Origin of the sequence: Rhodococcus sp. LW-XY12 (assembly GCF_019317345.1) — a bacterium.
In the GTDB taxonomy this organism is placed as follows: Bacteria; Actinomycetota; Actinomycetes; order Mycobacteriales; family Mycobacteriaceae; genus Rhodococcus; species Rhodococcus pyridinivorans.
Window position 1 is genome coordinate 5,161,813 of record NZ_CP079225.1, and the last position, 47,166, is coordinate 5,208,978.

The 47,166-nt window shown below is 68.3% G+C and carries 44 protein-coding genes (1 of these 44 only partly in view); 19 read left to right on the forward strand and 25 right to left on the reverse strand.

The window, feature by feature from the left end:
* Together KXC42_RS24015 and KXC42_RS24020 are read right to left on the reverse strand one after the other, a co-directional pair.
* Window positions 1-461, reverse strand: the beginning of a protein-coding gene (locus tag KXC42_RS24015; protein WP_219129722.1) for an NAD(P)/FAD-dependent oxidoreductase. It extends 982 nt beyond the left edge of the window; 461 of the gene's 1,443 nt are visible here — the first part of the coding sequence; its start codon is at window positions 459-461; its stop codon lies off the left edge, out of view.
* Window positions 462-464: 3 nt separating this feature from the next.
* A complete protein-coding gene (locus tag KXC42_RS24020; RefSeq protein ID WP_219129723.1) occupies window positions 465-1,475 on the reverse strand; it encodes a PHP domain-containing protein in 1,011 nt (336 codons plus the stop codon).
* A gap of 40 nt (window positions 1,476-1,515) precedes the next feature.
* On the opposite strand from KXC42_RS24020, the gene KXC42_RS24025 reads away from it, so the two are divergent.
* Together KXC42_RS24025 and KXC42_RS24030 are read left to right on the forward strand one after the other, a co-directional pair.
* Window positions 1,516-2,220: a vancomycin high temperature exclusion protein gene (locus tag KXC42_RS24025; protein ID WP_039584416.1), complete on the forward strand. Its 705-nt coding sequence runs from the start codon at window positions 1,516-1,518 to the stop codon at window positions 2,218-2,220.
* Window positions 2,221-2,230: 10 nt separating this feature from the next.
* The gene (locus KXC42_RS24030) at window positions 2,231-2,902 is read left to right on the forward strand and encodes an SDR family oxidoreductase (protein WP_219129724.1); all 672 of its coding nucleotides are present in this window, start codon (window positions 2,231-2,233) and stop codon (window positions 2,900-2,902) included.
* 38 nt (window positions 2,903-2,940) lie between these two features.
* Here KXC42_RS24030 and KXC42_RS24035 read toward each other — a convergent pair whose 3' ends face one another.
* From KXC42_RS24035 to KXC42_RS24045, 3 genes are read right to left on the reverse strand one after another with little or no spacing between them, the layout of a single operon-like run.
* Entirely contained in the window at window positions 2,941-4,002 is a 1,062-nt protein-coding gene (locus KXC42_RS24035) for a DUF6777 domain-containing protein (protein WP_219129725.1), read from the reverse strand.
* 9 nt (window positions 4,003-4,011) lie between these two features.
* A complete protein-coding gene (locus tag KXC42_RS24040) occupies window positions 4,012-4,833 on the reverse strand; it encodes an alpha/beta fold hydrolase (RefSeq protein WP_257605941.1) in 822 nt (273 codons plus the stop codon).
* The gene (locus tag KXC42_RS24045; RefSeq protein WP_006550872.1) at window positions 4,833-5,216 is read right to left on the reverse strand and encodes a nuclear transport factor 2 family protein; all 384 of its coding nucleotides are present in this window, start codon (window positions 5,214-5,216) and stop codon (window positions 4,833-4,835) included. The genes KXC42_RS24040 and KXC42_RS24045 overlap by 1 nt, the downstream gene beginning before the upstream one ends.
* 144 nt (window positions 5,217-5,360) lie before the next feature.
* Here KXC42_RS24045 and KXC42_RS24050 point away from each other — a divergent pair, with 144 nt between their 5' ends.
* The 3 genes from KXC42_RS24050 to KXC42_RS24060 all read left to right on the forward strand — a co-directional run bounded on the left by KXC42_RS24050 (window position 5,361) and on the right by KXC42_RS24060 (window position 7,593).
* Complete coding sequence (locus KXC42_RS24050; protein WP_019290501.1) at window positions 5,361-6,188, forward strand: alpha/beta hydrolase; 828 nt, start codon at window positions 5,361-5,363, stop codon at window positions 6,186-6,188.
* 65 nt (window positions 6,189-6,253) lie between these two features.
* On the forward strand, window positions 6,254-6,874 hold the full coding sequence (locus tag KXC42_RS24055) for a general stress protein CsbD (RefSeq protein WP_033098059.1): 621 nt from the start codon (window positions 6,254-6,256) through the stop codon (window positions 6,872-6,874).
* Between the two features lie 59 nt (window positions 6,875-6,933).
* Entirely contained in the window at window positions 6,934-7,593 is a 660-nt protein-coding gene (locus tag KXC42_RS24060) for an IF2 family translation initiation factor (RefSeq protein WP_219129726.1), read from the forward strand.
* A gap of 68 nt (window positions 7,594-7,661) precedes the next feature.
* On the opposite strand, the gene leuS is transcribed toward KXC42_RS24060, so the two are convergent.
* Entirely contained in the window at window positions 7,662-10,529 is a 2,868-nt protein-coding gene (leuS, locus tag KXC42_RS24065; RefSeq protein WP_219129727.1) for a leucine--tRNA ligase, read from the reverse strand.
* A gap of 96 nt (window positions 10,530-10,625) precedes the next feature.
* Between leuS and KXC42_RS24070 the strand changes: the two genes are divergently transcribed.
* The gene (locus KXC42_RS24070; RefSeq protein WP_016691037.1) at window positions 10,626-11,030 is read left to right on the forward strand and encodes an SdpI family protein; all 405 of its coding nucleotides are present in this window, start codon (window positions 10,626-10,628) and stop codon (window positions 11,028-11,030) included.
* Window positions 11,031-11,051: 21 nt separating this feature from the next.
* Here the strand turns inward: KXC42_RS24070 and KXC42_RS24075 are convergent, their stop codons facing one another.
* Complete coding sequence (locus KXC42_RS24075; protein ID WP_006550878.1) at window positions 11,052-11,705, reverse strand: hemerythrin domain-containing protein; 654 nt, start codon at window positions 11,703-11,705, stop codon at window positions 11,052-11,054.
* A gap of 101 nt (window positions 11,706-11,806) precedes the next feature.
* On the opposite strand from KXC42_RS24075, the gene KXC42_RS24080 reads away from it, so the two are divergent.
* Both KXC42_RS24080 and KXC42_RS24085 read left to right on the forward strand, forming a co-directional pair.
* The gene (locus tag KXC42_RS24080; protein ID WP_219129728.1) at window positions 11,807-12,967 is read left to right on the forward strand and encodes a LuxR family transcriptional regulator; all 1,161 of its coding nucleotides are present in this window, start codon (window positions 11,807-11,809) and stop codon (window positions 12,965-12,967) included.
* Window positions 12,968-12,972: 5 nt separating this feature from the next.
* A complete protein-coding gene (locus tag KXC42_RS24085; protein WP_006550880.1) occupies window positions 12,973-13,926 on the forward strand; it encodes a DUF1648 domain-containing protein in 954 nt (317 codons plus the stop codon).
* A 25-nt stretch (window positions 13,927-13,951) separates the two neighbouring features.
* On the opposite strand, the gene KXC42_RS24090 is transcribed toward KXC42_RS24085, so the two are convergent.
* Both KXC42_RS24090 and KXC42_RS24095 read right to left on the reverse strand, forming a co-directional pair.
* Window positions 13,952-14,569, reverse strand: a complete 618-nt coding sequence (locus KXC42_RS24090) for a YqgE/AlgH family protein (protein WP_019290494.1) — start codon at window positions 14,567-14,569, stop codon at window positions 13,952-13,954.
* A gap of 13 nt (window positions 14,570-14,582) precedes the next feature.
* Window positions 14,583-15,251, reverse strand: a complete 669-nt coding sequence (locus tag KXC42_RS24095) for a TetR/AcrR family transcriptional regulator (protein WP_019290493.1) — start codon at window positions 15,249-15,251, stop codon at window positions 14,583-14,585.
* Window positions 15,252-15,417: 166 nt separating this feature from the next.
* Here KXC42_RS24095 and KXC42_RS24100 point away from each other — a divergent pair, with 166 nt between their 5' ends.
* Window positions 15,418-16,365, forward strand: a complete 948-nt coding sequence (locus tag KXC42_RS24100; RefSeq protein WP_219129729.1) for an NAD-dependent epimerase/dehydratase family protein — start codon at window positions 15,418-15,420, stop codon at window positions 16,363-16,365.
* 4 nt (window positions 16,366-16,369) lie between these two features.
* Complete coding sequence (locus KXC42_RS24105; RefSeq protein WP_373922174.1) at window positions 16,370-17,668, forward strand: MFS transporter; 1,299 nt, start codon at window positions 16,370-16,372, stop codon at window positions 17,666-17,668.
* 3 nt (window positions 17,669-17,671) lie between these two features.
* On the opposite strand, the gene KXC42_RS24110 is transcribed toward KXC42_RS24105, so the two are convergent.
* The 6 genes from KXC42_RS24110 to KXC42_RS24135 all read right to left on the reverse strand — a co-directional run bounded on the left by KXC42_RS24110 (window position 17,672) and on the right by KXC42_RS24135 (window position 26,381).
* Window positions 17,672-18,733, reverse strand: a complete 1,062-nt coding sequence (locus tag KXC42_RS24110) for a sulfate/molybdate ABC transporter ATP-binding protein (protein ID WP_006550885.1) — start codon at window positions 18,731-18,733, stop codon at window positions 17,672-17,674.
* A complete protein-coding gene (locus KXC42_RS24115; protein WP_219129730.1) occupies window positions 18,730-19,515 on the reverse strand; it encodes an ABC transporter permease in 786 nt (261 codons plus the stop codon). The genes KXC42_RS24110 and KXC42_RS24115 overlap by 4 nt, the downstream gene beginning before the upstream one ends.
* Window positions 19,512-20,264, reverse strand: a complete 753-nt coding sequence (modA, locus tag KXC42_RS24120; protein WP_219129731.1) for a molybdate ABC transporter substrate-binding protein — start codon at window positions 20,262-20,264, stop codon at window positions 19,512-19,514. The genes KXC42_RS24115 and modA overlap by 4 nt, the downstream gene beginning before the upstream one ends.
* Window positions 20,261-20,665 (reverse strand): molybdopterin-binding protein, encoded by a 405-nt coding sequence (locus KXC42_RS24125; protein ID WP_019290487.1) that lies wholly within the window; start codon window positions 20,663-20,665, stop codon window positions 20,261-20,263. The genes modA and KXC42_RS24125 overlap by 4 nt, the downstream gene beginning before the upstream one ends.
* 64 nt (window positions 20,666-20,729) lie before the next feature.
* Complete coding sequence (locus tag KXC42_RS24130; protein WP_219129733.1) at window positions 20,730-24,785, reverse strand: bifunctional nitrate reductase/sulfite reductase flavoprotein subunit alpha; 4,056 nt, start codon at window positions 24,783-24,785, stop codon at window positions 20,730-20,732.
* A 141-nt stretch (window positions 24,786-24,926) separates the two neighbouring features.
* Window positions 24,927-26,381 carry a CCA tRNA nucleotidyltransferase gene (locus KXC42_RS24135; protein WP_219129734.1) on the reverse strand — a complete coding sequence of 485 codons (1,455 nt, stop codon included), beginning with the start codon at window positions 26,379-26,381 and terminating at the stop codon, window positions 24,927-24,929.
* A 75-nt stretch (window positions 26,382-26,456) separates the two neighbouring features.
* Here KXC42_RS24135 and KXC42_RS24140 point away from each other — a divergent pair, with 75 nt between their 5' ends.
* The 5 genes from KXC42_RS24140 (at window position 26,457) to KXC42_RS24160 (ending at window position 34,825) form a co-directional block, all read left to right on the forward strand.
* Entirely contained in the window at window positions 26,457-27,062 is a 606-nt protein-coding gene (locus KXC42_RS24140) for an NUDIX hydrolase (protein ID WP_033098068.1), read from the forward strand.
* A complete protein-coding gene (locus tag KXC42_RS24145; protein WP_219129735.1) occupies window positions 27,059-29,542 on the forward strand; it encodes a DUF6049 family protein in 2,484 nt (827 codons plus the stop codon). Before KXC42_RS24140 ends, KXC42_RS24145 begins: the two co-directional genes overlap by 4 nt.
* A complete protein-coding gene (gene murJ / locus KXC42_RS24150) occupies window positions 29,539-33,357 on the forward strand; it encodes a murein biosynthesis integral membrane protein MurJ (RefSeq protein WP_033098070.1) in 3,819 nt (1,272 codons plus the stop codon). The genes KXC42_RS24145 and murJ overlap by 4 nt, the downstream gene beginning before the upstream one ends.
* Window positions 33,358-33,499: 142 nt before the next feature.
* Window positions 33,500-34,048 carry an RNA polymerase sigma factor SigM gene (gene sigM, locus KXC42_RS24155; RefSeq protein ID WP_033098127.1) on the forward strand — a complete coding sequence of 183 codons (549 nt, stop codon included), beginning with the start codon at window positions 33,500-33,502 and terminating at the stop codon, window positions 34,046-34,048.
* Window positions 34,049-34,102: 54 nt separating this feature from the next.
* The gene (locus tag KXC42_RS24160; RefSeq protein ID WP_257605942.1) at window positions 34,103-34,825 is read left to right on the forward strand and encodes a hypothetical protein; all 723 of its coding nucleotides are present in this window, start codon (window positions 34,103-34,105) and stop codon (window positions 34,823-34,825) included.
* 23 nt (window positions 34,826-34,848) lie between these two features.
* Here the strand turns inward: KXC42_RS24160 and KXC42_RS24165 are convergent, their stop codons facing one another.
* Entirely contained in the window at window positions 34,849-35,400 is a 552-nt protein-coding gene (locus tag KXC42_RS24165) for a TetR family transcriptional regulator (protein WP_219129737.1), read from the reverse strand.
* Between the two features lie 105 nt (window positions 35,401-35,505).
* Here KXC42_RS24165 and KXC42_RS24170 point away from each other — a divergent pair, with 105 nt between their 5' ends.
* The 4 genes from KXC42_RS24170 (at window position 35,506) to KXC42_RS24185 (ending at window position 39,561) form a co-directional block, all read left to right on the forward strand.
* A complete protein-coding gene (locus tag KXC42_RS24170) occupies window positions 35,506-36,705 on the forward strand; it encodes an NADH:flavin oxidoreductase (protein WP_219129739.1) in 1,200 nt (399 codons plus the stop codon).
* A 200-nt stretch (window positions 36,706-36,905) separates the two neighbouring features.
* Window positions 36,906-37,871 (forward strand): thioredoxin-disulfide reductase, encoded by a 966-nt coding sequence (gene trxB, locus KXC42_RS24175; protein WP_006550899.1) that lies wholly within the window; start codon window positions 36,906-36,908, stop codon window positions 37,869-37,871.
* A gap of 46 nt (window positions 37,872-37,917) precedes the next feature.
* Complete coding sequence (trxA, locus tag KXC42_RS24180) at window positions 37,918-38,247, forward strand: thioredoxin (RefSeq protein ID WP_006550900.1); 330 nt, start codon at window positions 37,918-37,920, stop codon at window positions 38,245-38,247.
* Between the two features lie 135 nt (window positions 38,248-38,382).
* On the forward strand, window positions 38,383-39,561 hold the full coding sequence (locus tag KXC42_RS24185) for an N-acetylmuramoyl-L-alanine amidase (protein WP_006550901.1): 1,179 nt from the start codon (window positions 38,383-38,385) through the stop codon (window positions 39,559-39,561).
* 75 nt (window positions 39,562-39,636) lie between these two features.
* Here KXC42_RS24185 and KXC42_RS24190 read toward each other — a convergent pair whose 3' ends face one another.
* From KXC42_RS24190 to rpmH, 9 genes are all read right to left on the reverse strand, one after another.
* Window positions 39,637-40,326 carry a GNAT family N-acetyltransferase gene (locus KXC42_RS24190; protein ID WP_219129740.1) on the reverse strand — a complete coding sequence of 230 codons (690 nt, stop codon included), beginning with the start codon at window positions 40,324-40,326 and terminating at the stop codon, window positions 39,637-39,639.
* A 58-nt stretch (window positions 40,327-40,384) separates the two neighbouring features.
* Window positions 40,385-41,617: a ParB/RepB/Spo0J family partition protein gene (locus tag KXC42_RS24195; RefSeq protein ID WP_373922175.1), complete on the reverse strand. Its 1,233-nt coding sequence runs from the start codon at window positions 41,615-41,617 to the stop codon at window positions 40,385-40,387.
* A complete protein-coding gene (locus tag KXC42_RS24200; protein WP_006550904.1) occupies window positions 41,614-42,585 on the reverse strand; it encodes a ParA family protein in 972 nt (323 codons plus the stop codon). The genes KXC42_RS24195 and KXC42_RS24200 overlap by 4 nt, the downstream gene beginning before the upstream one ends.
* 624 nt (window positions 42,586-43,209) lie before the next feature.
* Complete coding sequence (gene rsmG / locus KXC42_RS24205) at window positions 43,210-43,890, reverse strand: 16S rRNA (guanine(527)-N(7))-methyltransferase RsmG (protein WP_033098073.1); 681 nt, start codon at window positions 43,888-43,890, stop codon at window positions 43,210-43,212.
* Window positions 43,891-44,000: 110 nt separating this feature from the next.
* Window positions 44,001-44,546 carry a R3H domain-containing nucleic acid-binding protein gene (locus tag KXC42_RS24210; RefSeq protein WP_006550906.1) on the reverse strand — a complete coding sequence of 182 codons (546 nt, stop codon included), beginning with the start codon at window positions 44,544-44,546 and terminating at the stop codon, window positions 44,001-44,003.
* Window positions 44,547-44,568: 22 nt separating this feature from the next.
* Window positions 44,569-45,663, reverse strand: coding sequence for a membrane protein insertase YidC (gene yidC, locus KXC42_RS24215; protein WP_006550907.1), 1,095 nt, complete (start codon window positions 45,661-45,663; stop codon window positions 44,569-44,571).
* A 69-nt stretch (window positions 45,664-45,732) separates the two neighbouring features.
* Window positions 45,733-46,023 carry a membrane protein insertion efficiency factor YidD gene (gene yidD / locus KXC42_RS24220; protein ID WP_006550908.1) on the reverse strand — a complete coding sequence of 97 codons (291 nt, stop codon included), beginning with the start codon at window positions 46,021-46,023 and terminating at the stop codon, window positions 45,733-45,735.
* Complete coding sequence (rnpA, locus tag KXC42_RS24225) at window positions 46,020-46,415, reverse strand: ribonuclease P protein component (protein WP_024102541.1); 396 nt, start codon at window positions 46,413-46,415, stop codon at window positions 46,020-46,022. The genes yidD and rnpA overlap by 4 nt, the downstream gene beginning before the upstream one ends.
* Window positions 46,416-46,435: 20 nt before the next feature.
* A complete protein-coding gene (gene rpmH / locus KXC42_RS24230; protein ID WP_006550910.1) occupies window positions 46,436-46,579 on the reverse strand; it encodes a 50S ribosomal protein L34 in 144 nt (47 codons plus the stop codon).
* Window positions 46,580-47,166: the final 587 nt, after the last annotated feature.

The following is a 47,166-nucleotide window of genomic DNA, read 5'->3' on the forward strand; positions in this document are numbered from 1 at the left end:
CCGGGGATGTCGGGGAGGTAACCCGACTCGTAGCTGTAGTAGCCGCTGCAGAGATAGAGGAAGGAACAGGACATCTCGACGGTTCCGTGCCCGGTCGAGGCACGCACCGTCCACCGGGCGTCCTCCGACGACCAGGATGCGTCGATCACCTTGTGGCCGAATCGGATCCGTCGGTCGATGCCGAATTCGGCGGCGGTGTCGCGGATGTACTGCAGGATGTCGGGGCCGTCGGCGATGGACTTCTCGCCCCGCCACGGGCGGAACGGGAAGCCGAGCGTGTACATGTCGCTGTCCGATCGGATCCCGGGATAGCGGAACAGATCCCACGTACCACCGATCGCGTCGCGACTCTCGAGGATGGCGTACCCGAGATCCGGGCACTGTGTCTGCAACCGGTAACCGGCATCGATGCCGGACAATCCGGCTCCCACGATCAGTACGTCGACGTGTTCCACGCGCATCTCCTACCTGTCGGTCCACGCCAGCAGGTCGTCGATCTCCCAGGTGTTGATCACCTGTTCGGGTTCGACACCCCGCTCGACGGCACGTTCGCAACCGTACCCGAGCCAGTCGAGCTGCCCGGGTGCGTGCGCATCGGTGTCGATGGAGAACAGGCAGCCCGTCTCGAGCGCGAGGTCGATGAGACGCGACGGCGGGTCGCGGCGTTCGGGCCGGCAGTTGATCTCGACGGCGGTGTCGTGGTCGCGACATGCGGCGAAGACCTTCTCGGCGTCGAACTTCGACTCGGGACGGTTTCCGCGCCCCCCGGCGACGAGCCGGCCGGTGCAGTGCCCGAGGACGTCGACGTGGGGATTCGCCGCCGCACGCAGCATGCGTTTCGTCATCGCCGACCGGTCGGCCCGCAAGTTCGAGTGCACGCTCGCGACGACGACGTCGAGTTCGGCGAGCAGCCCTTCGTCCTGGTCGAGCGATCCGTCGTCGAGGATGTCGACCTCGATACCCGTGAGAATCCTTGCACCATCGGCGTTCCCGTTGATCTGCGCGACGACGCCGAGTTGCGAGCGCAGCCGCTCCGCGGTCAGACCGTTCGCAACCTTCAGACGGGGGGAGTGGTCGGTGAGAGCGAAGTACTCGTGCCCGATCATCATCGACGCGACGCGGTGCATCTCGTCGATCGGGCTGCCGCCGTCGGACCAGTTCGAGTGGGTGTGCAGGTCGCCGCGCAGGGACTCGAGCAGGTCGCGGGCGCCTCGTCCGATCGGTTCGGCCTCCTCGCGCAACTGCTCGAGATAGGCGGGCACTCCGTCGAACGACTCGCGGATGACGGTGGCGGTCTTCTTCCCGATGCCGTGCAGATCGGTCCACGAGTCGGTCTTCCGCAGAACCTCCCGCTTGTGGTCGCTCACCTCGGCGAGCACCTCCGCCGCGCGTCGATAGGCCTGCACACGGTAGGTGTCGGCGTGTTCGCGTTCGAGCCAGAAGGCGACTTCGCGGAGTGCGTCGACGGGGTCCACCCCTCCATTGTGGCCGCCGGGCGTCCGTAATCTGGGACGCATGCTCGAATCCGTCCGGCCGTCGTCCCTCCTCGGTGCGGTCTCCGCACTGGCCGTCGGTGCGGTGTCCGCGCTGACACTCGTCTCCGCCCGCGTGGCGTCCGAGGCGAAGGGCCTCATCTACGAGGTGGACGACGCACCACCCGCCCCGGTGGTGATCGTGCCGGGCGCGCGGGTGCACGAGGGCCGTCCGATGCGGGTGCTCCGCAGCCGTCTCGACGTCGCCGTCGCGTTGATGGAACGGGGACGGGTGCAGGCCGTGCTCGTCTCGGGCGACGGGGCGGGAACCTCGGGCGACGAGATCGCGGCGATGATCGCGTATCTCGTCGAGCAGGGTGTCAACCGGGAACGGATCGTCGCCGACCCGTACGGTCTGGACACCTACGACACCGCCCGGCGCGCCGTCGCCACCTACGGCGTGCGGCATGCATTGATCACGACCCAGGCCTTCCACCTTTCGCGCGCGGTGGCGTTGTGCCGGCGGGCGGGAATCGACATCGCCGGAGTCCGTGCCGCGAACGACGTGCGACCGCGCACGCGGCTGAGGAATCTGGCGCGCGAATACGTGCTGTCACGACCCAAGGCGTTCCTCGAACTCCGGTTCCCTCGCGACCCGGCGGTGTCGACCCCGCCGGACGACCGGCTCGCCGAGATCCTGGCCGGTCTCGAGCACGGTGCGGTGGCCGCCCCGCCCTCGGCTTCCTAGGCTCGTGATCATGCGCCCCACAGCTCTCGTCACCGGAGGGGGTCGCGGTCTCGGCGCCGCGATCGCCCACGAACTCGCTCCCACCCACGATCTGCTCCTCGGCGGCCGACGTCGCGAGTCGCTCGATGCGATCCTCGAGGAACTGCCCGACGCCACGCCGTGGCCCGTGGACCTGCTCGATCACGTCGCCGTCGCCGCGGCCGCCGCCGACATCGATCGGCTCGACGTGCTCGTCCACAACGCGGGCGTCGCCGAACTGGGCACGATCGCCGACAGCGAGCCCCGGCAGTGGCGCGAGACGTTCGAGGCAAACGTCGTCGCCGTCGTCGCCCTGACGCAGGTGTTGCTACCGGCCCTGCGGACCGCGAACGGCCACGTGGTGCTCATCAACTCGGGGGCGGGTCTGCGCGTTCGCCCCGGGTGGGGTGCCTACGCCGCGAGCAAGTTCGCACTGCGGGCGTTCGGCGACGCGCTGCGCGAGGAGGAACCCGCGCTGCGGGTCACCTCGATCCACCCGGGCCGGATCGACACGGACATGCAGCGCGCGATCGTCGCGTCGGAGGGCCGCGAGTACGACCCGTCGCAGTTCCTCAGCCCCGGCACGGTGGCGCGTGCGGTGCGGCAGGTCGTCGAGGCGCCGGTCGACGCCCACCCCACCGAGGTCGTTCTGCGTCCTCGCTGACGACTCGAAAGAGCTGACGGCTCAGAACGGCAGGCGGCTCAGAACGGCAGGGGGATCACGACCGGGGGAGCGCCCGGAATCTGGATCTGGATCTGCGGAGGCGGCGGCGCGGGAGCCCGCGGCGCCGGCGGGGGTGCCGGTGCCGGAGCGGGTTCCGGAGCCGGCGGCGGTGGCGGTGGCGGTGGCGGTGGCGGCGGTTCCGGAGCGGGGGGAGGCGGAGGCGACGGTTCCGGGAGAGGAGGCGGTGGTGGTGCCGCGGCTTCCGGCACCGGATCGCGCCGCGGTGCAGGAACGGGTACCTGCAGCGCCTCGGTCTCCGGGCGGGTTTCCTCCGTGGTCTCCGGTGCGGCCGGAGCCATGGTTTTCGGCAGGGCCTCACCGACCGGCACGGGGACCATCGCGCCGGTCGTGATGTCGATGACCTCCAACTCCCGCACGGCAGTCGCGGCGGGCTGGACGACGAACATCCGCTCGGCGTTCAGTCCGGGCCATTTCGGACCTTCGAGTTCGTCGTTTCCGGTGAGCACCGGCGCGGACAGCGGATTGCCGCGCACGCACCGCACGCGCGGAACACCGAGTTCGTCGACGAGGACGATCGTGCCGCGTTCGAGCAGCGACTGCACGGGCCGCGCCGCACCGTCGCGGTACTCGTGCATGGTCACCCGGGTGTCGGCGCGCAACAGGACCGCCGTGAGGGTGTCGGTGTAGCCGCGGATGTCGGGCACGCCGAGGACACCGCGCCACGCTTCGGCCTTGGCGGGATCCTCCTCCAGATGACGGATGAGCCCTTCGCGATCGCACAGGGGCCGGTCGAGACTGCCCCCGTAGAGCGCCGGCCGATCACCGGAAACGGCCGGGGTCCCGGCGGTCGCGGTGACCGGATCACCGCCTTCCTCGACGACTTCGGGGGGAGCTGGCGGCACCGCGACCGGCACCTGCGGCGGCACGAGACGCGGCGTCCACGGGTCGTCCTGCGCGGTGGCGACATGCAGTTGCACGGGCGTCGTCGTCTCGACCGAACCGCCCGACGAGCAGGCACCCGCCACCAGTGCCGTCAGGGCGAGTGCCAGACCGAATCCACGAACCGTGTCGCTGGCCACGCCGTCATGCTAGGTCGATGATCGCCGGTGAAAGTGCTGTTCGGCGGTTCTCGTCGGTATCCGGATCCCGGAGACGAAGCTCAGGAGAAGCTCGTTCACCTCGTCGCGACGTTCCATCTGCACGAAATGCCCCGCGCCCTCGAGCAGGTGGACACCGCGCAGATCGGGGACGAAATCACGCATCCGTTCGAGCGCCGACGGTCCCGACATCGTGATGACGGGATCCCGGTCGCCGGCCACGAACAGCGTCGGTACCTGCACCTTCGCGCCCTCGTAGGGACGCCTCCCAGTTCGCGTCGTAGGCGCGATACCAGGACAGGCCTCCGCCGAATCCGGTGCGGGCGAACTCGGACGCGTAATGGGCGAGTTCGTCGTCGGTGAGCCAATCCCACGGCAACTCGGGAGCGGTGTGCAGCACGTCGAGATATCCGCGTCTCTCGGACGGATGCGACCATACGTCGTGATAGCGGTATCCGCCGGACCGGCGACGCGGTCCGGATGTCGCAGCGCCGTCGTCCATGCGACGGGCGCACCGAAGTCGTGACCGACGACGACCGCGCTGTCGATCCCGAGGACGTCGAGCAGTCGGACGAGGCGATCGGCGACCGCGACGTTCGTGTACTCCTCGGCCTCCCGGGGCCGGCCGGTGCGGCCGTAGCCGGGCATGTCGGGGGCGACGGCACGGTATCCGGCGTCGACGAGCGGCGCGAACTGGTGCCGGTAGCTATACCCCAGGCCGGGGAAGCCGTGGCACATGACGACCGCGGGTCCGTCGCCCCGATCGTCGATGTTCCACGTGAAACCATCGACCTCGACGATGAGGCTGTCCATCAGGAGGCGGGGACGGTCTGCATGTCCTCCTGGCTCCAGAACGCCCTCATGCTCGTGATCCTCGCGTCGTCGTCGAAGGTCATCACGTCGACGACCTCCATGACCAGATCCTGCTCACCCAGGTGCGTGACCAGGCGGAACACGAATGCGGCGTTGTTCTCCGCGATCTTGAGGGTTATCACCTCACCGGTCTGCGCGAGCGGTTCGACCACTCCGTAGAACTCGCGGATCTCGGCCTCGGTGGCGCGGACCGGCGTGCCGACCGGATCCTCGACCGTAGCGCCCGGTGCGTACAGCGCGAGGACATCGTCGACGGTGCCGGAGGCCACGGACTTCACGTAGTTCTCGACGGTGGTGCGGATCGCGTCCCGACTCGGTGCCATGGGGTCTCCTTCGTTCGAATCGGGAACACGTTTCAATTCGACGGTAGTGGGCCGGATCCGCGGATGCACTCGCGATTCCCACTCGGAAGACCCCCGCGCCGGAGGACGATGACATCGCCATCACCCGGAACGATCGGAGACCCGATGATCGACGCTGTCGCCTTCACCCTCGACGGACACGCCGGTGCTCTCGCAGCCCGCACGTGGGTCGGCGAGGCCCCGCGCTACGTGGCGTTGTTGTGCCACGGTTACGGCGAGCACTGCGGACGCTACGAGTATGTGGCCGCGCACCTCGTCGCCGACGGCGCCGCCGTCTACGCGGTGGACCACATCGGTCACGGTCTCAGCGACGGCGAACGCGTCCTGATCGACGACTTCGAGAAGGTGGTCGACGATTTCCGTCTGCTCGATCTCACGGCGCGACGCGAGCATCCCGACCTGCCGGTCGTGCTCGTCGGACACTCGATGGGTGGCATGATCGCCGCCCGGTACGCGCAGCGATACGGCTCGGAACTGGCCGCGGTCGTCCTGTCCGGCCCGGTCCTCGGCAGGTGGGCGGCCGTCGACGCCCTGCTCACGGCCGAGGAGATCCCCGATACCCCCATCGATCCGTCCACCCTCTCCCGTGATCCCGAGGTGGGTCGCGCCTACGTGGCCGACCCGCTCGTCTGGCACGGCCCGTTCAAGCGCACCACCGTGCAGGCGCTGAAGACCTGCATCGACACGATCACCGCCGCCGGTGCCGTCGACGACGTGCCCGTGTTGTGGTTGCACGGCGAGGACGATCGACTGGTTCCCCTCGACGGCACCGCCACCGGATGGTCGTCGCTGGCAGGTCGCGGGGCGTCGTCGAAGACCTATCCCGAAGCGCGGCACGAGATCTTCAACGAGACGAATCGGGACGAGGTCCTGGGCGATGTCGTCGACTTCGTCGGCGCGCACATCCACCCTCTCGAGACTCTCGAGGATTGAAGCCGACCGCGTCTGGCTACCCCAAGCCATGGGGGCCGTCCCCTTCGTGTCCCGTACGGAAGGAGATGACCGTGGTCGAAGACAACACATCCGACAGGGCTCGCCCTGGTGCATCCGACAGGGCTCGCCCCGGTCCGGCCGACAAGGCACGCCTCGGGTTGAAGCAGACCGTGGTCGGTAAGGCGAAGGAGGTCGCCGGCGCTCTGACCGGCAACGATTCCCTCACCACCGAAGGCCGTCTCGAGCAGGAGCAGGCTCGGCAGACCAGGAAGGCCGACACCCTCTCGCACATGGCCGAGGCCGAGAGCGACGAGGCGGTCGAACAGCTCGACGCCGTCCGCGAGGCCGGACAACAGGAACGCGAGGCCGTGCAGCAGCGGACCGACGCCGTCGAGTCGCAGGCCGAGCGGGAGGCACGGGTCCGCAAACAGGCCGCCGACCTCGAACATCAGGAGAACATCGTCCGAGGGCGATCCGACGCCGCTCGTGAGGCCACAGCCGCCGAACAACAGGCACGTCGCGAGGAGAACGAGCAGGTCACGGATGCCGCCGCAGAGGTCGCGGCCGCCGACGAGGACCACCGACGAGCCTCCCACGACGCCGAACGTGCACGCCTCCAGGCCGAAGAGGAACGCCGCAAGGCCGAAGCCCTCGAACGCACGCTGACCGACGAGCCGGATCGCTGACGAACACCACCGACATTCCCTACCGGAGCTGTACCCCCATCGAAGTTGGAGATGCGCCCATGAACCTCGCCACTCTGCCCAAGAGCGTTCTGCGACTGCAGTACAAGATCGCCCGCTTCCCACTGGGATTGATCGAGCAGCAGTTGCGGTTCCTGCCCACCGACGCCCCGCCGCGCCTGATGTACGAGCGGGGGCTGGGCCTGCTGGACGGCATCGTCGGCAGCGTGCTCGACGACCAGGAGATCGCCACCCGCGGGGCGCTCGCCACCGAACGCGCCGAGGCGGTGAAGCGCGCGGAGAAACTCGACGCGCAGGCCGCGGCCGAGAAGCGCGCGGCAGACGCCGAACTCCGTCGAACGCGTGAACGTGCCGCTGCCCAGCAGGAAGCCGCGCGACGCGACCGCGAGAACGAAGTCGAGCAGGCCCGGGAGCGTGCGCAGGAACGCGCGAAGCAGGCGGAGAAGGAGGCCGAGCAGAAGAAGGCCGCCGAGACCGCGAAGGCCGACCAGGAGGCCGCCGCGAAGCGCCAGGCCGCCGAGACCGCGAAGAAGAAGGACGAGGAGCGCATCCGCAAGGCCGAGCAGGAGGCCGCCGAGCCCGCCAAGGTCTCCCTCAAGGATGCCGTCGCCAAGCAGCTCGAGGCGAAGGAAGCGGAGGAGCGCGCGCACGATGCGGGCGAGGTCGCCGAGTTCGAGAAGATCGAACACAAGCACCCCTGATCCCGGTTGTAGTCGACGAGACCCCGGTGCATCCTGTGCACCGGGGTCTCGTCCGTCGTAAGCGGTTGCTACTTCACGACATTGACCATCTTGCCGGGAACCACGATCACCTTGCGCGGTGCGGCACCGCCGAGCAGGTCGGCGATCTTCTCGTCCACGAGCGCGGCGGCCTCGATCGCCTGGGGCGCGGCGTCGGCCGGGACGGTGATGCGGCTGCGCACCTTGCCGTTGACCTGGATCGGGTACTCGACGCTGTCCTCGACGAGCCACTTCTCGTCGGCGACCGGGAACGGGCCGTGCGCAAGCGATTCGGTGTGTCCGAGACGCGACCACATCTCCTCGGCGAGGTGCGGGGCGACCGGGCCGAGCATGAGCACGAGCGGTTCGACGGCGCTGCGCGGCGCACCCGACGGGTACTGCTTCGTCAGGTGGTTCGTGTACTCGATGAGCTTGGCGATCGCCGTGTTGTCGCGCAGGTGGGTGAAGTCGTCCGACACACCCGCGACCGTCTTGTTGAGCGCCCGCAGCGTGTCGTCGCCGGGGGTGTCGTCGGTGACGCGCAGCGCGCCACCCTCCTCCTCGACGACGAGACGCCACACGCGCTGCAGGAAGCGGTGCGCGCCGACGACGTCCTTGGTCGCCCACGGACGCGACTGGTCGAGCGGGCCCATCGACATCTCGTAGACGCGCAGGGTGTCGGCGCCGTACTCGTCGAAGATCTGGTCGGGGCTGACGGAGTTCTTGAGCGACTTGCCCATCTTCCCGTACTCGCGAGCGACCTCCTGCTCACCGTCCGGGCCGGTCCAGTAGAACGTGCCGTCGCGCTCGACGACCTCCTCGGCCGGCACATACACGCCGCGCGAGTCGGTGTAGGCGTAGGCCTGGATGTAACCCTGGTTGAACAGGCGACGGTACGGCTCCGAGGAGGTGACGTACCCGAGGTCGAAGAGCACCTTGTGCCAGAACCGCGCGTACAGCAGGTGCAGCACCGCGTGCTCGACACCGCCGACGTAGAGATCGACGCCACCCGGGTCGTTCGGGCCGTGCAGTTCCGGCCGCGGGCCGGTCCAGTACGCCTCGTTCTCCTTGTCACAGAAGGCTTCCGAGTTGGTGGGGTCGATGTAGCGCAGCTGGTACCACGAGCTGCCGGCCCACTGCGGCATCACGTTGGTGTCGCGCGTGTAGCGCTTCAGGCCGTCGCCGAGATCGAGCTCGACGTTCATCCAATCCACCGCCTTCGCGAGCGGCGGGGACGGTTCGGAATCGGCGTCGTCCGGATCGAAGGAGACCGGCGCGTAATCCTCCACCTCGGGAAGTTCCACGGGCAGAGCGGATTCGGGTAGAGCATGGGCGCGTCCCTGCTCGTCGTAGACGATCGGGAAGGGCTCGCCCCAGTACCGCTGCCGCGCGAACAGCCAGTCGCGCAGCTTGTACTGGATGGTGCCGCGTCCGGCGCCGTCCGCCTCGAGCTTCGCGACGATCGTCTTCTTCGCCTCGGCGACGGCGAGACCGTCGAGCAGGCCGGAGTTCACCAGCACACCGTCGCCGGTGTACGCCTCGGCGGTGACGTCGCCGCCGGAGATGACCTCGCGGATGGGCAGACCGAAGGCGGTCGCGAACTCCCAGTCGCGCTGGTCGTGGCCGGGAACGGCCATGATCGCGCCGGTACCGTAGCCGGTGAGGACGTAGTCGGCGATGAAGATCGGCAGTCGCTCGCCGTTGACCGGGTTCACGGCGTAGGCGCCGAGGAAGACACCGGTCTTCTCCTTCGACTCCTGCCGCTCGAGATCGGACTTCGCGGCGATCGACGCGCGGTAGGCCGCGACCGCGGCAGCCGGATCGGCGGCGCCACCGGTCCAGCGCTGGTCGACGCCCTCGGGCCAGGACGCGGCGACGATCCGGTCGACGAGTTCGTGCTCGGGAGCGAGGGTCACGTAGCTGGCACCGAACAGGGTGTCGGGCCGGGTGGTGAACACCTCGATCGCCGAATCGTGGTCGGCGACGGCGAACTTCACCTGGGCGCCGTGCGAGCGCCCGATCCAGTTGCGCTGCATGGACTTGACCTTGTCGGTCCAGTCCAGATGCTCGAGATCGTCGATCAGGCGGTCGGAGTAGGCGGTGATCCGCATCATCCACTGGCGCAGGTTCTTCCGGAAGACCGGGAAGTTGCCGCGCTCGGAGCGGCCGTCGGCCGTGACCTCCTCGTTGGCGAGCACCGTGCCCAGACCCGGGCACCAGTTGACGAGCGAATCCGACCGGTAGACCAAGCGGTACGAGTCGATGACGTCGGCGCGCTCACCCTCCGACAGCGACGCCCAGTCGCGTCCGTCCTCGAGACGACGCGTGCCGTCGGCGAATTCGGCCTCGAGTTCGGAGATGCGACGCGCCCGGCCGGCCTCGCGGTCGTACCAGGCGTTGTAGATCGTCAGGAAGATCCACTGCGTCCAGCGGTAGAAGTCGACGTCGGTCGTCGCGACCGAGCGACGCTCGTCGTGCCCGAGACCGAGCCGGGAGAGCTGCCGCTTCATGTTCCCGATGTTGGCCTCGGTGGTCGTGCGCGGGTGCGTGCCCGTCTGCACGGCGTACTGCTCGGCCGGCAGACCGAAGGCGTCGTAACCGAGGGTGTGCAGCACGTTGCGGCCCTGCATGCGGTTGAAGCGCGCATACACGTCGGTGGCGATGTACCCGAGCGGGTGCCCCACGTGCAGGCCCGAGCCCGAGGGGTACGGGAACATGTCCTGCACGAACAGCTTGTCGGAGGGCACCTCGCCGGCGAGATCGCCCACCGGATTGGGGGCGTGGAAGGTGCCGCGCTCGCGCCAGAGCTCCTGCCAGCGCTGCTCGATCCGCCCCGCGAGCTCGGCGGTGTACCGATGCTGCGGAGTGCTGCCGGGTTCGTGCTGGGAGGTCTGTTCGGGACGGGTCACGGTGATCACTATCTACTCGGCCGGGCGTGTGAGTGCTCCCACCAGGGTAGAACGTACCCGCACCCGCGCAGACCGGTGGCACCACCGGCCGCGTATCCTGGTCGGGTGCTCATCGTCGCTGTCCTGCTCTTCGTGCTCGCTCTCGTCGTCGGCGCGGTGGGTGTCGCGGCACTGACCGGCAAGCTCCCGCGCAACCGCTGGGCCGGTGTGCGCACCCCCGACGCGCTGCGTGACGACGAGGCGTTCGCCCTGGCCAACAAGGTTGCCGCACCCAGCATGCTCGGGTCCGCGGTGCTCCTCGCCCTCGGTGGTGTCGCGTCGCTGACGCTGCCCACCGTCGCCGGGATCATCGCAGTCGTCGTCACCGTGGTGGCCGCCCTGATCACCGCCGGAGCCGGCGGATCCGTCGCAGCGCGGGTCGCTGCGGCGACGAAGCCGGAGGAGACAGCCGGCTGCGGTACCTCGTGCGGGGCGTGCAGCCTGCGCGGGGCGTGCGAGCCGACCGCCTGACGGTCCTCCCACCGGCAGTCCTCACGCCCAGCGGCGCTCCCGTGCGTAGCGCGGTGTCCACCAGAACCGGTTGAGCACCCGCACCGGTACCGGGAGACTCTTCAGCACGACGGCCACGCGGTCCTTCGGTGCTCCCTCGAAGAGGTAGGGCAGCATTTCGGAGACCTCGCGCTTGTCCAGTTGCGCGAACGCCCGCATCGAGATGTCGTGCCATTCCTCCTTGGTGATGGATTGTTCGATCAGCGGGAAGGCGTCCCGTTCCTCGTGCGCGAGGTGAGCACCCAGCGACGTGACGAGACCGTCGAGCAGACCGCCGAGCCGCTCGGTCGCCGTCTCCCGGTCGTCGAGCACAGCCTCGATCTCCGCCAACGCCGGGTCGATCACGGAATGTTCGGCCTCCATCGCATCGAGCACCTCCATCGCCCCCGCATCGTGTGCGAGGCGTGGCCGCATGAACGGCCAGACGTAGACGTCCTCGACGGAGTGGTGCGTGTGCAGTTCGGTGCTGAATCCGTGCCAGCCGAGGAGCAGCGCATCGTGCGTGCCGGGATCGGCGGTCCGCCACTTCTGTGCGAAGTCGGCGAGACGTTCGGTGTCCCGGCGTAGAGCGGAGTGGATCAGATGCACGACCTCCAGATCCTCGGCGGACAACGGCGTGGCGTGAGTGGTGGTCATGGCGGGTACCTCGACTTCCGTATGAATGTCCCCGTGTCCATGGAGCCTCGTCGCCGCGTGAGGTGTTCTCAATCCCACATTCGAGGGGGATACTTCGGGATATGCGCTCTGCACAGCGGTTGAGGGCAGGCATCCACGACGCAGCATCCGCGGCTGCGGACGGGGCGCAGTTTCGCGAGTTCGTGATGGATGTGCTCGGCGCTTTCATTCCGTACGACGGTGGTTGTGTCGCACCCGTGGACCCGGCCGTCGGGGTTCCCACCGGCTTCACCACCCGCGGCCTCGACGACCCAGCCGAGGTACTCCGATTGTCGATCGAGTTCGAGTACGGTCCGGACCTCGATCCGGACAGCCTCTACGCGCTCATGCAGCACCGGTCCGGAGTGCGGCGGATCGAAGAACCCTCCGGCCGCGGACCGGGATACGGCAACAGGCGGTATCTCGAACTCGTGTCGCATCTGGGCATGGGACACGAAGTGCAGCTGGTCTTCCGGGACGGAGACCGTCGGTGCTGGGGTGTCGGTGATCTGCTCCGCGCGTCGGGCCGAGGTTTCTCCGACGCCGAACTCACGATGCTCGACGACGTTCTCGACGACGTCGCGAACGGATTCCGCACCACGTTGATCCGGCACGCATCCGCACGAACACGGAACACGGTCGTCGAGGGCACCGCCTGCGAATGCTCGGGTCCGGCCGTGGTGGTAATCGGGGCGGACGACGAATTCGATTCCGTCACTGCCGCAGCGATGATCTTCTTCGAACGCCTCGGCTGGGAGAGTCCCGCTCGGGGGCGCCCCGGACCGGCGCATGTGATCGCCCGTCAGGTCCGTAGAACACGACCCGTGCCCGCGGATGTGCGTGTCCGCACCCTCGACGGCGAATGGCTCGTACTGCGCGCCGCGATCTTCGACGAGACCGGCCGCGTCGTCATGACCTTCGAGCGGGCACGCTTGCCCGAGGTCGTCGCCCTGGTCACCGCCGCCTACGGTCTGACGCCACGCGAATCGGAAGTACTCGTCGAAGTGCTCGCCGGACGGTCTCGCAACGAGATCGCGAGTCGGTTGTTCATCAGCCCGTACACCGTGCAGGACCACCTGAAGAACATCTTCACCAAGACCGGTGTGAACAGCCGGCGCAGCCTCGTCTCGCGACTCGCGTGTACCGAGTACATGCCCCGGTTCGGTGGCGACCTGCGACCCGACGGATGGTTCGACGAGAGCGGAACGAGGACGGCGCCGGTGGAGGCCCGTACCCTAGGCTGACCCCCATGACGACGCGTCAGGTCGACCCCGTCGGTGCGCTGCTCGGACTGGCCGTTCCGTTGCTGTGTGCCGTGGCCGTACTCGTGCTCACCCGCTCGTGGATCCCACGATTGCCCGAGGAGATCGCCACGCACTGGTCGGGCACGACACCCGATTCGTTCGGGTCACCGATGACCTCGGCGTGGACCGCCGCCCTGCTGATCGTGCTCGTCGGGGGAGGGTGCTGCGCGATCGCCGCGATCGCGCAGGCGCAACTGCTCATGCGTCGCTACATGCTCGCGATCGGTCTCGGGGTCACCGGCACGATCACCGCACTGTTCCTGGCCGGTCTCGCGGGGCAGCTCGACACGACCGACGCCACGCAGGCCGCGTTGGAGGGCTGGCCGGCGGTGCTCGGCATGTGGGTGGGTATCGCGGTGGGCTGGTTCGGGGGACGGCTCCTGCGCGACGGTCGGGAGCGGAAGGCGGCGACCGCCGCTCCGGATCCGGCGCTGCCGCGCGGTCGTGCCGAACTGCCGATCGTCGAGCAGGTGGGCACCGGTGTGGGCACGACGGCGGGACTGTCGCTGCTCGTCCTGATCCCCGCGCTCGTCGTGTGCGGTGCGACGCAGAGCTGGTGGCCGCTGGGTTTGATCGCGCCCGTCGCTCTGCTCGTGCTGGGTCTGCTCCGCTACACCGTGGTGGTCGACGCGGACGGGATCCGGGTGTCGAATCTGGCCACCGACGCGCTCGGATACGACCTCGACGAGATCGTCGGGGCGAAGGTCACCGAGACCCGCCCGTTCCAGGACTGGGGCGGCTGGGGCCTGCGGGCCGAGGGCGGCAAGCGGTACGGCCTGGTCACGCGCACCGGGCCTGCCGTCGTGGTGACCACGGCCTCGGGACACGAATTCACCGTGACCGCAACGAGGGCCGAGGAGATGGCCGGCGCGCTCAACACTCTCGCCGACGCCCGCTGACCGGTCCCGGTCGCCCGAGGGGGGCTCAGTTGCGCTCGACCTCGATGGGGTGCGTCGCGAGCAACGCCATCGGCAGCGGCTGCCGGCGCAGCACCCTCGCCCACACGTCGAGGTGCGCGGGGGCGAGCACATCGGTGGGCAGTGCCGAGACCACCATCCAGTCGTCGTTGCGTAGTTCGCCGTCGAGCTGACCTGCGCTCCACCCCGCGTATCCCGCGAAGATCCGCACACCCTCGACGTAGTGGGCGATGTGCCCGGGGTCGACATCGAGGTCGATCATCACCACTCGGCCGTCGACGTGGCGGATGCCGGGGACGTCGGTGATGTCGGCCCCCACCCGCAGCGTGCCGAGGCACAGCGCCGAACTGCGGTGGACGGGACCGCCTACGAACAGGGTCTTCGGTTCGGCGGCGAGCCACGACCATTGCGGCAGCATGGCGTCGACGGAGGTGTCGCTGATGCGGTTCAGGACGACACCGAAGCTGCCGGCATCGGTGTGCTCGATGATGTAGACGACGGTGCGGCGGAAGGTCGGCTCGGTGAGATCGGTGGCGGAGACGAGCAGGCTTCCGGCCCGCACCCTGGGTGTCGAGGGTGCGGTGCGGTCCTCGGGTTCGTCCTGATGCTGCGCCACGTCAGCCATTCTGTCACCGCCGTCACCGGCGCGTGGGGTGGAACCCGACGGTCTGTGCCAACAGGGCGAGATGATGTTCGAACAGGACCTCGCGGTCCGGAAAAGTGTCGGGGCCGTACTGCCCGAAGACCTCGAAGCTCACGGACCCGAACAACGACGGCCACACCCAGAGACCGCGTGCCAGTACGGAATCCGGGGCCGTGAGGGAGAACTCGTCCCGGATCCGGCCCAGCGGTTCCCCCAGGCTCTCCGGAGGTGGGGCAGCGGCCGTGTCGTCCAATACACCCGCGGCGTGGGCCTCGTCCACGATCCGGGCCAGTCGCAGGACCACACGGATACCGGGTGCGGTGGTGCGCTCGGCCGGGGCAGCGTAACCGGGCACCGGACTGCCGAACAGCAACCCGTAGCGGGCCGGTTCGGCCAGCGCCCACGAGCGCACCGCCCGGCCGAGGGTGAGAAACCGTTCGCGGTGATCGGAGGGGTCGACTGCGTCGACGGCACGGTCGACACTGTCGCCGAGTTCGTCGTAGGCGTCGACGACGAGCAGGGTGAGCAGCTCGTCGCGGCTCGAGACGTAGCGGTAGACGGCGGAGGAGACGACGCCCAGGTCTCGGGCGACGGCACGCAGCGACAGCGCCGCCGCTCCGTGGGTGCCGAGATGCTCGCGGCCGATCCGGAGGATGTCGGCCATCGTCTGTGCGCGTGCGCGCGCCCGTGGTGTCGTCACCGGACCATTCTGCCGTCGAACAGAGAGCACCGTCAACAAATGAGAGCACCGCTCTTGACAAGCACGGCTGCACGGAGGATCGTCGACGTCATCAGAGAGCAGTGCTCACACTTTTCCGAAGCGAGGAATCATGTCGCATCTCCAGGTGGTCGCAGGAGCCGGACCCGTCGGCTGGACCGTCGCCGAACAGATTGCCGCACAAGGACATCGCGTGCGCGTTCTCACCCGATCGGGCAGTGGACCGGAAGGCGCGGGCATCGAACGCCTGCGTGTCGACGTCACGGATCCCGAGGCCGCGGCCGCAGCACTCGTCGACGAAGACGGACTTGTTGCCGACGCGGTGTACATGTGCGTCCACGGGTCGGCCTACCGCGCCGACGTGTGGGCACGCGAACTCCCCGTCGCCGAGCGGGTCGTTCTCGACGCCGCCGCGAACCTGTCGGAGAAGACGGTCGTCGTCTTCCCCGAGAGCCTCTACTCGTACAGCGAACCCGACCGGGTCATGACCGAGGACTCGCCCCGCGAGGCCGACACCGGCAAGCGCGGTGTCCGACGGCAGCTCCTCGCCGCCCGGGCAGCGCATCGCGCACCGACGGTGAGCGTGGTCGCGTCGGACTTCTTCGGTCCGCGGGTACTGAACGCGATGGCCGGCGCACGCATGGTGCCCACCGTGCTCGCCGGGAAGAAGGTGCGGGTGCTCGGCTCGGCCGACGTCCCGCATTCGTTCACCTACGTTCCCGACCTGGCCGCGGCGATGATCGCGGCAGCGGGGGAGCCGACCGTGTGGAACACCGTGATCCACGCACCCACCGGACCGGCCGTGGCACAGCGCGAGATCGCCACCGCCTTCACGCGGACGGCCGGCCTGCCCGCGCCCGCGGTGGGGACGATCCCGTCCTGGCTGGTGCGGGCCGGCGGCCACGTGAACCGGGACATGAAGGAACTCGCCGAGATGCTCTACCAGTTCGATGCCCCGTTCGTCATGGACTCGACCCGCACCGAACAGGTACTCGGCCTGTCGCCCACCCCGCTCAACGAGGCGGCCGCCCGCACCGTCGAATGGTGGCGGAGCCGATAGTGTCGTGCTTGTGCGAGACTCCGGGCAGCAGTCCAGGCAGCGGGCGTGGCGATCGACCGCAACCGCCCTGCGGAACTCGCCGGGTCTCGTACGACTGACCGGAGTGCGGTTCGCGAGCCAGTTCGGTGACGGACTGTTCCAGGCCGCACTCGGCGGGGCGATCCTGTTCAACCCCGAACGTCACACCGACCCGGTGACGATCGCGGCAGGCTTCGCGGTGCTGCTGTTGCCGTACTCGGTGATCGGTCCGTTCGCCGGCGCCCTGCTCGACCGGTGGGACCGGCGCCTCGTCCTCGTCTGGGCCAACCTGCTCCGCGGAGTGTTCATCGCGGCAGCGGCGGCCGTGTTGCTCCTCGGGGGACCGCAGACCCCACTCATGCTGCTCGCGCTCGCCGCCATCGGTGTGAGCAGATTCGTCCTGGCGGGCGTCTCGGCCTCGCTCCCACACGTGGTCGCCCAGTCGTGGCTCGTCCCGGTCAATTCCGTTCTGGCAACGGTCGGTTCGGGTGTCTCGGCGGTCGGGGCCGCCACGGCGGTCGCGACCATAGGATTCGTGGGCGCGGGCGACACTGGCTCCGGGACGGCCGTCCTCCTCGGAGTGAGCGGTTCGCTCGTCGGTGCGGTCGCCGCAGCGGGATTCGCCGCGAATGCCCTCGGCCCCGAGGGAATACGTCCCCGGGCCGTGATCCCCACCGTCCTGTCAGGTCTGCGGACCGGTGCAGGGGCCGTCCTCGAAGCTCCTGGCGTGACGATCGCGATGCTCGGAATCGGCGCGCACCGCATCGTGTTCGGCATCGACACGCTCATCATGGTGCTCGTCCTGCGTGCCGAGGAGAATGGCTCCGACCTGCTCGCGGGATTCTCCGGATTCGGTGTCGCGGTCGCCTGCACCGCCACCGGCATGCTCCTCGCAGCGGTGCTCGCACCGATCCTGATCCCGCGGCTGGGCCGGCCGCGCACCGTCACAGTCGGGTTGATCGTCGCCGCGATCGTGCAGTTCGCGTTCGTCACCACCGTGTCGGCCGGACCGTTGCTCGTCGCGGCCTTCCTGCTCGGCCTCGCCGGTCAGACCATCAAACTCACCGGCGACGCCGCGATGCAGATCGATATCGACGACGCGCGCCGAGGTCAGGTCTTCGCGCTGCAGGACACCGTCTTCAACATCGCCTTCCTCGGCGCGATCGTCGTGGCGGCGTTCGTCATCGACCCCGACGGGCGCACACCCGAGCTGGCCGTCGCAGGTGGGGTCGTCTACCTGATCGGGCTCGTCGCTGTGCTCGTCGTGCGCCGCACGCGGCAGTAGCGATCACGCGCTCAGCGCGGCCGGATGGATCCCCACCTCCGTGGCCTTGACGACGAACCATACGGAGTCACCCGGATGGACGTCGAGGTCGGCGAGTGCCGCCGTCGTGATCTCCGCGGCGATACCCGTATCCGATCGCACGAGCACCGACGAACCCTGCGCCTCGAGTTCCGCGATCCTCACCCTCAGGGCGTTGCGCGGGCTCCCGTGCGGGGCCTCGGTGTAGACGGCGACCGCCGACGGCGCGAAGACGGCGACGGCGGCCGTTCCCGGGACGCAGTCGTCGTGGACGCGGCCGTGGACGAGACCGTCCGCGGATTCCAGCGCCTCAGCTCGCACGATGCCGGTGACGAGATTGCTCCCCGCGATGCGGGCGGCGAAGGCACTGCGCGGTCGCGTCAGCACCCGGCGTACCGGCCCGTCCTCGACGATCCGCCCGGCCTCGATCACGATCACCCGATCGGCGAGGGCGAGCACGTCGAGCGGGTCGTGGGTGACGAGCAGGCCCGTGCGTCCACTGTCGCGCAGGACGCGTCGCAGCAACGACCGCAACACCGGTGTCGCGGTGACGTCGAGCGCGGCCATCGGCTCGTCGAGCAACAGCAGGTGCGGTTCGGCCGCGAGGGCACGTGCGAGTGCGACCCGTTGCGCCTGCCCACCCGATAACTCGTGCGGACGACGATCGGCGAGTGCTGCGGCATCGACCTCCTGCAGCCACCTCTCGGCGCGCACACGGGCCTCACGCCGACCCGCACCCGCACTGCGCGGTGCGAACTCGACGTTGTCCGCGACCGTCAGGTGCGGGAAGAGCAGCGCCTGCTGGGCGAGCAGCACCACCGACCGGTCGTGCGGAGCGACGGCGACGCCGGTCGCGGTATCGGTGAGGACGCGACCGTCGAGTTCCACGCGACCCGCATCGGGACGCAGCAGACCGGAGACCACTCCCAGCAGCGTCGACTTGCCGGCTCCGTTGGGGCCGAGCACCGCGACGATCTCACCCTGCGCGACCTCGAGGTCGACGTCGACATCGCGTGCGGCGACCCGGGCCCGCACCGTCAGGCTCACAGCGGGCGGTCCTTCCGCCGCGAGTACACGGCCACGACGATCACGACGGCCACCAGGATCAACACGAGCGACAGCGCGACGGCGGCATCGGGATCGGTTTCCCGCTGCAGATAGATCTCGAGCGGCAGCGTGCGCGTCACACCCTGGAGGCTGCCGGCGAAGGTGAGGGTCGCGCCGAATTCGCCCAGTGCGCGGGCGAATGCGAGTACCGAACCGGAGACCAGGCCGGGCAGCACGAGGGGCAGGGTGATGCGCCGGAAGACCGTCGTGGGACGCGCACCGAGTGTGGCCGCGACGTCCTCGTAGCGTGAACCCGCACTGCGCAGCGCACCTTCGAGACTCGTGACGAGGAAGGGCAGTGCGACGAAGGTCTGCGCGAGCACGACCGCGGTGGTGGTGAAGGCGATGTGGATCCCGAGCGCATCGAGGTGCTCACCGATCAGTCCGCGACGACCGAAGGTGTAGAGCAGGGCGATACCGCCCACGACCGGGGGCAGCACGAGCGGCAGCAGGACGAACCCGCGGATCACGGCTATCCACCGGAAGCTACTGCGCGCCAGCACCATTGCGAGAGGCACGCCGAGCACGAGGCACAATGCCGTGGCGGCCGCGGAGGTGCGCAGGCTCAGGACGAGCGCGTCGAGGGACGCCGGGGATGTCACGAGCGACGGGAAGGTCGTCCAGTCGACGGTGAGCAGCATCGACACCAGGGGCACGACGACGAACAGCAACCCGAGTGCCGCGGGGACGAACAACCACCGGGGCAGTCCCGTCGCGGTCACGGTATGCCGAATCCCGCGTCGGCGAGGACTGCCCGGCCGTCCGTGCCGGTGACGAAGCGCACGAAATCATCGGCACGAGTAGCGTTGCCGGAATCCGACAGCCTTGCGATGGGATAGACGTTGACGATCTCGGCAGCCTCCGGAACGGACACAACGGAGACGGTCTCGCCGGCGCGCGTCGCGTCCGTGACGTAGACCAGACCGGCGTCGGCCTGACCGGAGGTGACCTTGCCGAGCACGTCGGTCACCGACGACTCCTCCGACACCGGCTCGAGGTCGGTACCGGCAGCCTCCTCGAGTCGCGTGGTGGCCGCACCGCACGGCACCTGAGGTGCACACACGACCACCGAGACGCCCTTACCGGCGAGATCTGCGAACGACGTGATGTTCTGGGGGTTCCCGGGTTCGGTGACGATCGTGAGCGTGTTGGTCGCGAACGGGATCGGTTCACCGGCAACGAGTCCGGCCGCGACGGCGGCGTCCATCGTCCGGGTGTCGGCGGAGGCGAAGACGTCGGCGGGTGCCCCCTGCTCGAGTTGGGTCTCGAGATCGGACGAGCCGGCGAACGAGAATTCCACCGACACTCCGGGGTTCGCCTCCTCGAATCGTTCGGCGATCTCGGTGAACGGCGCCCGGAGCGAGGCCGCCGCATAAACGGTGAGGACATCCGAGCCACCGCCGGTGCCGCACGACGTCAGTGCCGCAGCGGTGAGACCGGCAGCGAACGCGGCGAGCGCCCGGCGCCTCATCCGTCCCCTCCGGGTGTCTCGACGATGACAGTGGTCGCCTTGACGACGGCCACCCCGATGCTGCCCGGCTCGAGACCGAGTTCGTTCACGGCCTCGGTGCTCATGAGCGAGACGATGCGGTGCGGACCGCACTGCATCTCCACCTGCGACATGACGGTGTCGGAGACGACGCGCGTAACCAGCCCGACGAAGCGATTGCGAGCGGAGCTGCCCACCCCGAGCGGATCGGGACCGGCATCGGCCTGAGCGCGGGCGAACTCCGCCAGCTCGCGACCGTCGACTGTCTTGCGTCCGGCGGAATCCTTGCCGGCGCGCAGCAGCCCCTGGTCGATCCAGCGACGGACCGTGTCGTCGCTGACCCCCAGCAACGACGCGGCGTCGCGGATCCGGAGGGAGGTCACGGGTATCTCCGCAGATGCGTCATGAACCCTACGTTATACCCGCATCTGCGGACCGACAAACAGATCAGTAGACATCGCGGACGTACCGCTTGTCGGCGGCCATCTGCTCGACGTACGCCGCGGCGGCGTCCCGGTCGAGCCGTCCGTGCGCCTGCACCACCTCGCGCAGGGCCGCGTCGACGTCCTTCGCCATACGTCCGGCGTCGCCGCACACATAGAAGTGGGCACCGTTCTGCAGCCACTTCCACACCTGCGCACCATGCTCGCGCATCCGGTCCTGCACGTAGATCTTCTGCCGCTGGTCGCGGGAGAAGGCCAGTCCCAGCTCGGTGAGGAAACCGTCGGCGTGCATCGACTCGATCTCGTCGCGGTAGAGATAGTCGGCCTCGGATCGCTGGTCGCCGAAGAACAACCAGTTGCGGCCCGTGTGCCCGGCCTCACGACGGTCGTGGAGGAAACCGCGGAACGGTGCGATGCCCGTACCGGGACCGACCATGATCATGTCGGTCTCGGGTGCCGGTGGCCGGAAGTGCTCGTTGCGCTGCACGAAGATCGGGATGTCCACACCCTTGCTGTGATCCGCGAGGAACGACGAGCACACGCCTGCCCGGGATCGACCCTCGAATTCGTAGCGCACCACCGACACCGTCAGTTGTACCTCGCGCGGGTTCGTCTTCGGGCTCGACGAGATCGAGTACAGGCGCGGACGCAGACGACCGAGGAGGTCCTTCCATTCGTCCCAGGGCGCCTTGAACGGGTACTCGGCGATGACGTCCATCGCCTGCCTCCCGTACAGCCACTGCTGCAGCTCGATCTTGTTACCCGGTCGCAGGAGTTTCGCGAGTTCGGCACTGCCGCTCTGCTTCTGCACGAACCGGAGCAGTTCCGGTGTCACCCGGGTGATGTCGAGGTGACGGGTCGCGGCCTCGCGCAGCGGCACGGTAGGACGGTCGCCGAGTTCGACGGCGGTCTCCGGGTCGAGGGCGGTGACCTGCAGCCATTCGTCGACGGCCTCCGGGCCGTTCGTCGGCATCACCCCGAGTGCGTCGCCGGCCTCGTATTCGAATGCTGGATCGAAGATCTCGAATCCGAACTGACGCACGTCCTTCGCCGAACCCGCACCGCTCAGTGCAATATTGCGGGTGATCCGGGTGACGAGCGGCGAGTTGCGGGTATAGGCAGGGGCCGCGGGAGCAGCCGATGCGACCGGGGTCGTCGAGCCTCCCAGCAGCGGTACGAGGGCGTCGAGCCAGTTCTGCGCGCGCTCGTCCTCTCCGGGTTCGCAGTCGACGCGCTCGGCCAGGCGGGTCGCGCCGAGAGTGCTCAGACGGTCATCGACACGGCGCCCGAAGCCGCAGAAATCGTCGTAGCTCGAATCGCCGAAAGCCATTACTGCATAACGCGTTCCGCTCAGTTCGGGCGCGGTGTCCGCCGCGAGCGACCGCCAGAACGACCCGCCGTTGTCGGGTGGGTCGCCGTCGCCGAAGGTGCTCGTGACGACCACGAGGTCGTCGATGTCCGCCAGCGCGGCGACGTCGAGTTCGTTCAGCCCCCTCAGCCGCACGGCCCGACCGGCATCGCGGAGCCGTTGTGCGCAACTCGCCGCGAAGGATTCGGCGTTGCCCGTCTGCGACGCCCAGGCCACCACGACGACCGGCCCGTCCGGCACCGCCTCGGTGGGCGTCGCGTCGGGAACCGGGGCCGAGTGCGCGTACATCCCGGCGAGCAGTCCGTCGACCCATACCCGCTTGTCGGCCGGGAACGGCGCGGTCGGCGGAAGGGTCGGCGCGGCAGTGATCTCCGCCGTCCTGAGTCCGGCGAGAAGACCTGCGAGATAACCTCGTTCGGCGTCGTCGAAGGTGGGTGCGGGAATCGTCCCGAGTCCCAGCGCAGACTCGAGACGGTCGAGCACCGAACCGCTCTCGAGCACCGGTTCGACCGCACCCGCGACCTTCTCCACCGACACGGCGCAGACCTTGAATTCGGGCTGCAGGGATGCCGGGTCGACGGCGTCGTTCGTCACGGCGTTGATGGCGAGATCGTCGCCGAAGAGGTCGTTCCAGTGGAAGGGCGCGAAACAGTTCCCGGGCAGCACCCGGTCGGTGACGACGGCCGGCAGCACGGCCCGGCCGCGCCGCGATGCGATCTCGACCCGGTCGCCGTCGACGATCGACAGTCGCTGTGCATCATCGGGATTGATCTCGACGAACGGTCCGGGATTCAGTTTGGTGAGTTTCTCGACCTTCCCGGTCTTGGTGAGGGTGTGCCACTGGTGCGGGACGCGTCCGGTGTTCAGGACGAAGGGGTGGTCGTCGTCCGGCATTTCCGCGGCGGGCATGTGCGGGCGAGGGAAGAAACGAGCGCGGCCGTCGGGGGTCGCGAACGCCAGTCGCGGACGGGAACCGTCCTCGCGCACCACCGGGGTCCGGCTCGTCCCGTCGTTGAGATAGCGGACGGGGTGCCGTGTCGCGGCCGACTCCGGCGGGCACGGCCATTGCACGGGCCCTTCCCGCAGTCGGTCGTAGGTCATGCCGCGCAGGTCGTAGCCGGTCTGCGGATTCGCGAATCCGGTGATCTCCTCGAAGATTTCCTCGGCACTCGAATAGTCGAAGGCGTCGCCGAAACCCATCTCCTGAGCGACCCGCGCGATGATCTCCCAGTCGGGCAGCGACTCACCGACGGGTTCGACGGCCTGCTGTAGAAGATTGACGGTGCGGTCGGATCCGACGGTGACATACTCGGATTCGGCCCACAGAGCTGCGGGTAGGAGAACGTCTGCGTACGAAGCGGTTTCGGTCTCGCGATAGACGTCCTGCACGATCACCAGCTCGGCCTTCCCGAGTGCCTCGAGAACGGTGCTCCGATTCGCGATCGACGCCACGGGATTGGTGCAGATGATCCAGCACGCCTTGATCTCTCCGGCGGCCATGCGCTCGAACATGTCGACGGTGCCGGCGCCGCCCTCGGTGCGCAGCGTGCCGCGCGGCAGCGACCAGCGATCTTCGACGAACGCGCGGTCGTCGTCGGAGAGGACACTGCGCTGACCGGGCAGACCCGGTCCCATGTATCCCATCTCGCGGCCGCCCATCGCGTTGGGCTGGCCGGTGAGGGAGAACGGCCCGCTGCCGGTGCGGGAGATCGCCCCGGTCGCGAGGTGCAGATTGCAGATCGCGTTGGTGTTCCACGTGCCGTGGGTGCTCTGGTTCAGACCCATCGTCCAGCAACTCATCCACTCCCCGGCCTCGCCGATCCACTGCGCCGCGGTGCGGATGTCGGCCTCGGCCAGACCGGTGACTTCGGCGACGACGTGCGGTGGGTAGTCGGCGAGGAAGGACTCCATCGCGTCCCAGCCGTCGGTGTGCTTCTCGACGAAGTCGCGGTCGACGTGTCCGTTCTCGACGATCAGGTGCAGCAGACCGTTGAGAAGCGCCAGGTCGGTGCCCGGCGCGATCTGCAGAAACAGGTCGGCCTTGTCGGCGGTCGCGCTGCGCCGCGGATCGACGACGATCAGTCGCGCTCCCGCCTTGACCCGATCCATCATGCGCAGGAACAGAATGGGATGGCAGTCGGCCATATTGGAACCCGACACGAAGAAGACGTCGGCGCGGTCGAAGTCCTCGTACGAGCCGGGCGGGCCGTCGGATCCGAGCGACTGCTTGTACCCGGTCGCGGCGCCGGCCATGCACAGTCTCGAGTTCGATTCCATGTGCGAGGTGCGCAGGTATCCCTTCGCGAGCTTCGTCGCGAGATACTGGGCCTCGAGCGACATCTGTCCCGAGACGTAGAGAGCCACCGCGTCGGAGCCGTGGGCCGAGACGATATCGTTCAGGCGCCGCGCGGTCTCGGCGATTGCATCGTCGAAGGGGAGCGGGGCGACCTCGGCCGCCCGCTCGGAACGCATCCACGCCGTATCGAGCCGGCCCCCGGCCGCGAGCATCTCCGCGCTGGTCGCGCCCTTCGTGCACAACCGACCCCTGTTGGTCGGGTGATCCTTGTCTCCGTATGCCCTCACCACGCGTCGGTCACCCGTCTCCGGGTCGACGGCGACGTCGAGGAGCATCCCGCATCCCACACCGCAGTAGGAGCAGGTGGATTTCACCGTGGTGATCGCGTCCTGCATCCCGCAACTCCTCGACACCGTCTCGACTACGCCGGTGTCCATGCTGGAGAAGCGGTGTTGCGGTGGCGTCACCCGCGGTGAGCACGCGGTGACATCTGGCTCACGCCGCCGTCACGACGATGTGAGATCAGACGTTCGGAGTCAGGCCTCCTGCTGCTGTGCCCACCACTCGAGCAGCGCGGCCTCGGCCTCGTCGCGCTCGAGCGGGCCGCGGTCGAGCCGCAGTTCCTTGAGGAAGTTCCACGCCTTGCCGACCGTCGGACCTGCGGAGATACCCAGCAGTTCCATGATCGCGTTGCCGTCGAGGTCGGGCCGGACCTTGGCGAGATCCTCCTCGGCGGCGATGCGCTCGATCCGTTCCTCGAGACCGTCGTAGGTGGCCTGCAGCGCGGCGGCCCGACGCTTGTTGCGGGTCGTGCAATCGGCGCGCACCAGCTTGTGGAGCTTCGGCAGCAGCGGCCCGGCGTCGTGCACGTAACGGCGCACGGCCGAATCCGTCCACTGTCCCCTGCCGTAGCCGTGGAAGCGCAGGTGCAGGAAGACCAGACGGCTGACGTCCTCGATCATCTGCTTCGAGTACTTGAGGGCGCGCATGCGCTTGCGCACGAGCTTCGCTCCGACCACCTCGTGGTGGTGGAAACTGACGCCGCCCTGCGGCTCGTTGCGTTTGGTGTCGGGCTTGCCGATGTCGTGCAGCAGCGCGGCCCACCGCAGGACGAGATCGGGATCGCCGTCCTCGAGGTCGATGGCCTGCTTCAGGACGGTCAGCGAGTGCCAGTACACGTCCTTGTGCTGGTGGTGCTCGTCGATCTCGAGCTTCATCGCGGGGATCTCGGGGATCACCCGCTGCGCCAGACCGGTCTCGACCATCGTGTCGATGCCCTCGATCGGATAGTCGCCGAGGATCAGCTTGTCGAGCTCGGCCTGCACCCGCTCGGCGCTGATCCGCAGGATCTCGTCGGCCATCGAGACGATCGCGGTGTGCACGCGCTCGGTGAGGGCGAAGCCGAGCTGGGAGACGAACCGCGCCGCGCGCAGCATGCGCAGCGGATCGTCGTGGAAGGAGTCCTCGGGCTTCGCCGGGGTGTCGAGCACGCCGGCGAGCAGGGAGTCCATGCCGCCGAGCGGGTCGACGAACTCACCCGCACCGTCCGGTCCGATCCGCACGGCCATCGCGTTGACGGTGAAGTCGCGGCGCACGAGATCGTCCTCGAGACTCGTGCCGTACTTCACGATGGGGTGACGCGTGACACGGTCGTAGGCGTCGCTGCGGAAGGTGGTGATCTCGAGTTGCTCGAGTCCCTTCACCGCACTGATGGTCCCGAAGTCGATACCCGTCTCCCACTGGTGGTCGACGAATCCGCGCAGCAGCTCCTGCACGACCTCCGGACGCGCATCGGTGGTGAAGTCGAGGTCGGTGCCGAGGCGACCGAGCACCGCGTCGCGCACGCTGCCCCCCACGAGATACAGCTCGTGTCCGGCTTCGGCGAATCGCGCCCCCAGCGGGGCGAGGATGTCGGACAGATCGCGCAGAGTGGCCTCGGCTCCGGCGAGCAGCCGGGTACGACGGTCGGTGTCTGCGGTGGGGGAGTTCACGTCTTTGCACCTTACCGAGCAGCGCGTTCGTGTGGTTGAGCCGGGACCGACGTCGGTCCATCTACTATCTATGAGGTGTCGCCCGCCGAACGTGCCAACCGTAACCGCCGCAGCTCGCGGCGGCGTGGCGCGGGCGCAAAGAAGACCGCACACGGTGCTTCGCCCGGATCGTCCGCTTCGCCCGGACCTCGCATGCGGACCGTCCGCGAGACTTCCGCGGGAGGTCTGGTGGTCGACGGACTCGGTGGTCCGCCCGAGAAACTCTGCGCAGCCCTGATCGGCCGCACCGACCGGCGGGGACGCCTGCTGTGGTCGTTGCCGAAGGGCCACATCGAGCAGGGTGAGACCGCCGAGGAAACCGCGATGCGCGAGGTCCGCGAGGAGACCGGCGTGCGCAGTTCGGTGCTCGCCGAGCTGGGCAGCATCGATTACTGGTTCGTCACCGAGGGCCGCCGGGTCCACAAGACCGTGCACCACTATCTGCTGCGTTATCTCGGCGGAGAACTCTCCGACGCGGACGTCGAGGTCACCGAGGTGGCGTGGGTGCCGCTGCGCGAACTGCGGACCCGCCTGGCGTATGCCGACGAACGCAAGCTCGCCGACATCGCCGATCAGCTCATCGCCGAGATGGACCACACGCGACTCCCCGATGCCGACGAACCGGGGGCCCCACGCGGATGACGGTGGTGGTGTCCCGGGCGGGCGCCGCGGTGCTCGCCGTGCTCGTACTCGTCCTCACAACGGCAGGCGTGACGCCTCTTCTGCCGACGACTCTTCTCCCGACGGCCTCGGCGAATCCGGCCGCAGCCCAGACCGACCCCGACGAACCGCGCTTCCTCGAGTTGAGTATCGACGAGGTGACGCCGCAGACGGTGACTCTCACGAGCGAGTCCGTCGTCACGGTCCGCGGCACGGTGGCGAACATCGGCGACCGGGACGTCGAGGACGTCTGGGTGCGGCTGCAGCGCGCACCGGTGGTCTCCGACTCCGCAGCGCTGCGCACCTCGCTGTCCCTCGACCAGGCCGGATTCGACACGGTCGGTGAGTTCGAGGAGGTCGCCGACCGGCTGGGGCAGGGCGAACGTGCCGACTTCGAACTCGAACTGCCGCTGCGCTCCGATCTCGTGCCGTCGCTCGACATCGACACTCCCGGCGTCTACCCGCTGCTGGTGAACGTCAACGGGGTCCCCGAATACGGCGGGGCGGCCCGGCTCGACGACGCACGCTTCCTGCTGCCCGTGCTCGCGGTTCCCGCGAGCGACGAGGTCACCGAGGAGACCGAAACCGGGAACGGCGGGTCGCGGGGCACGACCCGCTCGTCCGACGACGGCCGGCTCGACCGCGAGGAGAAGGCGTTCCCCGCCGTACCGCCCGACGTGTCCCGCCCCGCCGCGGTCACGATGCTGTGGCCACTGGCCGATCGGCCGAGGCTCGCCGCCGGCGTGGCCGGTTCCGGCACCGAGCCGGTACGCCTGGTCGACGACGACCTTGCGGCCTCGCTCACCGAGGGCGGGAGGCTCGACGGTCTGCTGCGCGCCGTCGAGGACACCGCCCGCACCGAACCCCGCGTCCTCGAGGGACTGTGCCTGGCCGTGGACCCGGACCTGCTCGTGACCGTCGCGAACATGACGCGCGATTATCTCGTCGTCGAGGATCCGAACGAACCGACCGGCGATGCGCGTCCGGGCTCGGGCACGGATGCCGCGGTCGCCTGGCTCGAGCGGTTGCGTGCCCTCGCGGCGACGACCTGCACGTTGGCCGTGCCGTTCGCACAGGTCGACCTGACCGCGCTCGGCGACCTCGCCGACTCGTCCCTGACCGACTCCGCGCTCGAATCACCGGCGGCCATCGTCGACTCCATCCTCGGCGTCACCTCCACCCCGGGCGTGATGTGGCCCGACTCCGGCGTACTCACCGAGAAGACCGGATCGATGCTCGCCGCCGACGGCCCGGTGACCGCTCTGGTGTCCGACAACGCCCTCGAGGGCGGACGCGCCCTGCTCGCGGGCACGTCGTCGACGCCGTCCACCGCGCCGGGCGGCAACGGCTTCCGGATCTCCGGTGTCTCCGGCCTCACCGCCGCCCTGTTCGACTCGTCCGCGTCCGCGGCACTGGCCGGGATGGGCACCGACCCGCAGACGCCGTCCTTCGTCCCCTCCTCGGCGCGCTACGACCTCTCCCGCGATTCCTCGACGGCCCGCCTGCAGGACGCCCTCGGCGCGCTGGCCTGGCCGGCCATGGTGCCGACGGTCAGCGAGGTCACCGGGGCGGCACTGCCGGCCGCAGGCCGATCGGTGCTGTTCGCGCCGCCGCAGAACTGGTCGGCATCGCCCGACGACGCCGCCTCCGTGCTGTCGATGCTCTCCACGCTCGTCCGCTCGGGCCTGACCACGCCGCGACCGCTCGCCGCGCTCGTCGACGCGGCCGCGAACACCGCGAACGACCCGACGGCCTCGATGCTGGTCTATCCCGAGCAGGCGATCACCGACGGCGCCTCCGCGACGGTCGTGTCCGAGGCCGAGGAACAGATCGGCCGCCTCGACGCGATCCAGACGGCGCTGGTCGAGGACCCGCAGGCCCAGCTCACCCCGCAGCAGTTCACCGCCCCGCTGCGCGAGGACCTGCTGCGCGCGATGAGCCTGGCCGGTCGTCGCGGTGCCGACGCCGACGGTGCCTACGCGACCGGCGAGCACCGCGCCTCCGAGGTGCGGGAGGCCGTCGACGACATCTACGACGCCGTGACGGTCATCTCGACCGGCGGTGTGTACACCCTGACGTCCGAACAGAGTCCGCTGCTGCTCACCGCGCGCAACGACCTGCCCGTGGGCATCACCGTGCGGCTGCAGGTGGACGCGCCCGACACGGTGGACATCACCGATATCGGGCCGACCCAGCTCCCGCCGCGTGGCAGCCGCACCCTCACGGTGCCGGCTCAGATCAGCGACTCGCGGAACCTCCGGTTGGAGTTCGCACTCACCACCGACTCCGGCCTGCCTCTCGGCAGCTCGACGACGGTGACGGTACGTTCCAATGCGTACGGCCAGATCCTCGCCGTCGTCACGGGATGTGCGGGAGCCCTCCTGCTGTTCCTGGCGGGCAGGCGACTTCTGCACCGGTTCCGGGGAGAGCCGGATCCAGCCGACGAAGGGTATGAGAAATGACCGGGAACTCCACACGGGACGACGTGGAGACACACCCGAACCCGGGACCGTCGGACTCTCCCACCACCTCACCGGACGTCACGGGTGCCGGTGCGGGTCGCCGCAGGCCGCAGAGCCTGCTCGCGGCGACCGGCTCCATCGCCGTGGCGACCCTGGTCAGCCGCATCACCGGCTTCCTCAAGCAGCTGCTCATCCTGACCCTGCTCGGTGCGAGCGTCGCATCGTCCTTCACCGTGGCGCACCAGATCCCCAACATGATCTCCGAGCTGGTGCTCGGCGCCGTCCTGACCTCGATCGTCGTGCCGGTGCTGGTGCGGGCCGAGCGGGAGGACCCCGACGGCGGTGAGGCCTTCGTCCGGCGACTGTTCACCGCGGCGCTGGTGCTGCTCGGCACGGCGACCGTTCTCGCGGTGGCCGCAGCCCCGGTCCTGACCACCCACGTCTTCCTCGACGAGTCCGGCAAGGTCTCGACGTCGCTGACCACAGCGCTGTCGTACCTGCTCCTGCCCGCGATCATGTTCTACGGGTTGTCGGGCCTGTTCACGGGCATCCTCAACACCCGGCAGGTGTTCAAGCCGGGCGCCTGGGCCCCGGTGTGCAACAACCTCGTGGTGCTCACCGTGCTGGTGATCTACTACCTGATGCCGGGCGAGATCACGCTCGATCCGGTGCGGATGAGCGATCCGAAACTGCTCGTCCTCGGCATCGGCGTGCTGCTCGGCGTCATCACGCAGGCGATGTGCCTGGTACCCGCGCTGCGCCGCGAAGGCATCAATCTCAGGCCGTTGTGGGGTCTCGACGACCGGCTCCGGCAGTTCGGTGGCATGGCCGCCGCGATCGTGCTGTACGTGCTGATCAGCCAGGCCGGGATGGTCTTCGCCACGCGTGTGTCGTCAGGCGCCGACGAGGCAGGTCCCGCGATCTACAACAACGCGTGGCTGCTGCTGCAGCTGCCCTACGGCGTCCTCGGGGTCACCGTGCTCACCGCGATCATGCCGCGCCTGAGTCGCAACGCCGCCGCGGACGACACCCCGGCCGTCGTCGACGACCTGTCCGTCGCGACCCGCCTCACCATGATCTCGCTCATCCCGATCGTCACCTTCCTGACGATCGCGGGTTCGCAGGTCGGCGCCGCGCTGTACGGCTACGGCAACTTCGGCGGCAGCAACGCCGAACGCCTCGGCCAGGCGGTGAGCTGGTCGGCGTTCACGCTCATCCCGTACGCGCTGGTGCTCATCCACCTGCGCGTGTTCTATGCCAGGGAACAGGCCTGGACCCCCACCTGGATCATCCTCGGCATCACCGCCGTCAAGATCGGCCTGTCCGCGCTGGCGCCCGTCGTCGCGGCGAACGACGAGCAGGTGGTGCTGCTCCTCGGCGCGGCCACGGGCGTCGCGTTCACCGTCGGAGCGTTCATCGGCGGCTATCTGCTGCACCGCACACTCGGCGACCTGCAGATGGCGAACGTCGGACGCACCGTCTGGCACGTCGTGCTCGCGTCGCTCGCCGCGGCGATTGTCGTGCTCGTCACCGACCGTCTCCTGCAACTCGACGTCCTTGCCGACCGCTTCGGGGGCATCGGCTCGCTCGTGCGGGTCGGGCTCAACGGTGTGCTCATGGTGCTCGTCGCGCTGGTCGGGATGTACCTGCTCAAGGTGCCCGAGATCCTCGCGATCGAAGCGGCCGTGCGACGGAAGGTCGCGGCACTGCGCGGCACCGCCCCGGTCGAGGAGGCCCCCTCCGAACCCGAGACCGGAACCACCTCCGACGAGGCACCGGCTCCCGCCCCCGTCCCGCGTCCGCGCTACGCCGAATCGGATGCCGAGAAGACCGTCATCCTGCCGCGTATCGACTACGGCGAGTACGGCGTCGGACCTTATGACGCCATCACAGAGGTCATGCCCGCCATCAGGGACGTGCCCGGTCGCAGCAATGCGCACGGACAACTCCCGTACCCTGATCAGCAGCAGGTACGGTCCGGGAGCCGTCGACCACGGTTCTTCGCGGCCCCCAGCGGCGACCCGCGTCTGCACACCGGAAGTGGACGAGTCGACAACGAAGGAGTGAGGGTGAGCGACGACCACGCTGCCGGCAAGTCCACCATCGATGCCGCCGCACGGCAGAAGTCTGCCGACAAGGACGGCAAGCGCCCGCCGCGCGATCCGAACCTCGACACGGGTGTCATCCCCGTCGGATCCCCGCAGCTCCCGCCGGTGCGTGTCGCGGGCCCGGCCTCCCAGCCGCGCCGTCCGATGCGCGGCCCCGATCTCATCGCCGGTGCCTCGGTCGCCGGTGGTCGCTACCGTCTGCTCGCCCCGCACGGAGGCGCGCGCGGTCTGCGTTTCTGGCAGGCACTCGACGTCAAGCTCGATCGCGAGGTCGCGCTGACCTTCGTCGACGCGGAACAGCGCGCGGCCGACGGCACCGGCCCCGACTCGCCGCAGGCCGTGCTCTCGCGCACCCTGCGCCTCGGTCGTATCAATTCGCCCGGACTCGCCCGCGTCCTCGACGTGGTGCGCGGCAGCTCGGGCGGCATCGTCATCTCGGAGTGGACTCCCGGCCGGTCGCTGAAGGAGATGTCCACCACCGAGCCGTCGCCGATCGGTGCGGCACGCGCGATCCGCGCGCTCGCGGCCGCCGCCGAGGCGTCGCACCGTGCGGGCAGCGCGCTGTCGATCGACCACCCGGATCGCATCCGCATCAGCGTGGCGGGTGACGCCGTGCTGGCCTTCCCCGCGACCTTCTCCGATTCCGACGCGATGTCCGACGTGCGCGGTCTCGGCGCGAGCCTGTACGGACTCATCACCGGACGGTGGCCGCTCGGTGAGCCATCGGCTCCGGGCGGCGTTCCCGTCCCGCACCACAGCGGTGCCACCGTCGGCGGAATGCCGGAGCCCGACCGCAAGGACGGTGTGCCGGTGGAGCCGCGCGTCCTGCGTCCCGATGTGCCGTTCGAGATCTCGGCGGTCGCGGTGCGTGCCCTGTCCGAGGACGGCGGTATCCGGACCGCCGCGACCGTGCAGCACATCCTCGACCAGGCGTCGGTCGTCGATCAGAAGACCGAGATGATCCCGGCACTGCGGATCGGGCAGCGCGCTGCCGCCGCGGAGACGCATGCACTCGCGGATCCCGAAGCGCTGGAACAGAAGAAGAAACATTCGCAGCGGATGCTCATCGCCCTGGCCGCGCTCGGTGCCACGACGGTGCTGTTGCTCGCGCTCATCGGATGGTGGATCGCGAACCTGCTCGCCGGCGATGCCGACGATGCTCCGCTGACGAGTCAGGAGTTCGGTCTGACTCCCACTGCCGAGGCACCCGCCGAGGAGGGGGCGGGCGACGAGCAGGTCGAGGCCGCGCCGCCGCGACCGGCGGCGAGCGCTCCGGTCTCCGCGACCTCCGTGTCGGTGTTCTCGCCTCAGGGCACACCCGATTCGCCCGCCACCGCGTCGCAGGCGATCGACGGTGATCCGTCCACCTCGTGGAGCACCGATGCCTACTTCGATCCGTTCCCGTCGCTGAAGAACGGTGTCGGACTTCTGTTCACGCTCGCCGACGCGTCGGAACTGTCCGCGGTGAAGGTCACCACCGACACGCCGGGCACGGTCGTCGAGGTGCGCAGCGCACCGTCCGAGTCGACGTCGCTCGATCAGACGCAGGTGATCGGTTCGGGCACACTGGCTTCCGGTGAGACCACGATCCCGGTCGAGGCGGACGGCCAGACTTCGCACGTGCTGGTGTGGATCACCGATCTGAGCTCGAGCGGCGGAAGCAACAAGAGTTCCCTCTCCGAAGTGGAATTCGAAGCCGCACGCTGACCGCGGACAGCCGGGCGGAATCGTCCGGATCGGCTACCATCCGCGCGTGCGAATTTTCGGGGGGATCGCAAAAATCGCCGTGCCCGACGGGGGTGTCGACGACGGCGGAAGCGTGTCGGACGGGGTGGCGTCCGATGGAGCAGTGTCGGATGCCGAGCTGCTCGCAGCACACATCGCAGGCGATCGGCATGCCTTCTCCGCCTTGCTGGCACGACATCACGACCATCTGTGGCAGGTCGCGCGGCGGACGAGTTACTCGAACGAGGACGCGGCCGACGCGCTGCAGGAGGCACTGCTCTCGGCGCACCGGAGGGCTTCGGGTTTCCGGGAGGACGCCGCGGTCCGCAGCTGGTTGCATTCGATCGTCGTCAACGCGTGCCTCGATCGCATCCGCCGCAATCGTGTCCGCGTGACCGTCCCACTGTTCGAGGACGATTCGCACGACCTGCGTACCCCGCGCGATCCCATCCACGACACCGAGATCGCACTCGACATCGAATCCGCCCTGTTCGCACTGCCACCCGACCAGCGGGCAGCCGTCGTCGCGGTGGATGTGGAAGGTTTCTCCGTCCGGGAGGCGGCGCAACGTCTCGGTGTTCCGGAGGGAACGGTCAAGAGCCGCTGTGCCCGCGCGCGGAGCCGGCTCGCAGTTCTTCTCGACGACCTTCGCTCCGAGGGGAACCGATCGTGATCCTCCTCCGTCTTACTCTGGTGAGGGATGCCGAACCGCGGAGGAGAGTCGCGCATGAACGAGGACGAGATGCGTCCGTCGAACTCCGCCGAGATGCGCCCGCCGTACTCCGCGGAGTTGCTCGCCGATCTGCATGCCGGGGTGCTCGACGAGGAGCTCGCCGCCCGGTTGTGGCCGCGCGTGCGCCGCGATCCCGGGGCCGTCGTGTATCTGGCGCGGCTCGACGCGACGCAGGCGCGGTTGTCGGCCCTGCGCGGCGCTCCACCGAAAGAATCGATTCCGCCCGAGATCGCCGCGCGTATCGGTGCCGCGCTCGCGGAGGATCGATCCGACGACCGGTCCGATGTCCGGTCCACACCGTCCCGCATCGCACGGCGTCGCCGGTGGGCGGTGGCCGGTGCCGCGGTCGCGGCTGCAGTGGCGGTGTTGCTCGTGGTGGTCGTGCGCGAAACGGCTTTCGGTAGCGACGACCCGACCGGTGTTCCCGTCGCGGCAGCGGAAGACGAGGTCCTGTTCGAACCCTCCACCCTGCGGGCGATGATCGGCGACACCGATCCCGGTCTCCTCGGTGGAGCCGATCGTCTCCGAGAATGTCTGGACGCGAACGGTTTCGAAGGCCGGTCACCGATCGGTTCACGCGCGGTGCGGTACGCCGGCGACGATGCCGTCCTCGTCCTGTTGAGCGGACCGGACGCACCGGCGCTTACCGCTCTGGTGGTCGGAACCGACTGCGACGCAGATGATCCCGCGATATTGGTCCGCAAGACGATCGGCTGACCTTTCGGCGCTCGGGTCCGGCGCTACGCCACGGTCGACAACAGTTCCAGGATCCGCGCGCGCAGCGCGGGTGTGTCGTCCTCCGCGGCGATGAGGCCGGCGAACAACGCCGACCCCGCTGCCATCACGAGCACGGCCTTGGCGTCGATCTCGACGTCCGAGCCGTCGCCGTCGGCGAACAGGGCGGTGCTGGGGCCGCTGAACGTGCGCCAGAGCGTGTTGCGGAGGTCGTCGTGGTCCCGCAGTGCCGCGAGAAGCCCCGGGAGCGCAGCGCGGACCTCCGGCCGGGAGAACAATTCGATGCTCCCGGTGACCACCCATTCGATCCAGCCCTTGCGATCGATGCCGTTGTAGGGCGTCAGATCGGGTGCGGAACCGAGCAGTGCGTCGAGCACCAGGTGGGCCTTGGTCGGCCACCGACGCGTGAGTGCGGCGCGGCCGACGCCGGCGCGGGCGGCGACCGCCCGCAGGCTCAGCCCGTCCCAGCCGTGGGAGCGGAGCATCTCGCGGGTGGCGGTGAGGACGTCGTTGTCTATTCGGGGGTCGCGGGGGCGCCCCGGAGCGGTGCTGGGCATGGGATCCGTGATGTCGGGACCGAGTGGGAATCGATCTGGCGCGGAGTGTGACGAGCGTTATAGTCGAAGCGCAATTACGATACCACTGGCATCGAAAGTAGGGGCATGTCTTCGCCGCGACCCACCGTGTTCGAACCGGCCCGACTCGGGCCGCTCACCCTCCGCAACCGCATCGTCAAGGCGGCAACCTTCGAAGGGGTCATGCCTCGAGGAGCCGTCAGCGACGAACTCGTCGAATTCCACGTCGAGGTCGCCCGCGGCGGCACCGCCCTCACGACCGTCGCCTACTGCTCGGTCTCCCACGACGGCCGCGTCCACCGCGACACCCTCGTGCTCGACGCCGACTCCGTCCCCGGCCTGACCCGGCTCACCGACGCCGTGCACGCCGCCGGGGGTCTGGCCTCCGCGCAGATCGGCCACGCCGGACTCGTCGCCAACCAGATCTCCAACAAGATGAAGACGCTCGCGCCGTCCACGCGCATCAGCGCCCCCGCCATGGGGCTCGTCCGCGGCGCGACACTCGAGCAGCTCGATCGGGTGGTCGAGGACTACGCACGCGCCGCGCGCTTCGCCGTCGAGGCCGGATTCGACGCCGTCGAGGTCCACCTCGGGCACAACTACCTGCTCAGCTCCTTCATGAGCCCGAATCTCAACAAGCGCTCCGACAAGTACGGCGGCAGCATCGAGGGCCGTACCGCCTTCCCGCGTCGCGTGCTCGAGGCCGTCCGCACGGCGGTGGGGGAGGGGGTGGCCGTCATCGCGAAGTTCAACATGACCGACGGCGTGCCCCAGGGTCTGTGGCTCGACGAGTCCCTGCCCATGGCCAAGCTCATCGAGTCCGACGGCACCATCCATGCCATGCAGCTCACCGGCGGGAGCTCGCTGTTGAACGGGATGTACTTCTTCCGCGGCGACGTCCCCATGAAGGAGTTCCAGGCGTCGCAGCCGAAGGTCGTCGGCTGGGGACTGAAGGTCTACGGGCCGAAGATCTTCCCGAAGCTCCCGTTCGAGGAGGCATTCTTCCTGCCCATGGCCCGGCAGTTCCGCGAGGAACTGAAGATCCCGCTGATCCTGCTCGGCGGCATCAACCGGCTCGACACTATCGAGACGGCGCTCGACGAAGGCTTCGAGTTCGTCGCCATGGGCCGCGCGCTGCTGCGTGATCCGTATCTCGTCCGCAAGTTCGAGGAGAAGACGGCACACGAAGGTCTGTGTATCCACTGCAACAAGTGCATGCCGACCATCTATACGGGCACGCGTTGCGTGATCCGCGAGACGCTGCGGGACGTGCCCGGCGCGGCCTGAGACCGTACCGGTTCGCATCGAGGGCGGGCCGGTCGGGCGACCGGCCGGTCCGTACAGGGCGTCTGTGGCGGGACGCACGGCGGAAGGGGAACAACACCGTTTACCCTGGTGTTGACAGTATCTGTAGGCTGCCGTCCGGTTCCGGCCGGATCGCCCGCAGTCCTCGCGCCCCCGTTCACCCAACCGGAAGGCTCCGCCGCATGACGACCTCGCCCACGATTCACGACCTCATCATCGTCGGTTCGGGACCGGCCGGATACACCGCCGCCATCTACGCGGCCCGCGCCGAACTCACCCCGCTCGTCTTCGAGGGAACGCAGTTCGGTGGCGAGCTCATGACCACCACCGAGGTCGAGAACTTCCCGGGCTTCAAGGACGGGATCATGGGCCCGGAACTCATGGACCAGATGCGTGAGCAGGCACTGCGTTTCGGCGCCGATCTGCGCACCGAGGACGTCGACGAGATGGACCTCACGGGCCCGGTCAAGACGGTCGTCGCCAATGGCGAGACCTACCGCAGCCACGCCGTCATCCTCGCGATGGGCGCCGAGCCGCGTTACCTCGGTGTGCCCGGGGAGTCGCAGCTGCTCGGCCGCGGCGTTTCCGCCTGCGCGACCTGCGACGGCTTCTTCTTCCGCGACCAGGACATCGCCGTCGTCGGCGGTGGCGACTCCGCGATGGAGGAGGCGACCTTCCTGACGCGCTTCGCGCGCAGCGTCACCCTCATCCACCGCCGCGAGGAGTTCCGCGCCTCGAAGATCATGCTCGAGCGCGCCCGCGCCAACGAGAAGATCCGCTTCGTCACCAACGCGAAGGTCGCCGAGGTGCAGGGCGAGAACAGCGTCACCAACCTCGTCCTCGAGGACACCGTCACCGGCGAGCGCAGCGACCTGCCGGTCACCGGCTTGTTCGTCGCCGTCGGCCACGACCCGCGCAGCTCGCTCGTCAAGGGTCAGGTCGACCTCGACGACGAGGGCTACGTGAAGGTCTCGGCGCCCTCCACCGCGACCTCCGTGCCGGGTGTCTTCGCCGCGGGCGACCTCGTCGACCACACCTACCGCCAGGCGATCACCGCCGCCGGCACCGGATGCTCGGCGTCCATCGACGCGGAGCGGTGGCTCGTCGCGAACCGCGAGGTCGAGGCGCCGACGCTCGCCGAGGCCTGATCCACCACCCCGTTCCACATTCCACCCCGAGATTCAGGAGACATCCGTGGCCGACAAGAACACCGTCACCATCACCGACTCGTCGTTCGTCGAGGACGTACTGCAGTCCGAGAAGCCCGTCCTCGTCGACTTCTGGGCCACTTGGTGCGGTCCGTGCAAGATGGTCGCTCCGGTTCTCGAGGAGATCGCGGCCGAACACGGCGACAAGCTGACCGTCGCCAAGCTCGACATCGACGCCAATCCGTCGGCCGCACGCGACTACCAGGTCATGTCGATTCCCACGATGATCCTCTTCTCCGGTGGCAAGCCGACGAAGACGATCGTGGGGGCCAAGGGCAAGGCGGCGTTGCTTCGGGATCTCGCGGACGTCCTGTAGTACCGTCCCAGGATCAACCTCTCGGATGTGCCCGTGAGCCCGTCTTCACGGGCACATCCTTCATCCCACTCCCGTTCGATGCTGCCCAGCCCTCACGCCGGGCACCGATCCTGTCAGCACGGAAAGGCCCGATACATGCGCCCTCTTCGTCACGGCGACCACGGTCCGGCGGTCGCCGAGATCCGGAGCACCTTGGCCGGCCTGGGCTTCCTGCACAACGAGCCCGAGGAGTCGGGCGACTGGATGGGATCGGACGTCCGCTTCGATCGTGAACTCGACGGAGCCGTGCGCGCGTTCCAGCAGCAGCGCGGTCTGCTCGTCGACGGGACCGTAGGCCCCGCGACCTACCGTTCCTTGAAGGAAGCGTCGTACAAGCTCGGTGCGCGCACCCTGATGTATCAGCTCTCCGCTCCGCTTTACGGCGACGATGTCGCGGCCCTGCAGACCCGTCTGCAGGATCTCGGCTTCTACGTCGACCGCGTGGACGGCTACTTCGGGCCGAAGACCCACGAGGGTCTGTGCTCCTTTCAGCGCGAGATCGGACTCGCCTCCGACGGCATCTGCGGTGCCGAGACACTGCGCTCGCTCGAACTGCTCGGCACGCGCGTGTCGGGCGGGTCGCCCCACGCGATCTCCGAGGAGGAGATCGTGCGCCGCTCCGGTCCGCAGCTCAGCGGCAAGCGCATCGTCATCGACCCGGGTCTCGGCGGTAACACCCACGGCATCATCGTGCCGAGCCCTCACGGCCCGATCTCCGAGGCCGACATCCTGTGGGATCTCGCGCGTCGGCTCGAGGGCCGGATGGCGGCGACGGGCATGGAGACCTTCCTGTCGCGGCCGTACCACGTGAATCCGACCGACGTCGAACGCGCGGGCACGTCCAACGCGTTCGGTGCCGACCTCATGATCTCGCTGCGGTGCGACGCGAGCCACAGCCCCGCCGCGAACGGCATCGCGAGCTTCCACTACGGCAACTCGCACGGGTCCGAGTCGATGATCGGACAGGTGCTCTCCGGTTACATCCAGCGCGAGATCGTCGCCCGCACGAGCCTGCAGGACTGCCGCAGCCACGGCCGCACCTGGGATCTGCTGCGCCTGACGAACATGCCGACGGTGCAGATCGATCTCGGTTACCTCACCAACGAGCAGGACGCCGCGCTGCTCGCCGATCCGCGCAGCCGCGACATCATCGCCGAGGCGATCCTCATCGCGGTGAAGCGGCTGTACCTGCTCGGCCAGGACGACCAGCCGACCGGCACGTACACCTTCGCCGAGTTGCTTGCCGAAGAGTTGTCCATCTCCGACAGTCGCTAGCAGGCCCGTAGACGAGAAAAGGACCGCCTCGCAGAGTCTGCGGGGCGGTCCTTTTTCGTCGGTGTCCGGTGTACGTCAGTGAGCGCCGACGGCCGAACCTGCGGTCAGATCCGCGACGGTGAGAGAGGACTCCTCGAGGAGCCGATCGAGGGCGGCCTCCACGGCGAACTTCCACTCGTGGTCGCGGTCGAGCTCGAGACGCAGCCGCGGGTAGCGGTAGTGCGGGGCGACGACCTCGAAGCCCATGTCCTCGAGGAAGTCTGCGTCGATCATGCACTCCGTGTCGGAGCACCCGAGTGCGGCCGTCGCGTGCGGCACATCGCTCGCTTCTACGTCGGCGGTACGTCGGATCCCGAAGGCCTCGATGGCACGGACGTTACGACGGACGAGATCGGCGACGACACCGCGGATGAGGTCGGCTCCGACATCCGGCTCGTCCGCGTGCGGTTCGGTCCGCATGGATGTCAGCAGGATCGCGTCGGCGCTGACGGGCGCGGTAGGGAAGGCCTGCGCGCGGGGAACCATGCCCGGCGGAGCGTAGAGCGCGCACCCGGCGGCCTTGTCGCCGATCGTCGCGATATGGCCGCACGACCCCCATTCGAGAAGGACCATGGACAGCCATGCTTCCTTCTCGAATTCGGGGTCGGCGAATTGCTGAACGTCGGGCGATGAGGTGGGATCCAGCTCCCAGAAAACGCACCGTCGCGCATGAGCAGGCAACTGCTCGATCCCACTCAACGTGAGCGGTGATACTCGGGTCGACACGGGATAGCTCGCCTCCACGTCTTTCGTCTACAGACTGTTGTCTTGCTCCGACGAGGAGTCAAGAAAGGTCGGTCTGAGACTCCATCATCTTCACGATGCGTTCGAGGTCGTCGACCGAACCGAACTCCACCACGATCTTGCCCTTGCGCTTGCCGAGGCTCACGGTCACGCGCGTGTCGAAGGAGTTCGACAGACGCTCCGCGACGTCCTGCAGCCCCGGCATCTGGATGGGCTTCCGACGCTTCTGCTGCGGAGCGTCGGGGGTGTCGTTGCGGTTGGCGAGCACGACGGCTTCTTCCGTCGCCCGCACGGACAGGCCCTCGGCGACGATGCGTGCGGCGAGTGCTTCCTGAGCGTCGGCACCGGCCTCGAGCGCCAACAAGGCACGCGCGTGCCCGGCCGACAGCACTCCGGCCGCCACGCGTCGTTGCACCGCGACCGGCAATTTGAGCAGCCGGATCATGTTCGTGATGACCGGCCGCGACCGTCCGAGCCGACTCGCGAGTTCCTCGTGGGTGACCTCGAACTCCTCAAGCAACTGCTGATAGGCCGCGGCCTCTTCGAGGGGGTTGAGCTGCACCCGGTGGATGTTCTCGAGCAGCGCGTCGCGCAACAGCGATTCGTCCTCGGTGTCGCGGACGATCGCGGGGATCGTGCCGAGGCCTGCCTCCTGGACGGCACGCCAGCGACGCTCACCCATCACGAGCTGGAATCGGTCGCCTTCGAGGCGGCGGACCACGACCGGCTGCATGAGCCCGAACTCGCGGACGGAGTGGACGAGCTCGGCGAGCGCTTCCTCGTCGAAGACCTGCCGCGGCTGCTTCGGGTTGGGCTCGATCCGGTCGATCGGGATCTCGAGGTACACCGCTCCGGTGGGGGAGGGGAGGGGTTCGCTTTCGGATGCCGCTCCGGACGCCCGTGCCGCGTCGTCCTCGACAGGCTCCGCCGGGGACGCGGGCGCCGGCGTTCTGCCGTCACCGATGATGAGATCGGCGGCTGCCATACCCAGACCCGATGACGGGAGGTTCAGGACCGACGAGCCGGGGCGACGCGACGCAGCCGACTTGGACTGTCCGCCCGAAGCAGGCTTCGACGGTTCACCCGCGGCCGGTGCGGACTCGGCCGGCGCAGGAACGGCCGGAGCAGCGGTATCGGTGGGAGCGGTGGCCGTGGGGGCGGTGGCAGTGGAACTCGGGGCGGCCGTCGGCTTCTGCTCTGCATCCACCGGGGGACCGGTGGGGATGAGCGCTGCCAGACCTCGACCGAGCCCGCCTTTACGTGTCGCGCTCATCCGTTCCCCTGATTCTCGTGTACCCCGCGTGCCGCCAACTCGCGCCCGGCGTCGAGGTAGCTCATCGCGCCGCGCGATCCAGGATCGTAGTCGAGAACGGTCATCCCGTAACCGGGAGCTTCGGAAACCTTCACGCTGCGGGGAATGACCGAACGCAGCACCGCGCTGCCGAAGTGCGCACGCACCTCTGCGGCGACCTGATCGGCCAGCTTGGTGCGACCGTCGTACATCGTCAGGAGGACGGTGGAGACGTGCAGTTCGGGGTTGAGGTGCGACTGGACGAGCTCGATGTTGCGCAGGAGCTGCCCGACACCTTCGAGTGCGTAGTACTCGCATTGGATGGGTATGAGAACTTCCTTCGCCGCGACGAGCGCGTTGACCGTGAGCAGACCGAGCGACGGCGGGCAGTCGATGATCACGTAGTCGAACTCGCGGTCGCCTAGCGCCTCCTTGGTGAGGGCGTTCCGGAGGCGGTTCTCGCGCGCGACCATCGAGACGAGTTCGATCTCGGCACCGGCGAGATCGATCGTGGCGGGGATACAGAAGAGGCGTTCGTTGTGCGGGCTCTGCTGCACGGCCTCGGCGGCATTGATCTCGCCGAGGAGGATCTCGTAGCTCGAGGGCACACCGGAATAGTGCGGCACGCCCAGGGCGGTGCTCGCGTTGCCCTGCGGATCGAGGTCGACCACGAGGACCGACAATCCTTGCACGGCGAGCGCGGAGGCGATGTTCACCGCCGTGGTGGTCTTACCGACCCCGCCCTTCTGATTGGCGATCGTGAAGACGCGACGCTCGCGCGGCTTGGGCAGTGCGTTGGCATCGCTCGGATGCAGGACCTGGGTGGCGCGATGAGCAGCCGCGCCGATCGGGGTGTCGACGGTGGAGAAACCGTCGAAGGGTACGGGGGAGAAGTCGTCCTCGGCGCCTCCGGTTTCACGTGAAACAGCGGATTCAGATCCACCCGTCATAGAACACTCCTTACACGTAGATCCGCTCGGTTCGCACGCTACATCCTCGTCGCTTCCCGGTCGCGACTTCGAAGACCGGGTCGAGGCGCCGAAGGGAGAATGCGAGTCCCGGGCCCGGAGCTGTCCCCGGCCTTCCGACCACGCGCACGCATTCTCAGTCGGTTCAGTATCCCATCCGCATTCTAGGTTCCGTCGGCGACATGGCCGGGTGACGTTTCACGTGAAACGGGGAGCGGAGTTGTTTCACGTGAAACAGGCGGAGGAGCGGCTCGGTGGTTTCACGTGAAACAATCCCGACCCACACGAGTGGGCCCGAGAACCGCGAACACCCAGACTGAAATGCTCTGGTCCGCAATACTATTCACATTAGTGAGTTTCAATCGTAGTGCACAGGAAGATAATTCGTTTGATAAACACATTTCAGGGAATCTGAAACATCACAGTGACGAAACGTCATGGGGTGATCGGGTCTGGTGTGACAACGTCCGAAACAACCGTTTTGCACCGGTAATGTACTCGAGTAGATTCCTCGAGTCGGAAAGAATGTCTCGGAAACGGCAACACCCTCCCGACCCGGTAGGGGAGGGGAGGGTGTCGGGGCGATCGTCGCGCCAGGCGATTCGCTCAGCGCTTCTTGCGACGCCGCGCCGGCCGCGGAATCCGCTCGGCCTTCACGACGATCGTGGGTGTCGGAAGGAGATTGCCTCCGCACTCGAGCACCTCGAGATTGCCGGCACCGAGGCGAGCGAGTTCGTCGTGATCGCGGTCGATCTCTTCTCGAGCGGACGAACCCTTCAACGCCAGCATCCGGCCTCCCTCGTGGACGAGGGGGAGCGACCACTTGGCGAGCTTGGCGAGAGGTGCGACGGCACGGGAAGTCACGACGTCTGCGCCGCCCGCCTCCTGGAGGACGCTCGGCTGCTCAGCACGGCCACGGACCACGAGAATGTTCTCGATCCCGTGGGATTCGACGAACTCCGCCAGATAGACGGTGCGGCGCAGAAGCGGCTCGACGAGCGTGACCTGGAGGTCGGGACGGGCAAGTGCGAGAGGAATACCCGGCAGACCGGCACCGCTGCCCACGTCGACGACTGTCTCACCCTCCTGGATGAGTTCGCCCACCACGGCGCAGTTGAGAATGTGTCGTTCCCACAGGCGCGGCACCTCACGCGGCCCGATGAGCCCCCGCTCGACACCTGCCGTCGACAACGAATGGTGGTACCGCTCGGCAAGTTCGGTCCGATCCCCGAAGACCCGCTGCGCGACCGCCGACAGTTCCGCCTCGTGCTGTTCCACGTGAAACATCCTTTCCTGTCGGCTCACCCGAAACAACATCGGGACCCACAGCATCAGTTACGAAAAGGCGAAGAGGGACCCTGACGGCGCAGAGTCCCTCTTCGGTCGGCACGGCCGACTCAATCCTTGACGATCACCACACGGCGGTGCGGTTCCGCACCCTCGCTCTCGCTGGACACACCGTCGATCTTCGCGACGGCGTCGTGCACGATCTTGCGCTCGAACGGCGTCATCGGCTCGAGCTCTTCGCGCTTGCTGGTCTCGAGCACGCGCTTCGCGGCCGACGCGCCGAGCGATGAGAGCTCGGCACGCTTGCCTGCACGCCACCCGGCGATGTCGAGCATGAGCTTGCTGCGCTCGCCGGTCGCCTGCTGCACGGCGAGACGGGTGAGCTCCTGCAGAGCGTCGAGAACCTCACCGTTGCGACCCACCAGCTTGGTCAGATCCTTACCGCCGTCGATGCTCACGACCGCGCGGTCGCCCTCGACGTCGAGGTCGATGTCACCGTCGAAATCGAGAACGTCGAGCAACTGCTCCAGGTAGTCGCCGGCGATCTCGCCTTCTTCGATGAGGTAGTCGTCATCGAGATCGGCGTCCGCCGCAGTGTCGCGCTCCTCGGGTGCCACCGCGAGGTCCTCTTCCACCTTGTCCAGGTCACTGGCCATATTCAGCTCTCTTCTACTTCGGTCAGCGCCGCTTGCGCTTGGAGTTCTTGGGTCGGCTACCCGGCTTGGGAGCGGACGCACCGGACTTCGAAGCCGCAGGGGAGCCGTCGCCGGCCGCGGCGTCCTTCTGCAGCGACACCTCGCCGGTCTCGTCGACCGTGGCATCGACGGCGTCGGACGCTGCGGCCGAGCCCTTCTTCTTGGACTTGTCGGGGCGAGCACCCGGCTTCGGTGCGTTCTCGTTCCGGCGGGCCAGAGCCGCAGCCTTCTTCTCCTCTTCCTCCTTGTCGATACGGCGGAAGACGAGGTGCTGCTGTCCGTAGGTCCAGATGTTGTTGCTGACCCAGTAGATGATGACGGCGATCGGCAGGAACGGACCACCGACGAGCACACCGAGTGGGAAGACGTACAGGGCCAGCTTGTTCATGATCGCGGCCTGCGGGTTCGCGGCGGCCTGCGCGCTCTGGCGGGAGACCGAGGCACGAGCGTTGAAGTGCGTGGCGACGCCGGCGACGATCATGAGCGGCACCGCGACGGCGGCAATTTGCCAGCGCGTCGGAATGCCGCCGAAAGGCTCGAACGCCTCGAGCGACGCCATCGGCTGCGTGATCCACGACGAAATCGGAGCACCGAACAGGCGGGCGCTCAGGAACGACTGGACGTCCTCCGGGCTGAACGCATAGTTGCCGATCTGCGCGTTCTCCTCCGGAGTCAGCCCGAGCTGGCCGAAGCCGGTACCCGTGCGGTTGAACGAGCGCAGCACGTGGAACAAGCCGATGAAGACCGGGACCTGCAGCAGAACGGGCAGACAGCCCATCAACGGATTGAAGCCGTGCTCCTTCTGGAGCTTCTGCATCTCGAGTGCCTGGCGCTGCCGGTCCTTGGCGTACTTCTTCTGAAGTGCCTTGATCTGCGGCTGCAGCTCCTGCATCTGGCGGGTCGTGCGAACCTGCTTGACGAAGGGCTTGTAGAGAATCGCGCGCAGGGTGAACACGAGGAACACCACCGACAGCGCCCAGGTCCAACCGCTGTCCGGTCCTAGGAACGGGATCGCGGCGAAGACTTTGTGCCAGACCCAGAGGATCCAGGACACGGGATAGTAGATGAAGTCGAGCACGGCTCTATGTACTCCTCTGGTCGTCCATGATCGCCACGAAGAGGCGTCGGTCTCGGGTCTCGGCTCCGGTCAGGTACCCACTGGGGACGACCGATGTTTCCGTTCGGGTACCGGATCCCACCCACCAGGGTGCCAGGGGCCACACTTGAGCAGTCTCACCGATGCCAGGACCGCACCGACGACGACACCCCGCGTGCGCAGCGCCTCCACGGCGTACTCGCTACAAGTCGGGGTGAATCGACAGGTCGGCATCCGTGTGGGCGACACATAGGTGCGATAGAGCTCGATACAGAAGATCAATGCCCGGGCCGGGGCGGACCGCAGGGACCGCCACCACGACCTCCGCTCGGGCTCGGTCATGCGCGAGCACTCCCATGCGAGGCGGAAGCACCGGCGTCGAGCAGTCCGAGGCGGGTGAGACCCGACCGCACCTGCTTGTCGAGCTCACGGGAATCCGCGATGGCAGCGCCGGGTAGTGCGCGCAGCACGATGTCGGTCTCGGAGGGCAGAGCCTCGACGAGACCTGCACAGATATGACGAAGCCGGCGTGCGACTCGATGTCGAATCACCGCCGGCCCGACAGCCTTGCTCACGACCAGTCCGAAACGCGGACCGCCGACACTCACCAAGGACTCGGTGCGATCGCGTTCGAGAACGTGAACGACCAGATCCCGCCGCCCCTGACGACGCCCTCGGCGGACGGTATCCGAGAAATCCGAGTGGCGCCGCAGTCGATACGGCTCAGGTAGCACCCCGAGCTCCCGTTAGGGAATCAGGCGGTGAGAGAAGCGCGGCCCTTACGGCGACGCGCCGAAACGATCGCGCGACCCGCACGGGTGCGCATCCGGAGACGGAAGCCGTGAACGCGCGCGCGGCGTCGGTTGTTCGGCTGGAACGTCCGCTTGCCCTTGGCCACGGTCGACACTCCTCGATAATTCTGCGACGGCGCGGCAAGCACCGTCGTCCAACGTGTACGTGAATTCGCAGGATTCGTATTGCTCGACTCGAGCCGGACGAACCCGTCACCTCGGTATGAGTGACTGTTCGAGGCTACTCGGACGCGGGCGCGAAATCAAACCGCGACGAACAGCGCCGATCAACGCGACACGCCGGACCTGTTCGGCGAAAACTACTCGCCGAGAAGATATGTGATCCGGAGCACAGCTCGGGTACGCTTTGGGCCATGTCTTCGACGGCGCATCGCGACTACCTGTGCAGTCCCGCGTCTCGCTCCATTCGACGACGATGTGCCGGCCGGTGACGGCCTGCTGCCCCGCGCCTCTTCGGGCGTCGTCGCGCAGCTTCTCCGGGCGCGTTCACCGAACACGGAGTCGGACCGCGTCGCACCGTGTGTCACACTGATCCTCGCAGACCGCCCGGGCCCACGAGCCCCGCCGAGCGAATACACACCTCCCATCCACACATCAACCGGGTGATTCCCCCGGTTGTCCACACCTGTGGATAATCGTGTGGAAAACCGGTGACCAAAGGGAGGGAAGCTGC

Excerpts from the sequence above, each read along its gene's own strand:
- KXC42_RS24095 (WP_019290493.1), bottom strand. The coding sequence starts at position 15,251 with ATGGCCGACATCCTCCGGATCGGCCGCGAGCATCTCGGCACCCACGGA.
- yidD (WP_006550908.1), bottom strand. The coding sequence starts at position 46,023 with ATGACCGAGCCCGAGCGGAGGTCGTGGTGGCGGTCCCTGCGGTCCGCC.
- KXC42_RS24195 (WP_373922175.1), bottom strand. The coding sequence starts at position 41,617 with ATGAGCGCGACACGTAAAGGCGGGCTCGGTCGAGGTCTGGCAGCGCTC.
- rsmG (WP_033098073.1), bottom strand. The coding sequence starts at position 43,890 with ATGTTTCACGTGGAACAGCACGAGGCGGAACTGTCGGCGGTCGCGCAG.
- KXC42_RS24060 (WP_219129726.1), top strand. The coding sequence starts at position 6,934 with ATGAACCTCGCCACTCTGCCCAAGAGCGTTCTGCGACTGCAGTACAAG.
- KXC42_RS24055 (WP_033098059.1), top strand. The coding sequence starts at position 6,254 with ATGACCGTGGTCGAAGACAACACATCCGACAGGGCTCGCCCTGGTGCA.
- KXC42_RS24185 (WP_006550901.1), top strand. The coding sequence starts at position 38,383 with ATGCGCCCTCTTCGTCACGGCGACCACGGTCCGGCGGTCGCCGAGATC.
- KXC42_RS24170 (WP_219129739.1), top strand. The coding sequence starts at position 35,506 with ATGTCTTCGCCGCGACCCACCGTGTTCGAACCGGCCCGACTCGGGCCG.
- KXC42_RS24090 (WP_019290494.1), bottom strand. The coding sequence starts at position 14,569 with ATGGCTGACGTGGCGCAGCATCAGGACGAACCCGAGGACCGCACCGCA.
- KXC42_RS24130 (WP_219129733.1), bottom strand. The coding sequence starts at position 24,785 with ATGCAGGACGCGATCACCACGGTGAAATCCACCTGCTCCTACTGCGGT.
- KXC42_RS24145 (WP_219129735.1), top strand. The coding sequence starts at position 27,059 with ATGACGGTGGTGGTGTCCCGGGCGGGCGCCGCGGTGCTCGCCGTGCTC.
- KXC42_RS24040 (WP_257605941.1), bottom strand. The coding sequence starts at position 4,833 with ATGGACAGCCTCATCGTCGAGGTCGATGGTTTCACGTGGAACATCGAC.
- KXC42_RS24050 (WP_019290501.1), top strand. The coding sequence starts at position 5,361 with ATGATCGACGCTGTCGCCTTCACCCTCGACGGACACGCCGGTGCTCTC.
- KXC42_RS24075 (WP_006550878.1), bottom strand. The coding sequence starts at position 11,705 with ATGACCACCACTCACGCCACGCCGTTGTCCGCCGAGGATCTGGAGGTC.
- trxB (WP_006550899.1), top strand. The coding sequence starts at position 36,906 with ATGACGACCTCGCCCACGATTCACGACCTCATCATCGTCGGTTCGGGA.
- KXC42_RS24080 (WP_219129728.1), top strand. The coding sequence starts at position 11,807 with ATGCGCTCTGCACAGCGGTTGAGGGCAGGCATCCACGACGCAGCATCC.
- KXC42_RS24200 (WP_006550904.1), bottom strand. The coding sequence starts at position 42,585 with ATGACGGGTGGATCTGAATCCGCTGTTTCACGTGAAACCGGAGGCGCC.
- KXC42_RS24100 (WP_219129729.1), top strand. The coding sequence starts at position 15,418 with ATGTCGCATCTCCAGGTGGTCGCAGGAGCCGGACCCGTCGGCTGGACC.
- KXC42_RS24210 (WP_006550906.1), bottom strand. The coding sequence starts at position 44,546 with ATGGCCAGTGACCTGGACAAGGTGGAAGAGGACCTCGCGGTGGCACCC.
- KXC42_RS24085 (WP_006550880.1), top strand. The coding sequence starts at position 12,973 with ATGACGACGCGTCAGGTCGACCCCGTCGGTGCGCTGCTCGGACTGGCC.
- modA (WP_219129731.1), bottom strand. The coding sequence starts at position 20,264 with ATGAGGCGCCGGGCGCTCGCCGCGTTCGCTGCCGGTCTCACCGCTGCG.
- KXC42_RS24045 (WP_006550872.1), bottom strand. The coding sequence starts at position 5,216 with ATGGCACCGAGTCGGGACGCGATCCGCACCACCGTCGAGAACTACGTG.
- KXC42_RS24165 (WP_219129737.1), bottom strand. The coding sequence starts at position 35,400 with ATGCCCAGCACCGCTCCGGGGCGCCCCCGCGACCCCCGAATAGACAAC.
- KXC42_RS24030 (WP_219129724.1), top strand. The coding sequence starts at position 2,231 with ATGCGCCCCACAGCTCTCGTCACCGGAGGGGGTCGCGGTCTCGGCGCC.
- KXC42_RS24160 (WP_257605942.1), top strand. The coding sequence starts at position 34,103 with ATGAACGAGGACGAGATGCGTCCGTCGAACTCCGCCGAGATGCGCCCG.
- murJ (WP_033098070.1), top strand. The coding sequence starts at position 29,539 with ATGACCGGGAACTCCACACGGGACGACGTGGAGACACACCCGAACCCG.
- KXC42_RS24025 (WP_039584416.1), top strand. The coding sequence starts at position 1,516 with ATGCTCGAATCCGTCCGGCCGTCGTCCCTCCTCGGTGCGGTCTCCGCA.